The 43,344-nt window shown below is 71.8% G+C and carries 45 protein-coding genes and 1 pseudogene; 20 read left to right on the top strand and 26 right to left on the bottom strand.

The window, feature by feature from the left end; genetic code table 11:
* From GFD30_RS22245 to GFD30_RS22215, 7 genes and pseudogenes are all read right to left on the bottom strand, one after another.
* Positions 1 to 1,745 (bottom strand): annotated as a pseudogene (locus GFD30_RS22245) (hypothetical protein); the annotation flags it as partial.
* On the bottom strand, positions 1,742 to 2,488 hold the full coding sequence (locus GFD30_RS22240) for a hypothetical protein (protein ID WP_153027361.1): 747 nt from the start codon (positions 2,486 to 2,488) through the stop codon (positions 1,742 to 1,744). The pseudogene GFD30_RS22245 and the gene GFD30_RS22240, both read right to left, overlap by 4 nt.
* 1 nt (position 2,489) lies before the next feature.
* The gene (locus tag GFD30_RS22235) at positions 2,490 to 2,819 is read right to left on the bottom strand and encodes a hypothetical protein (RefSeq protein WP_153027360.1); all 330 of its coding nucleotides are present in this window, start codon (positions 2,817 to 2,819) and stop codon (positions 2,490 to 2,492) included.
* A 118-nt stretch (positions 2,820 to 2,937) separates the two neighbouring features.
* Positions 2,938 to 3,963 carry a hypothetical protein gene (locus tag GFD30_RS22230; RefSeq protein ID WP_153027359.1) on the bottom strand — a complete coding sequence of 342 codons (1,026 nt, stop codon included), beginning with the start codon at positions 3,961 to 3,963 and terminating at the stop codon, positions 2,938 to 2,940.
* 35 nt (positions 3,964 to 3,998) lie between these two features.
* Positions 3,999 to 4,316 carry a hypothetical protein gene (locus GFD30_RS22225; RefSeq protein ID WP_153027358.1) on the bottom strand — a complete coding sequence of 106 codons (318 nt, stop codon included), beginning with the start codon at positions 4,314 to 4,316 and terminating at the stop codon, positions 3,999 to 4,001.
* Positions 4,309 to 5,136, bottom strand: a complete 828-nt coding sequence (locus GFD30_RS22220; protein WP_153027357.1) for a hypothetical protein — start codon at positions 5,134 to 5,136, stop codon at positions 4,309 to 4,311. The genes GFD30_RS22225 and GFD30_RS22220 overlap by 8 nt, the downstream gene beginning before the upstream one ends.
* 276 nt (positions 5,137 to 5,412) lie before the next feature.
* Positions 5,413 to 5,694: a TetR/AcrR family transcriptional regulator C-terminal domain-containing protein gene (locus GFD30_RS22215; RefSeq protein ID WP_153027356.1), complete on the bottom strand. Its 282-nt coding sequence runs from the start codon at positions 5,692 to 5,694 to the stop codon at positions 5,413 to 5,415.
* Between the two features lie 10 nt (positions 5,695 to 5,704).
* On the opposite strand from GFD30_RS22215, the gene GFD30_RS22210 reads away from it, so the two are divergent.
* The 7 genes from GFD30_RS22210 (at position 5,705) to GFD30_RS22180 (ending at position 12,457) form a co-directional block, all read left to right on the top strand.
* The gene (locus GFD30_RS22210; RefSeq protein WP_153027355.1) at positions 5,705 to 5,914 is read left to right on the top strand and encodes a hypothetical protein; all 210 of its coding nucleotides are present in this window, start codon (positions 5,705 to 5,707) and stop codon (positions 5,912 to 5,914) included.
* Between the two features lie 9 nt (positions 5,915 to 5,923).
* Positions 5,924 to 6,706 (top strand): protein phosphatase 2C domain-containing protein, encoded by a 783-nt coding sequence (locus GFD30_RS22205; protein WP_153027354.1) that lies wholly within the window; start codon positions 5,924 to 5,926, stop codon positions 6,704 to 6,706.
* 76 nt (positions 6,707 to 6,782) lie between these two features.
* Positions 6,783 to 7,796, top strand: coding sequence for a LacI family DNA-binding transcriptional regulator (locus tag GFD30_RS22200; protein WP_153027353.1), 1,014 nt, complete (start codon positions 6,783 to 6,785; stop codon positions 7,794 to 7,796).
* Positions 7,797 to 8,059: 263 nt separating this feature from the next.
* Complete coding sequence (locus tag GFD30_RS22195) at positions 8,060 to 9,313, top strand: ABC transporter substrate-binding protein (RefSeq protein WP_153027352.1); 1,254 nt, start codon at positions 8,060 to 8,062, stop codon at positions 9,311 to 9,313.
* A 68-nt stretch (positions 9,314 to 9,381) separates the two neighbouring features.
* Positions 9,382 to 10,335, top strand: a complete 954-nt coding sequence (locus tag GFD30_RS22190) for a carbohydrate ABC transporter permease (RefSeq protein WP_153027351.1) — start codon at positions 9,382 to 9,384, stop codon at positions 10,333 to 10,335.
* Positions 10,332 to 11,180, top strand: a complete 849-nt coding sequence (locus GFD30_RS22185) for a carbohydrate ABC transporter permease (RefSeq protein ID WP_153027350.1) — start codon at positions 10,332 to 10,334, stop codon at positions 11,178 to 11,180. Before GFD30_RS22190 ends, GFD30_RS22185 begins: the two co-directional genes overlap by 4 nt.
* Entirely contained in the window at positions 11,177 to 12,457 is a 1,281-nt protein-coding gene (locus GFD30_RS22180) for a family 1 glycosylhydrolase (protein ID WP_153027349.1), read from the top strand. Before GFD30_RS22185 ends, GFD30_RS22180 begins: the two co-directional genes overlap by 4 nt.
* A 288-nt stretch (positions 12,458 to 12,745) precedes the next feature.
* Here the strand turns inward: GFD30_RS22180 and GFD30_RS22175 are convergent, their stop codons facing one another.
* The 3 genes from GFD30_RS22175 to GFD30_RS28100 form a co-directional block, all read right to left on the bottom strand.
* Entirely contained in the window at positions 12,746 to 13,738 is a 993-nt protein-coding gene (locus GFD30_RS22175; RefSeq protein ID WP_153027348.1) for a glycosyltransferase family 9 protein, read from the bottom strand.
* A 10-nt stretch (positions 13,739 to 13,748) separates the two neighbouring features.
* The gene (locus tag GFD30_RS22170; RefSeq protein WP_153027347.1) at positions 13,749 to 14,729 is read right to left on the bottom strand and encodes a glycosyltransferase; all 981 of its coding nucleotides are present in this window, start codon (positions 14,727 to 14,729) and stop codon (positions 13,749 to 13,751) included.
* A gap of 102 nt (positions 14,730 to 14,831) precedes the next feature.
* On the bottom strand, positions 14,832 to 15,668 hold the full coding sequence (locus GFD30_RS28100; RefSeq protein WP_322633503.1) for a DMT family transporter: 837 nt from the start codon (positions 15,666 to 15,668) through the stop codon (positions 14,832 to 14,834).
* Between the two features lie 111 nt (positions 15,669 to 15,779).
* Here GFD30_RS28100 and GFD30_RS22160 point away from each other — a divergent pair, with 111 nt between their 5' ends.
* The 4 genes from GFD30_RS22160 to GFD30_RS22145 all read left to right on the top strand — a co-directional run bounded on the left by GFD30_RS22160 (position 15,780) and on the right by GFD30_RS22145 (position 17,940).
* A complete protein-coding gene (locus GFD30_RS22160; RefSeq protein ID WP_153027346.1) occupies positions 15,780 to 16,373 on the top strand; it encodes a helix-turn-helix domain-containing protein in 594 nt (197 codons plus the stop codon).
* A gap of 116 nt (positions 16,374 to 16,489) precedes the next feature.
* Positions 16,490 to 16,720 carry an ATP-dependent Clp protease adapter ClpS gene (gene clpS, locus GFD30_RS22155; RefSeq protein ID WP_407649148.1) on the top strand — a complete coding sequence of 77 codons (231 nt, stop codon included), beginning with the start codon at positions 16,490 to 16,492 and terminating at the stop codon, positions 16,718 to 16,720.
* Complete coding sequence (locus tag GFD30_RS22150; protein WP_153027345.1) at positions 16,720 to 17,277, top strand: DUF2017 domain-containing protein; 558 nt, start codon at positions 16,720 to 16,722, stop codon at positions 17,275 to 17,277. The genes clpS and GFD30_RS22150 overlap by 1 nt, the downstream gene beginning before the upstream one ends.
* A 147-nt stretch (positions 17,278 to 17,424) precedes the next feature.
* Positions 17,425 to 17,940, top strand: a complete 516-nt coding sequence (locus GFD30_RS22145; RefSeq protein ID WP_153027344.1) for a DUF4395 domain-containing protein — start codon at positions 17,425 to 17,427, stop codon at positions 17,938 to 17,940.
* Between the two features lie 5 nt (positions 17,941 to 17,945).
* Here GFD30_RS22145 and GFD30_RS22140 read toward each other — a convergent pair whose 3' ends face one another.
* The 8 genes from GFD30_RS22140 to GFD30_RS27635 form a co-directional block, all read right to left on the bottom strand.
* Positions 17,946 to 18,416 (bottom strand): SUKH-4 family immunity protein, encoded by a 471-nt coding sequence (locus GFD30_RS22140; RefSeq protein WP_153027343.1) that lies wholly within the window; start codon positions 18,414 to 18,416, stop codon positions 17,946 to 17,948.
* 4 nt (positions 18,417 to 18,420) lie between these two features.
* On the bottom strand, positions 18,421 to 18,954 hold the full coding sequence (locus GFD30_RS22135; protein WP_194202071.1) for an SUKH-4 family immunity protein: 534 nt from the start codon (positions 18,952 to 18,954) through the stop codon (positions 18,421 to 18,423).
* Entirely contained in the window at positions 18,951 to 19,529 is a 579-nt protein-coding gene (locus tag GFD30_RS26410) for a hypothetical protein (RefSeq protein WP_194202070.1), read from the bottom strand. Before GFD30_RS26410 ends, GFD30_RS22135 begins: the two co-directional genes overlap by 4 nt.
* Before the next feature lie 35 nt (positions 19,530 to 19,564).
* Positions 19,565 to 20,347: a hypothetical protein gene (locus GFD30_RS22130; protein ID WP_153027341.1), complete on the bottom strand. Its 783-nt coding sequence runs from the start codon at positions 20,345 to 20,347 to the stop codon at positions 19,565 to 19,567.
* Between the two features lie 5 nt (positions 20,348 to 20,352).
* A complete protein-coding gene (locus GFD30_RS22125; protein ID WP_153027340.1) occupies positions 20,353 to 21,063 on the bottom strand; it encodes a hypothetical protein in 711 nt (236 codons plus the stop codon).
* A gap of 13 nt (positions 21,064 to 21,076) precedes the next feature.
* Positions 21,077 to 21,391: a type VII secretion target gene (locus GFD30_RS22120; RefSeq protein WP_153027339.1), complete on the bottom strand. Its 315-nt coding sequence runs from the start codon at positions 21,389 to 21,391 to the stop codon at positions 21,077 to 21,079.
* The gene (locus tag GFD30_RS22115; protein ID WP_153027338.1) at positions 21,388 to 21,798 is read right to left on the bottom strand and encodes a YbaB/EbfC family nucleoid-associated protein; all 411 of its coding nucleotides are present in this window, start codon (positions 21,796 to 21,798) and stop codon (positions 21,388 to 21,390) included. Before GFD30_RS22115 ends, GFD30_RS22120 begins: the two co-directional genes overlap by 4 nt.
* Positions 21,799 to 21,983: 185 nt before the next feature.
* Complete coding sequence (locus GFD30_RS27635) at positions 21,984 to 22,760, bottom strand: class I SAM-dependent methyltransferase (RefSeq protein ID WP_153027337.1); 777 nt, start codon at positions 22,758 to 22,760, stop codon at positions 21,984 to 21,986.
* 130 nt (positions 22,761 to 22,890) lie between these two features.
* Between GFD30_RS27635 and GFD30_RS28095 the strand changes: the two genes are divergently transcribed.
* The 3 genes from GFD30_RS28095 to GFD30_RS22095 all read left to right on the top strand — a co-directional run bounded on the left by GFD30_RS28095 (position 22,891) and on the right by GFD30_RS22095 (position 25,377).
* Entirely contained in the window at positions 22,891 to 23,769 is an 879-nt protein-coding gene (locus GFD30_RS28095) for a helix-turn-helix domain-containing protein (RefSeq protein WP_322633501.1), read from the top strand.
* Between the two features lie 36 nt (positions 23,770 to 23,805).
* On the top strand, positions 23,806 to 24,717 hold the full coding sequence (locus GFD30_RS22100; protein WP_153027336.1) for a hypothetical protein: 912 nt from the start codon (positions 23,806 to 23,808) through the stop codon (positions 24,715 to 24,717).
* Positions 24,718 to 24,993: 276 nt separating this feature from the next.
* A complete protein-coding gene (locus GFD30_RS22095; RefSeq protein ID WP_153027335.1) occupies positions 24,994 to 25,377 on the top strand; it encodes a hypothetical protein in 384 nt (127 codons plus the stop codon).
* Positions 25,378 to 25,521: 144 nt separating this feature from the next.
* Here GFD30_RS22095 and GFD30_RS22090 read toward each other — a convergent pair whose 3' ends face one another.
* Positions 25,522 to 27,129, bottom strand: coding sequence for an acyl-CoA dehydrogenase family protein (locus tag GFD30_RS22090; protein WP_153027334.1), 1,608 nt, complete (start codon positions 27,127 to 27,129; stop codon positions 25,522 to 25,524).
* 126 nt (positions 27,130 to 27,255) lie between these two features.
* Here GFD30_RS22090 and GFD30_RS22085 point away from each other — a divergent pair, with 126 nt between their 5' ends.
* The gene (locus GFD30_RS22085) at positions 27,256 to 29,061 is read left to right on the top strand and encodes a glycoside hydrolase family 15 protein (protein WP_153027333.1); all 1,806 of its coding nucleotides are present in this window, start codon (positions 27,256 to 27,258) and stop codon (positions 29,059 to 29,061) included.
* A 51-nt stretch (positions 29,062 to 29,112) separates the two neighbouring features.
* Here the strand turns inward: GFD30_RS22085 and GFD30_RS22080 are convergent, their stop codons facing one another.
* On the bottom strand, positions 29,113 to 30,642 hold the full coding sequence (locus tag GFD30_RS22080) for an alpha/beta hydrolase (protein ID WP_153027332.1): 1,530 nt from the start codon (positions 30,640 to 30,642) through the stop codon (positions 29,113 to 29,115).
* Between the two features lie 722 nt (positions 30,643 to 31,364).
* Between GFD30_RS22080 and GFD30_RS22075 the strand changes: the two genes are divergently transcribed.
* On the top strand, positions 31,365 to 32,465 hold the full coding sequence (locus tag GFD30_RS22075; RefSeq protein WP_153027331.1) for a 3-deoxy-7-phosphoheptulonate synthase: 1,101 nt from the start codon (positions 31,365 to 31,367) through the stop codon (positions 32,463 to 32,465).
* A gap of 138 nt (positions 32,466 to 32,603) precedes the next feature.
* Positions 32,604 to 34,709, top strand: a complete 2,106-nt coding sequence (locus GFD30_RS22070; RefSeq protein ID WP_153027330.1) for a catalase — start codon at positions 32,604 to 32,606, stop codon at positions 34,707 to 34,709.
* A gap of 183 nt (positions 34,710 to 34,892) precedes the next feature.
* Here the strand turns inward: GFD30_RS22070 and GFD30_RS22065 are convergent, their stop codons facing one another.
* From GFD30_RS22065 to GFD30_RS22050, 4 genes are all read right to left on the bottom strand, one after another.
* The gene (locus tag GFD30_RS22065) at positions 34,893 to 35,642 is read right to left on the bottom strand and encodes an alpha/beta hydrolase family protein (RefSeq protein WP_194202069.1); all 750 of its coding nucleotides are present in this window, start codon (positions 35,640 to 35,642) and stop codon (positions 34,893 to 34,895) included.
* 135 nt (positions 35,643 to 35,777) lie between these two features.
* Positions 35,778 to 36,059 carry a hypothetical protein gene (locus GFD30_RS22060; RefSeq protein WP_153027328.1) on the bottom strand — a complete coding sequence of 94 codons (282 nt, stop codon included), beginning with the start codon at positions 36,057 to 36,059 and terminating at the stop codon, positions 35,778 to 35,780.
* A complete protein-coding gene (locus tag GFD30_RS22055; protein ID WP_322633500.1) occupies positions 36,043 to 36,609 on the bottom strand; it encodes an RNA polymerase sigma factor in 567 nt (188 codons plus the stop codon). The genes GFD30_RS22060 and GFD30_RS22055 overlap by 17 nt, the downstream gene beginning before the upstream one ends.
* Before the next feature lie 340 nt (positions 36,610 to 36,949).
* Positions 36,950 to 37,750 carry a nucleotidyltransferase domain-containing protein gene (locus tag GFD30_RS22050; protein ID WP_153027327.1) on the bottom strand — a complete coding sequence of 267 codons (801 nt, stop codon included), beginning with the start codon at positions 37,748 to 37,750 and terminating at the stop codon, positions 36,950 to 36,952.
* 167 nt (positions 37,751 to 37,917) lie between these two features.
* Here GFD30_RS22050 and GFD30_RS22045 point away from each other — a divergent pair, with 167 nt between their 5' ends.
* Entirely contained in the window at positions 37,918 to 38,535 is a 618-nt protein-coding gene (locus tag GFD30_RS22045) for a GyrI-like domain-containing protein (RefSeq protein WP_153027326.1), read from the top strand.
* A 23-nt stretch (positions 38,536 to 38,558) separates the two neighbouring features.
* On the opposite strand, the gene GFD30_RS22040 is transcribed toward GFD30_RS22045, so the two are convergent.
* Positions 38,559 to 39,071 (bottom strand): GNAT family N-acetyltransferase, encoded by a 513-nt coding sequence (locus GFD30_RS22040; protein ID WP_153027325.1) that lies wholly within the window; start codon positions 39,069 to 39,071, stop codon positions 38,559 to 38,561.
* Between the two features lie 55 nt (positions 39,072 to 39,126).
* Here GFD30_RS22040 and GFD30_RS22035 point away from each other — a divergent pair, with 55 nt between their 5' ends.
* Positions 39,127 to 39,888: a sulfite exporter TauE/SafE family protein gene (locus tag GFD30_RS22035; RefSeq protein ID WP_322633499.1), complete on the top strand. Its 762-nt coding sequence runs from the start codon at positions 39,127 to 39,129 to the stop codon at positions 39,886 to 39,888.
* 13 nt (positions 39,889 to 39,901) lie between these two features.
* Here GFD30_RS22035 and GFD30_RS22030 read toward each other — a convergent pair whose 3' ends face one another.
* On the bottom strand, positions 39,902 to 40,219 hold the full coding sequence (locus GFD30_RS22030) for a DUF2218 domain-containing protein (protein ID WP_153027323.1): 318 nt from the start codon (positions 40,217 to 40,219) through the stop codon (positions 39,902 to 39,904).
* Between the two features lie 193 nt (positions 40,220 to 40,412).
* On the opposite strand from GFD30_RS22030, the gene GFD30_RS22025 reads away from it, so the two are divergent.
* Complete coding sequence (locus tag GFD30_RS22025; RefSeq protein ID WP_153027322.1) at positions 40,413 to 43,142, top strand: beta-L-arabinofuranosidase domain-containing protein; 2,730 nt, start codon at positions 40,413 to 40,415, stop codon at positions 43,140 to 43,142.
* The last annotated feature ends 202 nt before the right edge of the window (positions 43,143 to 43,344 follow it).

Raw genomic sequence — 43,344 nt, 5'->3', positions numbered from 1 at the left:
CCGCCGCCCTTCAGGCCCGAGCCGCCGCCCGCACCGCCGGGGACGCCGCCGCCCCCGCGCAGACCGGAGCCGCCGGTGATCGATCCGGGCTTGCCGCCGAGGCCGCCCGGCTTGTTCCCCGGCCCGGCGTTGCGGATCGAGGTGTAGCCGTTCTTGCCGCCGGTCGACCCGGTTCCCTTGAGGCCACCGCCGCCGCCGATGCCGGTCGGCGGAAGCAGGCTGGACGGGATGTTGCCGCCGCCCCCGCCGAGGCCGCCCGAGAGGCCGCCGCCGCCTCCGATGCCGCCGGGCGGCGGGCCGCTCAGACCGCCGCCCCCTCCGGCGAGACCGCCGCTGACCTCGTCCGGGTCGAGACCGGAGGGGGAGTTGTAGGGGCTGAGGTCGCTGCCGCCGGTGATCGCCCCGGGCGGCGTGCCGCCGCTGCCCGGGAACTGCCCGCCCCCGTACCCGCCGCTGAGATCGTCCGGGTCGGGGGCCTGGTTGAACGGGTTGTCGTCGTCGAGGGCGCTGAGGTCCGAGCCGCCGGTGTACCCGCTGGGAGGGTTCCCGCCGCCGTTGAGCCCGGCGCTGTTGAAGCCCTCGGTCGAGCCCGGGCCGCCGGGCGCGTCGTCGAGCTTCATGAGGTTGTCCGGTTTGCCCATGCCGTCCACGCCGGTGTCGCCGAGGTCGGGCATGCCGCCCCCGCCGCCGGAGTCGAGGTCCGGCGCGGGCGGGAAGTCGGCGTCCGGGCCGTCGTTGAACGTGGTCTGCTCGCCCGGCTTGGAGTCCGGAGCGATATCGGTGACCTGCGCCTCGACGTTGCTGTGCCGCTCGGTGACCTCCTCGTTGACCCGCGCCGCCTCCTCTTCGAGCTGGCTCGAGCCCCGTGTCCCGAGGTACTCCATGCGCATGGTCGCGTACTCGTCGGCCTTGGACTCGGCGAGCGCCTGGCCCTTGAGGCCGTTCTCCTCGTAGTCGGGGTTGGCGTTGACGTACTCGATCCACATGTCGTACGTCCGCTGGCGGCCCTCGTTCACCTCGTCGACGACGGTCGGGTCGAACCCGGCGAGCTCCAAGGCGGCCTTGGTCTCGTCGTTCTCGCGGATCTCGCAGTTGCGGAAGAACGGCGGTCGGATGTGGATGCGGTGCGAGCCGCAGCTCGTGCCCTCCATGAAGAACTTCGGCGCCGGGTAGACGCACGCGGTGCCGCCCTGCTGCTCGAAGATCTCAGCCTGCTTGGTGTCGAGGATCTTGATGACGCCGTCGTCGCCGTTCTCGCCGCCGATGTCGTTCTGGATCGTCCGGCAGTTCTTGATGACGGTCTCGGCCTGCTCCTCGAACGCGTCGAAGTCCTCGCCCTTCCAGGTCTCGGCGAGCGCCGCGAGGCCCTGCTCGAGCTTGGGGCCGACGATCCGGAACTCCTCGTAGAAGTCGGTCCAGGCGTCGCGGATCGTGTCGATGGCGTAGTCGGCCTCCGGCTGGGGCCGGATCGACTTGACCATGCTCTGGATGGTCTGGCCCTCGGGAAGCAGCATGGTGCCCTCGCGGGCGGCCCGGAGGCTGTTGATCTGGGACGCCTGCGGCACCGCCGACATGAGCTTGACCCAGGCGGCCTCGGCGGGCTCCTCCACTTTGCACGTGCAGTCCCCGGTCTCGCACGAGGGCTTGACCAGCAGGCTGTTCTGCGCGACGGTGAACTGCGAGGAGGACTGGCCCTCCTCGATCTCGCCGTACTCTTCCTTCTCGATCTCGGCTGCTTCGGTCACTGGCCCTCGCTCTCGGCTCGCTGGAGGATGTCGGTCTGGATCTGGGGGAGGTGCTCGCCGGTGATCCAGGCGACGAGCGATTCGGTGGTGAACGGGTACACGGCCATCGCTTCGGCGCTCGAGTCCGGATAGAACTCCGGCGCCGACTCGTAGGCGCCGACGCCCGGGTCGTGCAGGAAGTCGACGGACAGGTAGACGACCCAGTCGCCCTTGCGCCCGTACGCGTCGATGTAGAACCGCTCGTCGGTGTCGGCGGCGATGTAGAGGCTCTCGTCCCAGTCGCCGCCGAGCTCGCCCTCGGTCTCGCCGGTGTACGCGATGCCGGCGGCGTTCTCGCGGCGCTGGGCGACCCGGTCGGCGAAGTTGGCCTCGGCCTCGGCCTCGTCGTTCCAGGGGGCGAGGCCGCCGCGGGCGGCCGCGTCGCCGGTCACCGAGTATTCGAAGGAGCCCTGGACGTCTTCGAAGGTCGCAAGGTCGAACAGGCCCGCGCACCCGGCGGACTCGGCGTCGATCCCCTCGCCGATCGGGGTGCTCTGGAGTTCGCCGTCGACGCCGGTCGCTCCGAGTTGCGCCTGGAGGTCGGCGAAGTCGCCGAAGACCTCGCAGCCGAGCCAGTTCCCCATGACGGCGTAGGACCCGCTCGGCGCGTCGGCCTCGGTCTCGCCGGGGCCGCTCGCGGAGCAGCCGGCGAGGGCCAGGGCGGCGGCGATCGCGGCGGCGGTGCCGCGCGTGCGTCGCGACACGCTAGCCGCCCAGCTCGGACTCGTAGTTGGTCATGTCGGTCACGACCGCGTCGTCGGACTCGTCGGACTGGTCCGCGGAGGCCTGGAGGGTCTCCATCATGCCGCTCAGGGAGACGCGCAGGTTCTGGAGGTTGTCCCAAGTGGTCGAATGGAAGGTCTGGTAGTTGGTCCGCGCGGTCGCGGAGGCGTCGAGCTGGCCGAAGGCGGGGAGCCGTCCGAGGACCTCTCCCTTCTTGAGCCGCGGGATGATCCCGTCGAGGTGGTCCAACTGCTCCTGGATCAGGGCCTTGTACTCCTGGATCGCTTCCGGGTCGAGTTCTCTTGCTGCCATGGGGTCGCCGATCTGTACTGGTGGACGCGCCGCGCCGGAGCGGCGGGTGGACAGTCTGTAAAGGATGGTGTGGATTGTTCGGTTCGGTCGTGCGTCGCCCCGGGCGGGCCGCGCCGGCTCAACTCCGCCCGGCCGTGCCCTGGGCGCCGTCCTCCTCCGACTCGGGTATCGAGCCGTCGTTGCGCCAGCTGTGCGGAGCGTCCCCCGAGCGGGCGGTGTCGTCCCACTTGCTGGGGAAGAAGTCGTAGGTGAGGGCGTCGATGCCTTCTTCCTTCATCTTGTTCGGGGCATTCTCGTCGGCGCTGTCGACGATTGCGTTGCTGAAGCTGTAGCCGCCCTGGACGCCCACGCCGCCGAGGAGGATCTTGGCCGGGATCCCGTTGGGGAAGAGGCACTTCTTTCCCGGCGCCATGAGGTGGACGAACGCGAGGTTCAGCAGGCCCTGTGCGAGGCTGTACACGGTGGATCCGAGCGTGTTGAGCGGGTTGATGATGTTCCCGGCGGCGGCCATGTTGACCCAGGTGACGGTCATGTTCGCGCCGATGAACCCGGCCAGGGCCACCGAGACCCCGTCGACCACCTTCTCCAGCGTCTTGAGGCCGGCGAGCGAGGTGGTCGCGAACACGGTGGCCTGGGTCCGCCACGCCAGCGCCATGATCGGCCCCGCCGGGACGAAATTGCGGACGATCAGGACCGTCGCCGCCATCGCGAAGAGCACCGTCGCCACCGCGACCAGGATCGGAATCAGGATCGCGAGCGTGAACCCGATCATCGTCATGGAGACACCGAGGTGGAGCGCGAACGCTGAGATCGCCGAGAGCTGCGTGAGGATCTGCTGTGCCTTCTCGTTGAAGGCGTCCCGGTCCTGGCCGGTCCACTGGTCGGGCGTCAGTGCGTCGAGTCGGGCCTGGAATGCCTCGCGGGCGAGGTCGAACTGCTGGGCGACCTGGAGCCACATCGCCCCGCCCTGCACGATCTCGCCGGGGTTGCACTGGCGGAGGTAGATGATCTTGGCGATTTTGGCGCAGGGGCCGCCGAAGACGAACGCGGGCAGCGTGATTGCCACGGCCGCCGCCGGCGCGAGGTACGCGTAACCTTCCTTCATCGTGTCGAACTGTGCGGGATCAGGTGCCTGGTATGCCATGCGGGTCCTTCTGCTCGGTGCGCCTCGGCGCGTTGTCAGGCCGGGCCGCCGCCGAGGAGCTTCGCGGCGGCTTCGTCGGCTTGCTCCCATGCAATGACAGACTCGTCGAGGGCCGTGGTCAGTTGCGTGAAGCAGTCGGCGGCGCCCGTGATCATCTCGATCGTGTAGCCCACCGCGAGCGCGTGGGCGGCCGCCAGCGACCACTGGACCGAGACCATGAGCTTCGGATCCAGTTCCCGGAGTTCGGGAAAGATCGGGTTGGTCTTCTCGAGTATCGGCGGGATGTCGGCTCGGATCCCGTCCGACATCTCCCTGACCTTCGGGGTGTCGATCCCCGGTGTGCCGTCAGCCAAAGTGGCCTCCATCCTTGAACATCTGCGTGATCCGTTCCTGAGTGCTCCGCATCTCGGCGGCGACCGCGTTCGCCTCGTCGCGGAACGCGCCGCTGCGTTCGACCGCGTCCGCCGGAGCGGTCCGCAGGCCGAGTCCGCTGAAGTACGCCTCCTGCCGTTCGAGGAGGTCGGCGTGCGCCGCCGCGACGGTGGCGTTCAGCTCCGCGGTGAGCCCTTTGGCGCCGATCTCCAGGGCGCGCTTGGAGAGCACGACCCGGCTGACGGGGTATTCGTTGGTGGACTCGACGGTGACGAGCTTCGACTCGCTCTTGGCGAGCCCCACTGGCCCCGGCTCCTCGCCCTTGCCCGTTCCGGGCGGGGTCTCCTGGAACCGCTGGAGGAGCGCGAGCGTCGATTCAAGCGCTCCCAAGGCCTCGGGATGGAGTTTGAGGTACCCCCCTCCCATCGCCGGACCGAGGAGTGCGCTGTCCAAACCGGACTGTTCTGGGGCCGTTTCGTCGCCGTCCTCCGCTTCGGCCGCGGCCTCCCTGCGCTCGGCGATGACGGCGCCGTAGCCGCGCTCGCGGAGGTGCTGGGTGAAGCCGGCGAGTTCCTCGATGGCGTCGGCGATGCCGGGAACCGGGTCGGCGGCGACCGCGTCTGCTGCGGCGCGCGCCGCGGCTCGGGCGGTGTCGGTGATGAGCTCGGCGAGGTCGCGTGTGAACATGCGCTCGGCGGCGGCGGTGAGTTCGATCCGTGGCGCCGCACCGGCCGCCACAGTCACCGTCACGGCGCCGCAGTCGCTGCTCAGAGAGCGTTCTCTGAAAGGAGTGTCGGTCAAAAGGTGCTCCTGCGAAGCTGGAGGCGGAGTGTTCGCAAGTCATTATTATGCAAGCTTTTCGGATCTATCGGGTTCCCGGGCCTCGGCCCACGACATCGCGGCCCGGCTCGGCCTTTCGAAGGGCGACCGCCGAAGAACAGCGGTTTCGCCACGGATCGCTCCGCCGCCTGTGGACTTCCGGCCGCTTCCGTTGCGGCAGTTGTCGACACATGTTTGAAATTTCAACCGACCGGCAACGCGATCGTTATGGAGATTTAACGAGAGAGCGCTGTCTGTTCACCGGTCCCGGTCCGGAGCGGATCGCTCGAACCCGGTAAGGAGCGCCGTCAGTGCGAAGTCGAAGCGCTCGCCCGGGTCGATCCCGCCGCCCTGGAGCGCCTCGGCGAGCAGTGGATACGGCGACAGGTCGACCTCCCCGCCCTCCTTGGGAGTGTCCACTGAGCGCACGGTGACCTGTCCGATGGCGAGTTCGGTGATCGAGTAGACCATCCGCAGCCCTTGTCGGGGCGGGAAGCCGGCCTCGCGTAGCGTCGCCAGCACGGTCTCGACCGCCGCCATGTTCCGCTCGGTGAGCCGGCGCAGCGGCCCGGCCCGCGCCGTCACCACCGTCCTGTTCGGTCTCGGCCTGCTCACCTCCCTGACCGTCCTGAGCACGGGCGGCGAGAACTACGACCTGATCGTGCCGCTCGGCTACGGCCTCCTCGGCCTGCTGCCGGTCCTCGCCGGCGCCGGCGCGGTGGCCGCCGTCTGGCGCGGAAGGCGAGCCGCGCTCCCGTAGGCTGGCCCCATGATCGAGGCGAGGGCCGAATCGAGGCCGGGATCGTCGGCGCCGAACGAGGACCTGCACCGCGTCGCCGACACCTGGGCGCTGGTCCTCGACGGCATCACCCGCTACCCCGGCGACGGCTGCGTCCACGACGTCCCCTGGTACACCGCGGCCCTCGCCGAGTCCATAGCGGACCTGATCGGCCAACCGCTCGAACTCGCCGAGGTCCTCGCCGGCGCCATCGCGGCGGTCAACGCCCGCCACGCCCGCACCTGCGACCTCGACAACCCGGTCTCGCCCGGTGCCACCGCCGCCCTCGTCCGCTGGTCCGGCGGCGACCTCGAATGGCTCGTCCTCGGCGACTGCTCGATCGCCTGGCGCGACCGGGACGGCAAGTGCCGCATCGAGACCGACGACCGCCTCGCCCGGCTGCCCGGAGCGCCGGCGGTCGACCTCGCGGGCGTGCGGCGCTGGCCCGTCGCGTATGTCGCGGGCCTGCGCAACCGCGACGGCGGCTACTGGGTCGCCTCCACCGACCCGGCCGCGGCCGCCATGGCCCGCACCGGCACGGTCCCGGTCGCCGACGTCGCCGACCTCCTGCTCTGCACGGACGGCCTGACCCGCCTCGTGGACCGCTACGGCCGCCCCTGGCCCGACGTGCTCGCCCTCGTCTTCGACCACGGCGTCGGCGCGGCCATCGACCTCGTGCGCGGGCACGGCGACCGCGACCCGAGCCCCGGGGCGAAGCGGCACGACGACGCCACCGCCGTCCATCTGCGGTTCCCCGAATCTGCATCGTTGTAGAATCGTGTCCGGCAGTGTTCCCGAACCGACCGCGCCCCCGAACCGACAGTGCTCCCGAACCGACAGTGGAGGTGCCATGGCAGTAACCCTGCGCGACGTCGCGGAACTGGCAGGCGTGTCGTTCAAGACCGTCTCGAACGTCATCAACGGGTACCCCCACATCCGGCCCGCGACCCGCGAGAAGGTCGAGCGCGCGATCGCCGAACTCGGCTACCAGCCCAACCTCAGCGCCCGCAGCCTCCGCTCGGGCCGCACCGACACGATCGCACTGGCCGTGCCCGAGCTGAACCTGAGCTACTTCGCGGAGCTCGCGAGCTTCGTCATCGCCGCGGCCGAGGAGGCCGGGCTGGTCACGCTGGTGGAGCAGACCGGCGGCGACCGCGACCGCGAGCTGGCGCTGCTCCAGAGCCCCCGCCTCAACCGCACCGACGGCCTCATCCTCAGCCCGCTCGGCCTCGGCCAGGAGGACGCGGCCGCGCTGGGCGGACCGCTGCCGGTGGTCATGCTGGGGGAGCGCACCTTCGACTGGCCCTGCGACCACGTGACGATGCGCAACGTCGAGGCCGCCCGCGCGGCCACCGAGTACCTCATCGCCTCCGGGCGCCGGCGCATCGCGGTCATCGGCGAGAACGAGGCCGAGGTCATGGGCTCGGCCCGGCTCCGGCTTCGCGGCTACCGCGAAGCCCTTGCGGCCCATGGCATCGAGTACGACGAGCGGCTGGTCGCGCGCGCGACCCTGTGGCACCGGGCCGACGGCGCGCACGCCATGCACGACCTGCTCGACCGCGGCGTCGACTTCGACGCGGTCTTCGGCTTCAACGACACGCTCGCGCTCGGCGCGATGCGCGTGCTTCAGGAGTCGGGTCTGCGCATCCCCCAGGACGTGGCCGTCCTCGGCTTCGACGACCTCGACGAGGCCGCCTACGCCATCCCGTCCCTGACGACGGTGGACCCGGGCCGCGAGTGGATCGCCCGCACGGCCGTCGAGACGCTCATCGCGCGTATCGGCGGCGACGGCGCCGGCCCCGAGCCGCGCACCCGCGCGGCGGACTTCGCCGTCATCGAGCGCGAGTCGGCTCCGCCCGCCTGAGCCCCCTGGGCGCTCCAGGGCGCCGCGTCCGCTTTACAACGTTGTAGAATCCTCGGGCGGGTTTAGCCTGTTCTGATGTCGCCGCAGGTGGCCGCCATGATCACGAATCGGGAAAGAACCGCGTCGGAAGGCCGCGGGGCGTTGACAGCGGGGGGACGATGTTCCTACGATCCAGAAGTTACAACGTTGTAGAACGAAGGTTTCGATCTCGGCGTTGGACCACGCGCAGACAGCGCAGTCTCGCTTTGAGAGGGAACACCGACATGACACGCAAGCGAATCCTCGCAGGGGCCGTCGGCGCGGCGCTCGCCATCACCGCCACCGGATGCTCCGCCGGCGACGACGGCGGACCCGTCGAGCTCACCTTCTGGCACGGCTACACCGAGGCCGACGGCGACGTCCTGCAGGGCATCGTGGACGACTTCAACGCCGCCCACGACGACGTCGAGATCACGACCGAACTCAAGACCTGGGCCAGCATCGACGACACCCTCCTGACGGCCCTGTCCGCCGGCGAGGGCCCCGACATCGTCGCCATGCCCGCCGAGCGCCTGCCCGTGTACGCCTCCAAGGGCGCCTTCGCCGAACTCGACGACTTCTACGCCGACGAGTCCAGCAACACCGCGAACCTCAACCCCGGCGCAGTCGAGATGGAGACCGTGGACGGCGTCAAGTACGGCGTGCCCACCGGCTTCGTGCCGCTCGCCGTCTACTACAACCAGGCGCTCTTCGACGCCGCCGGCGTCACCGCGTTCCCGCAGACCTGGGACGAGTGGGTCGCCACCGCCCAGCAGCTCACGGTCGACGACGACGGCGACGGCACCCCCGAGCAGTACGGGGTGGTCCTGCCCGACCACGCCACCGTCGCCAACGGCCTGTGGCCCTCGCTGTTCTACGGCAACGGCGGCGGCATCGTCGACGACGGCACCGCCGTCATCGACTCGCCCGAGAACGCCGCGACCCTCGAGTTCTGGAGCAACGCCATCGCGACCGAGCAGATCTCGCCCACCGGCGTCGACGGCGTCGGCGCAGACGAGCTCTTCAGCGGCGGCCAGGCGGCCATGACCGTCGGCGGCCCCTGGATGGCCTCCATCGCCACCGAGAACGGCATCGACTACGGGATCGCCGCGCTGCCGGCCGGACCCGCCGAGCAGGCCGCCTCCGCCATCGGCGTCTCCATGGCCGTCACCGTCGACACCTCCAGTGCCGAGCAGGAGGCCGCCGAGGAGTTCTTCTCCTTCTTCCTCAACGACGAGAACTCCGTCGCCTGGTCGCTCGGCTCCGGCTGGCCGCCGCTGCGCACCGACATCCCGGCCGACGCCGTCGCCGAGAACCCGGTCGTCGCCTCGCTCACCGAGATCGCCGACACCGGCCGGCCGCTCCTGCCCGGCGTCGTCAACACCACCGACGTCCTCAGCGCGGTCGACGAGCTCACCCAGCAGGCGGTCGCCGGCGGCGACATCGACGCCCTGCTCGCCGAGGCCCAGACCAAGATCCAGGAAGCGCTCGACGAATAAGGCCGCAGCGGGGGCGCCCCCGGCGCCCCCGCCGCCCCGCCTCGCACACACGTTTCGAAGAGGAAGCCATGACCGCACCGAACCCGACCGCCCGCCGGTACCGGCCCCCGGCGCCGCTCGGCGGCCGCCGCCGCGCCACCGGCAGCCCCGCCGGGCGCAACGCGAGAGCCTGGGCGTTCCTCGCGCCCGCGCTCATCATCATCGGCCTGTTCACCGTCTGGCCCATGATCTCGGCCCTGCGACTGTCCTTCATGGACGCCAGCGGGTTCGGCCGCGAGGAGTTCATCGGCCTCGAGAACTACGTCACCGTCTTCACCGACCCCGACATCCGCGACGCCGTCCTCAACACCCTGTGGTACACCGTCCTGTTCACGCCCACCGCCGTCATCGCGGCCCTCGCGCTGGCGCTCCTGCTCAACAGCCCCCGCATGCCCTTCCGGTCGTTCTTCCGGACCGCCCTGTTTGTGCCGTTCGTCGTCTCCTTCGCCGTGGCCGCCTTCGCCTGGAGCTACCTCATCGACCCCCAGGTCGGCCTCCTCAACTACTGGCTGCGCGGCCTCGGAATCCAGCTCGGCAACGTCCTGGAGGACCCGGACCTCGCGATGCCCGCCGTCGTCCTCGTCGCCGTCTGGAAGCTCTTCGGGTTCTACTTCGTGATCTTCCTGGCCGGCCTCCAGGACATCCCGGCCTCCCTCTACGAGGCCGCCCGCATGGACGGCGCCGGACCCTGGTCCCGCTTCCGGAACGTCACGCTGCCGCTCCTGTCCAACACCATGGCGTTCGTGCTCATCTTCGCGATGATCGCCGCCCTCCAGGCCTTCGACCAGATCTACGTCATGACCGGCGGCGGCCCCTACGGCCACACCCAGACCCTCGTCATGGAGATCTACGAGTCCGGCTTCCGCAAGCTCGACATCGGGTTCGCCTCGGCACTGTCGTACGTGCTCCTCATCGCGACCCTGATCCTCAGCCTCGTGCAATTCCTCTTCTTCGGCCGCAAGGAAAAGGACCTGTCCTCATGAGCGCCCCGACCCACCGGACCCGCCCCGGGACCACGCCCGGCACCGTCCTCGCGGTGATCGCGCTCGTCGCCGTCAGCGCGGTCGTCCTGCTGCCCATCGCGATCATCGTCTTCACCGCGTTCAAACCGGTCGCCGAGGTCAACGCCTACCCGCCGAGCCTCCTGCCCGACGCCTGGACGCTCGACAACGTCCGCGAAGTCACCTCCGAGCTGCCGTTCCTGCGGCTGGTCGGCAACAGCTTCCTCTTCGCCGGCGGCGTCACCGCGTTCGCGCTCGTCTTCGACTCGCTCGCGGCCTACGCCCTGGCCCGCATCGACTTCGCCGGACGCAAGGTCCTCCTCGTCGCGATCATCGCCACCCTGATGATCCCGTTCCAGGCCACCCTCATCCCGCTCTACCAGCTCGTCGCCGACCTCGGCTGGGTCAACACCTACGCCGGGCTCATCGCGCCCCGCGCCGCCGACGCCTTCGGGATCTTCTTCCTGCGCCAGTTCTTCCTCTCGCTCCCGCGCGACGTCGACGCGGCCGCCCGCATCGACGGCGCCTCCGAGTTCCGGGTCTTCCGGTCGGTCGTCCTCCCCAACGCCGTCCCGGCCCTGCTCACCCTGGGGCTCTTCACCTTCGTCAACAACTGGAACGACCTCCTGTGGCCGCTGGTGTTCACCACCGACGCGGACATGGGCACCATCACCTCCGGCCTGACGCTCCTCACCGGACCCAGCGGCATCGTCCCCCACGGCGTGATGATGGCCGGATCGCTGATCGCGATCCTGCCGCTCGTCATCGCGTTCCTCCTCATCCAGCGCCGCTTCATCGAGAACATCGCAACGACAGGACTCAAATGACCTCCCACCCATGGCACCGCGACGGCTCGCTCCACTTCGCGGTCGGCGTCGAGGACACCTTCGTGCCGCAGTCGCGGCCCGGCGAGCGCGCGATCGACGAGTACGCGCTCACCGAGCACTACGACCGGTGGCACGGCGACCTCGCGCTGGCCGCGGACGCGGGGGCCGAGCTGGTGCGCTGGGGCGTGCCCTGGCACCGCATCGAGCCCGAGCAGGGCCGGTGGGACTGGGGCTGGCTCGACCGCGTCATGGACCGCTTCGCCGAACTGCGGCTGCGGCCGATCGTGGACCTCATGCACTACGGGACGCCCCTGTGGATGGACGGCGAGTTCGCGAACCCGGACTACCCCAAGCGCGTCGCCGAGTACTCCGCGGCCGTGGCCGAACGGTACGCGCACCTCGGCGTCGCGGACTACACGCCGGTGAACGAGCCGATGATCCACGCCCTGTTCTCGGGGGAGTACGCGTACTGGCCGCCGTACCTGTCCGGTCCGGCGGGCCTGACCACCATGGTCGGCCAGCTCGCCCGCGGGTTCGTGCTCGCGCAGCGCGCGATCGGCGACGTGCTCGACGGCGCGGTGTTCGTCCACGTGGACGCGGGCATGCGCTTCACCGGCGACACGGACGCGCCCGAGCACCGCGAGCACGCCGCCCGGCTGAAGGAGCAGGTCTTCCTCGTGGAGGACCTGGTGACCGGCCGGGTCGGCGACGCGCACGCGCTGGCGCCGTTCCTGCGCGGCAACGGCTGGACCGACGCGGACTTCGCGTGGTTCGCCGAGGCGCCGGTCCGCCCGGACGTGGTGGGCGTCAACTACTATCCGCTGCACTCCACCGAGGTCTTCGAGGCCGGCGTGTTCCACAGCGGCGGCTTCCCGGACCCGCGGCCGGTCCAGGACGACGGCGTGGAGGGCCTGGCGGAGCTGCTGCGGGCCGCCGCCGACCGGTACGGGGCCCCGGTGATGCTGACGGAGACCTGCGTGACGGGGACGGTCGAGGCGCGGCTCGCCTGGCTTGACGCGTCGGTCGCGGCGCTGCACGATCTGCGCGCCGAAGGCGTCGACGTCGTCGGGTACACGTGGTGGCCGCTCTTCGACATGTACGAGTGGACCTACCGCCACTCGCAGGATCCGCGCGAGGCGCACCGGCTGACGATGGGCCTGTGGGAGCTCCAGGAGCGCGCCGACGGCCTCGCCCGGGTGCGGACCCCGATCGCGGACCGCTTCCGATTTCACGCCGATCAGGTTGCAGCGCAACGTTCTCAAGAAAAATCTCGCTGAGGCGAATAGACCGACGGGGCGCGGGTAGCCATGTTCCAGAGGGACTTTCGTCCGGGGGACGAGGCCGCCGATCCAGCGCCGGGGGGAGTGGGATCGGCGGCCTCCCTTTGCGTTCAGGGGTGTTCGGGGATGCCGCTTCACGGCATCCCCGGGCGCCCTTCGGCGTCTCCGGCGGGTCCGCGCGAGGTGGTGTCCGAGCCCGTCGGCCGGCGATCGCCTTCGCGCTCGCACTCACCGCCGAGGTCGCGCAGCGGGCCGCCGGGCACCGGTGCGGCCCGCCGCAGGTGCTCAGCGCAGGCGTCGCTCGGCGACGGCGAGGGTCTCCCTCGACCGTTCGAGGACGTCCTTCCATTCGAGTTCGAGCAGGCCCGGGTCGGGGCGGTCGCCGTGCGGGTCGCCTCGGCGCCCGGCCCACAGGGCCCGGTGGCGCCGGCGCCACGGCGGCGGTCCCCACAGGGTCGGCGGCATGGGTCCGAAGAGGACCACCGAGGGCGTCCCGAAGGCGGTCGCGAGGTGCGCGACGCCGGTGTCACCGCACAGCACGAGCCGCGCGGAGGCGATGATCGCCGCGAGCTCCTCGAGGTTCGTGCGCCCGGCCAGCACCCGCCACGGGGCGATGCCGGCCGCCGCGGCGACGGACCGGGCCAGCGCGATCTCGCTGTGGTCGCCGGTGATCGCGATCTCGTGCCCGTCCTTCTGGAGCGCGTTCGCGACGCGTGCGAACCGGTCGGCGGGCCAGCGCCGGACCGCGTCCTTCGCGCCGGGGTGGATGACGACGGTGCCGGCGTGCGGTGTGGGCCGCGGCGGCGGTGCGAGGAGCAGGTCGGTGGGGTCGGCGGGGAGGCCGCCCTGTTCGAGCAGCCGGCACCAGCGGTCGATCTCGTGGAGTTCGGGGCGCCAGGGCGGGCCGCCGACGCCGGGGAGTTCGGGGTGCCGGTGGGTGATGATCTCTTCGGGCTCGGTCTCGAGCAGGTCGTGGACGCTGCCGGGGCCTTCGCCGTGCAGGTTGACGGCCAGTTCCGGTGATTCGCCGTGCCAGTCGAGGTCGCCGACGCCGGAGGTGGGGTGGAGGAGGTCGACCGCTTCGACGAGGTCGGCCAGGGGCCGCAGCCGCTCGGGGGCGGCGAGGACGATCCGCTTGTGCGGGAACGCCTTCCGCAGTGCCCGCAGCGCGGGGACGGCGGTGAGCAGGTCGCCGATGCCGAGCGCTCGGAGTGCGAGGACGGTGCCGCCGGGTTCCGACCCGGTGCCGCGGATGTCGGATGCCTCAGTATCGGTCATGTGATCCTCCTCAGGTTGCGATGGCGCGCTCCAGCAGCACGTCCCAGCGGTTCAGGAATCCTTCGAGTCCGTGGTGGGCGAGTGCGTATTCGCGGGCGGCGGCGCCGGCTTCGGCGGCGAGGTCGCGGTCGGCGGCGAGTTGAGCGAGGCGCGCGGCGAGGACGCCGAGGTCGCAGGAGACGGCGCCGATCGAGGGCGGGAGGGTCGCGGCGGCGGTGCTGGCGACGGCGACGACGGGCAGGCCGAGGAGCATCGCCTCGATGAGCGGCGCGCCGGGGGAGGTCCAGCGGGAGGGATGCACGTAGACCCGGCGGCGGGCCATCGCGGTGTGCAGTTCTTCAAGGGGGATCGGGGGATTGCCGGTCAGCGCGTGGCCGCGGCCGTCGGGCCAGGTGCGGACCGCTTCGGCGCCGGAACCGAACAGGTCGATGGGTGCGGCGGCGCGCAGTGCCTCGAGGACGTCCGCGCCGGCGTCGCGGCCGCGGCCGACGGGTTCGTCGACGACGGCGAGCGCGTGCGGCAGTTCGCCGGTGAACCGCGGCCCGGGGTCGGCGGCGCCGTGGTCGACGACGGTGGTGGGGGCCCGCCCGCAGTCCCACATGAGGCGGTTGAAGTCGCTGGTGTGGACGACGGGGATGTCGTCGCGGTCGGCGAGCGGGTGGCGGCTGGTGGCGGCGCGACCGGGCGGGGTGCCGTGCTCGACGTAGACGGCGGCGACGTCGCGGCCGGGCCGGCGCCCGAGCCACCGCTCGGCGAGCGCGAGCTCTTCGGGGCGCTGCAGCACCACGACGTCGATCTCGGTGTCCCGCAGCGCTTCCGCGGGGACGTCGACGACGTGCCGGGGCCAGGGCCGGCCGGCCCGTCCCAGCCCGAACTGCCCGCTGTCCGGTTCCTTCGGCAGCAGGTACACATGTCGCCCTTGGATGAAGGACTCCGTCCACGCGCCGTCCACGTTCCAGCACAGGATCCTGAGGGCGTTCGAACCTCGCATGTGTACGCGGTACCCGAGGCGGGGCGGCTTCAACCGCTTTGGGCTGGTTCATACGGCCGAGTGCGTGCCCTGCTCGGGCCCGCTCATGCCGCGAGGGCCGGTTCAGGCTGCCGCGAGCAGCCCCACCGCGAGCGCGGCGGCGCCCAGCCCCCAGAGTTGGCTGCGCTGCAAGCGCTCCGAGAGGACCCGTCGTGCCAGGAGGACCGTCCCCGCCGGGTAGAGCGCGACGATGACCGCGACGACCGCGAGGTCCCCGCTGCGGGCGGCGATGAGGAACAGCAGGTTCGCGATCGAGTCGAGGGCTCCCGCGGCGGCCGACATCGCGTACGCGGGCTTCTCGGTGCCGAGCCGGCGGTGCAGGAGCGCGGCGGCGGTCAGCGTGACCGCCGATGCGACGGTCCTGCCGGCGATGAGCGGTGCGACGCCGCTGTCGGCGGGCGCCTGGTGCAGGAAGACGAGCTGGAGCGCGATGGCCGCGCCGGCGCCGACCGCGAGGAGGAGCGCCTTCCCCGACGGGCGCGTCGACCCTGCGCCCGGTCCGGCGCTCACGAGCACCACCGCGGCGAGGGCGAGCGGCAGCCCGACGAGTCCGGCCGTCCCCAGGTGCTCTCCTTGGAGGAGCCCGACCGCGACGGGCAGCATCGCCGACACCAGGGCGGTGACCGGCGAGAGGACGTTCATCGGGCCGATCGCGAGCGTCCGGTAGAGCAGGAGGAACGCCGCCGCCGAGGCCACGCCGGAGGCCGCTCCCCACGCGAGGCTCGCGGGCGTGAACGACGCGCCGAGCAGCGGCCACAGGACGAGTTCGACGACCAGGCTCGCCGGCGCCGCGATCATGACGGTCCGCAGCACGTGGGCCCGGCGCGCGCCGAGGCCGCCGAGGAAGTCGGCGGTGCCGTAGGCGAGGGAGCTGCCCAGCGCCAGGACGAGTGCGATCACCGCGACCTCCCAGTATCATCGGAACGACCGGATTGAATACTAGAACGACCGCGGCGGTCCATCAAACCGACCGCACGGACCATTCGAGTGATTCCGATTGCAGGAGGACCCATGGCCGAGACCGAGGCCGCGCTGCGGACCGTCGCGACCAACGTCAAGGCGGCCCGCACGCGCGCCGGGCTCTCCCTCGACGAGCTCGGCCGCCGCGCCCAGGTCAGCAAGGGCGCCCTCGTCGCCCTCGAGAAGGCCCAGGGCAACCCCAACCTCGCCACGCTCGTCCGCCTCGCCGACACTCTCGGCGTCTCCGTCTCCGCCCTCATGCAGGGCCCCCAGGACGACCGCGTCCGCATCGTCGACGCCGCCGACACCGAACCGCTGTGGACCGGCGACCGCGGCGGCGAGGCCCGCCTCATGCTCACCACCCCCGGCCCGGCCCCCGTCGAGGTCTGGCGCTGGCGACTCGAACCCGGCGAAACCTACCCCAGCCACCCCCACCAGGCCGGCGTCCACGAGACCGTCAGTGTCGTCACCGGCCGCATGACCCTCGTCGTCGACGGCGCCGAGCACGACCTCGGCGCCGGTCAGACCGCCGCCTTCGCCGCCGACGCCCCCCACGCCTACCGCGGTGCGGGCACCGGAACCTGCACGCTGCTCATGACCGTCCACCTCCCGCCCGGCCCCGTCACGCCGGGCCGACCCGCCTGACGCCGACCGCGTCCCGATGGCAGCATTGGGGAGTGATCATCCTGCCGACACTCGGCGGCGCCGGCGCCCCGGCCGAGACGGCCGACACCGCGACCGGCGAGGCCGCCGCACCCGACGTGCCGTGGACGACGATCGTGCACAACGACCCGGTCAACCTCATGAGCTACGTGTCGTACGTCTTCCGCACCTACTTCGGCTACACCGAGTCCATGGCCGAGAAGCTCATGCTCGACGTCCACAACAAGGGCCAGGCCGCCGTCTCCAGCGGCAGCCGCGAAGAGATGGAGCGCGACGTCCACGCCATGCACGGCTACGGCCTCTGGGCCACGATGCGGCAGGACCGCTGATGGAGGGCTTCGAACGCTTCCCCGGCGGCGCCGCGATCCGCCTCGGCCAGGCCGAGGCGAGCATCCTCCGCGGCCTCGCCGACCAGCTTCTCGAGCTCCTCGCCACCCGCGGCGAACCCGTCGACGACCCCTTCGCCGCGATCTTCGAGCCCGGCCCGAGCGAACCGCCCGCCGACCCGGTGCTCGCCCGGCTCTTCCCCGACGCCTACGACGCCGAGTCGGACGACGCGGGCGAGCGCTCCGCCGAGTTCCGCCGCTTCACCGAGAACGACCTGCGCACCCGCAAGCGCGACGACGCCAAGTCCCTCATCGCCGACCTCGACGCCCTCGGCCCCGGCGGCGGGATCCTCAGCCTCGACGAGGAGGACTGCCGGCGCTGGCTCGGCGCCCTCAACGACCTCCGCCTCGCCCTCGCCACCCGCCTCGGCATCGCCACCGAAGCGGACGCCGAGGCGCTCTACGACCTCCCCGAGGACGACGACCGGGTCCCGGCCGTCATCGTCTACTCGTGGCTGAACCTCCTGCAGGACAGCCTGGTCGATGCGGTGATGCCCTGACCGGACGGCCCGGCGGGCGGGAGCGGCCCCGACCACCGGTTTCGGCGCGTCCCGCATGGCGGGCCCCGGTTGCACTATCCCTACCGAAGGCGTAGGATTCGCAGGCCGCCCGCCTGCCCGCCCGAGACCAGTGGAGTGATCCGCCCGATGCGCCGACTCTTCAGCTTCCCCAACCCCGTCAACGAGGTCTCCGCCCGACTCGTCGCCGCGGGCGTCGTGATCATGAGCGTCCTCGCGCTGGCACTCCGACTCGAGTGGCTCGTGGTGGTCATCGCCCTGGGCTTCATCGCCCGCGCCGCCACCGGCCCGACGCTGAGCGTCCTCGGCCAGCTCGTCACCCGCGTGGTCACGCCCCGCCTCCCGCTCGAACCCAAGCCCGTCCCGGGCCCGCCCAAGCGCTTCGCGCAAGGCATCGGCGTCGCCTTCTCGGTGACGTCGGCGCTCCTGCTCCTGGTCTTCGACGCCGACCTCGCTGGCTGGCTCGTCCTCGCCGCCCTGGCCGCCGCCGCCACCCTCGAAGCGGCCTTCGGGTTCTGCCTGGGCTGCAAGGTCTTCGCCCTGCTGACTCGCCTCGGCCTGATCCCCGACTCGGTATGCGAGGCCTGCAACGACATCACGGCCCGCACCGAGGCGAACCTCCGCGCCAAGGCCGCGGCCGTCTGACGTGTTCAGCTCCCGAGCGTGCTGAACACCTTGGGCCACCAGGCGCCCGCCTCGAAGGCCCGGTCGTCGACCGCGCGGAGCGTGAACCGCATGCCCCGGTTCAGGACGGTCCGCACGTCGGCGGTGCCGGCGGACTCTGCCGCTGCGGCGAGCCTGCGGAGGAACTCGACGAACCACCGGTAGTTCGAGTTGACCCCGCGGACGGCGACACTGGACGGATCGAACTGCAGGACCTCGCCGGTGCCCGGGTCGAGCACGTACAGGAGGCCGGACCGGGGTTCGACCGCGCCGAGCACGATGAAGCGGATGTCGAGATCGGTGCCGTCGGCGCTGACCCGGATCTGGTCGAACACCTTCAGGCCGTCGGGGAGCTCGGTGGTGAACAGGCCGGGAACGCGTTCGGGGACGTCGAGGTCGTCGGGAAGCGCCGCGGGGTCGATCCCCTTCGCGATCCACTCGCCGCGCGGGTACTCCATCGCGTCAGCCTCCTTTCAGGCTTCCTTCGAGCTGCATGAGGGTGATCGACCACCAGGACCCCCGGTCGGCGAGGGCCGCGGGGTCGATCGCGTTCAGGGACGAGCGAAGGGCCTTGGCGCGCAGGGGCCGGCCGGCCGTACCCGAGTCGGCGTCGACGAACCGGGCGAAGTGGTAGAGGAACTCGGTCAGCGCCTTGAACGTGGAGTTGACGAGCTCGAGCGTGCCTTGCGCGACGCCCAGGAGCAGGACGCGCCCGGTCGCGGTGTCGAGGCAGAACAGCATGTTGTCCCGGTCGGCGGGCACCGCGCCGATCACTTTGAGCCGCAAGCCGTCCTCGCCTCCGAGGTTGAGCGTCGAATAGAGCTCGAACCGGCCCGTGAGATAGGCGGTGTAGACGACCGACATCTCGATGGGGAGGAAGTCGACCTCGGGGTAGGCGCCCGCCGGAGCCGCGAACTCCCGCATCCACTGGTCCCTCGGGAAGCGGATGACGTTGTCCGGCTCCCATGCCCGCAGGTACGCGTCCGGGTCCGTCATCGCTCCTCCTCCCCGGCGACGAGGCCGGACTCGAGCAGGTAGGAGTACCAGGGATCGGTCTCCCACCACGGCTCGCGCTGCCGGTCGACGGGACCGCGGATCTCCTTGTGGCGCGGGCCGAGCGCGACGGTGTCGATGAACTCGGGCACGTCGGCGCAGGTGAGGACTACCGGGGAGTCCCAGCCGTACTTGAAGTACGAGTCGACGTAGACGATGACCTCGCCCGAGGCCGCGTCCATGAGCAGGGCGTCCTCGTAGCCGATGTCGCCGATCCGCACCCATTCCCGGTCGTCGATCGGCTCACCGAGCGAGTCGACCGGCCGCTGCGGCGCCACCTGGTCCTCGGGGCGGATCTCGACGCCGCCGAAGCCCGCCGCGGAGGCGAGCCGGTAGAAGTCGTCGAGGCCGCCGGGCCACGTCCGCGAGGGTTCGGCGCCGTCCGCGAGCTCGAGCACGGCATAGGTCGCGTACGGCGGGTCCTCGTCCGCGTCCTCCCAGCGGCGCTCGAGCTCCTCGACCGCCCCGGTCGAGCGCAGCAGTGCGATCTTGCGCGCCATCGCATCGCGGTGGTTCATGTCGCCCCTCCTTCACAGGTTCGTGGCTCCGCAGCTCACTCTACGATGTTGATTCTGACTCTCGCCCCGTCCGGCACCTGGCGGAGCTGCGAGTTGATCTGCCCGCCCATCCCGTGGTTGGTGACCGACTCGATCCCCCACATGTTGTCCTGCGTGTCCCGGCCTCCCAACTGGAGCTCGTGCGCGTGGTCGATCTGCTGCCGGTCCAGCTCCTGGAGCCGCTGGTTGACCTCCGCCTGGGTCTCGGAGGTGTGCAGGATCTCGTACTCCTTGTCGCGGCGCCACTGGTCGACGGTGCTGCCGCGCTCGTCGCCGTCACCGGTCTTCTTCGACAGCTGGTCGTTCTCGCCGAGCTCCTTGAGGTAGTTCGCCTTCGCGTCGAAGTCGGCCTGGTCCCAGTCCTCGTGCTTGCGCAGGTTGATGTTCCACGAGCCGTCCTCGTTCTGCGTCGGCGCGTCCAGGCCCTCGGTGAATCCGGAGGAGTACTCGGGGGTCTGCTTCGGGCGCTCGGGCGTCCCCTTCTTCGGGATCTCGAGGACGGTGCCGTCGGGGAGCTTGCGCTTGCGCCGGTGCGGGTGCTGCGCGGGCGGGCCCGGCCGCTTGGGCCGGGCCGCGGTGATGCGGGTGCGGGTCTCGGCGGCGTCGGCGGTGTGGCTGCGGCCCGGCAGCGGGCTGCGGACGCGGCGGGTGTCCGTGTCCGAGTCGCTGCGGCTGGTGTCGACGTCGACGTCGACGTCCGTGCGGGGGCGGCGGGCGTGGAGGCCGAGGAGCCCGAGCAGGATCGGGATGAGAGCGGCCTGGCGGAGGAGTCGGCGCATGGTGATCACCCGAAGAGGAGGTCGCGGAGGGCGGTGATGGAGTCGATGAGGCCGGTGATCCAGCCGAAGATCTTGCCGACCCATTCGGTGATGCGCATGACCGCCTTGGGGATCACCCAGGCGGCGCCGATGCCGACGGTGAAGGCGACCTCGGCGGCCCAGGCGATCAGCGATCCGATGCATTCGGCGACGAACTCGCGGACGAACTCGCGGACCATGGTGACCAGTTGGCCGGCGCCGCGGGTGGCGGTGCCCAGCGACAGCGCGGTGCCGCCGACGCAGCCGAGGACGTCGACGTTCGCGTCGGCCATCCCCCGGTAGGCGTCGGCCGCGCCGCCGGTCCAGGACTGGACCTCGGCGATGGCCGTCTCCAGCTGGGCGGCCATGGCGAAGCACTCGTTGGCGACGTTGTCCCAGGTCATGGCGTGGGCTTCCACCAGTGTCGGGTTGCCGGCGAGCATGTCGAGGGCTTCCTTGAGGGGCTGGACGTGCTCGATGAGCCAGCCGACGCCGGCGGCGGCGAGGGTGCCGATCGGGTCGATCACGGCGCCGACGGTCTCCAGCGCCACGCCGAGGCCGGCGACGGACGCGTCGATCCAGGAGCCGGAGTCGATCGCCATGGCCAGGCCGGCGTAGGACTCGACGATGCCCGCTCCGGCGAAGGCGGCTCCGGGCTGGGCGGGGACGTCACTTGCGGTGGCGACGAGGTCGGTCACGAAATGCCTCCGCTCAGATCCGGTCGTGGATGGCGCGGTAGTCGGAGGCGACGGCCTCGTCGACGGCGTCGTACTCGTCGGCGGTGTCGTTCAGGGCCTGGGCGAGGAGCTCGAGGTTCTCCTGGGCGAGGGTGGTCAGCTCCTTCTGCTCGTCCTGCCGGTTCTGGAGGATCGGAGGCAGGAACTGGCAGATGATCCCGTAGGCCTGGTCGTCCTGGGCGACGGTGTCGATGGCCGACAGGACCGCGCCGAAACGCTCCCTGACCGAGTCGATGGTCGCCGCGTGGGTGCGCAGGTCGTCGGTGACGACCTGGAAGTGGTCGCTCATATCCGGTCTGCTTCCGCGGGGGGTTCGGGGAAGCGCATCCTGATGGAGTCGACCAGGGCCCGGGCGGTGGGGGAGCCGGGGTCGAGGCGCTCCTGGACGGCGGCGCGGGCGTTGTCGAGGAGGGCCTTGCCGGCGTTCTGGTAGGCCTCCATGAACTGGCGCTCGGCATGGCGCAGCTGCATGCGCTGCAACTCGGGCGCGAACTGGACGCCGATGACGGCGCCGGCGGAGTTGAGCTTGACCGTCACGACCCCGTTGGCGTCCATGCCGACCGCGGTCAGCTCCTGGACCGCTTCGGAGGCCGCGATGGCGTCCGCGGCCATCTTGTCGGCCTTCTCCTTCCAGTTCGCCAGCGCCGCTCGGGCGTCCTCGGGGGCCCTGATGTTCGCAAAGGGGCTGTCGTCCACGGTTGCTCCGATCCGATCGAAGGCCAACGATGACCGTTGGTCCGGAGGTGGCTACAACTCCGGAATATAGATGCCGTTCACTCACTGCGGGGTACATCGATGTGGCGCAGTGCGATCGATGGGGCCCGAGGGTGCGGCGGGGCCCGATGGGCGCCCCGAATGGCACGAAACCGGGAGACCGCCGGTCAGCGCGCCCGTTCGGCGAGATGGCAGCGGAAGACCAGCCCCATGCGGACGGTCCCGTCGACCCGCGTGCGCGGTGCGAAGAACGAGCGCAGCGCCGCTTCCACAGTGGCGCGGCCGGAGTGCCGGACGGCCGCGGCGACCGGCCCGGCCGGCAGCTGCGCGGCGATCGCGTCGTCCAGGTCCGCGAAGTCCACATCGAACACGATGTCCGCGGTCTCCGCCGTCGCGAACCCGGCGGCGCGCAAGGCGCGCTGGGCCGCGTCCGCGTCGGCGAGGTCGAGCATGCGGTGGTCGGGCACCTCGCCGCGCGGGGCCAGCGGATTGATCAACGCCGCGCTCTCGGCCTGCTCGGGACCGGCGCCCACGGTGACGACCGCCCGGCCCGCCGGGGCGGTCACCCGCGCGATCTCGGCGAGCGCCCGCACGGGGTCGGCGGCGTAGAGCACGGAGTTGAACGCGGTGACCACGTCGAACGCGCCGTCCGCGAACGGCATCCGCTGGAGGTCGCCGACGGTGTACCGGGCCGGGGTGCGCCGCCGCCGCGCGTACTCGACGAGCCCGGGCGCCGCGTCGAGCCCGGTCACGTCGGCGCCGCGCGAAGCGGCCAGCTCGGCGAACAGCCCCGATCCGCACCCGCCGTCGAGGAGGCGCTTCCCGGCGAGCGGATGCAGGCGCTCGAGCACCCGCTCGTACAACGGCATGATCCGGCCCTCGGCGTGCTCCGCCCAGCCCTGCGGATCGCGACTCCAGAGCGCCCCCTGGACGCGGGCGCTCACTGCGGACGCCTTGCACTGCGGACGAGCCGGCGAACGGTCGTGTCGAACATGATCGAACCGTACGGCCGCCGCGACCGCGCCGGCTTGAACGAACCGGGCGTCCTTCGGTCCGGTCCGCCATACTGGCGCAGTGACCGCCGAAGCGTTCCCGGCGCCCCCGGTCGACGGGCAGCGCCTCGACGAACGCGCACCAGTCCCCGCGCTCCGCCGACTCGTCTCCGCAGTCTGGGTCCAGCAGACCGGCGCCGAAGCCGCCCCGTACGCCCACCGCCGCACCCCCAGCGGCGCCGTCGAGCTCGTCTGCCGGATCGGCTCCGCGCCGATGGTGCTCGGACCGCTCACCGGCCCGCGAGCCGACGTGCTCGAACCGGGGACCGCCCTCGTCGGCATGCGCTTCATACCCGGAGCGTTCCGGGCGGTCGCCGCACCACCCGCGTCGGAACTGAGCGGCATCGCGCTCGACGCCCGAGAACTCTGGGGCCCTTCGGCCCTCGCACTCGCCGACGCCGTCGACGCGGCCGCATCCCCCCAAGCTGCGCTCGCCGCCATGCAGCGCCATGTCCTCGATCGCGTCGATGCGGCCCCGGACCCGCTCGTGTCCGCGGCGGTGCATGCGCTCATGCCTTGGCGCGCGACCGAAGTGACCTCGCTGCACCACTCTCTGCACCTCTCTGAGACGCAGCTTCGGCGCCGCTTCCGGTCGGCCGTCGGGCTCGCGCCGAAACCGCTGCACCGGATCCTCCGCTTCCAGGGCTTCCTCGCACTCGTCCAGCGGTCGATCGCCCGAGGCCGCGCCCCGGCCGACGACGGCCTCGCAGCGCTCGCGGTCCGCGCGGGCTACGCCGACCAGTCCCACCTCACCCGCGAATGCGTCCGACTCACCGGCGCCGCACCGCGGGCCTTTCTCGCCGAGACGCACCGGAACTGCGCCTGCGGCCACGACCACGCGGCCTCGTTCACGCCCGTCCTCCGCGCGTACACGGAGGCGCACCCGGGCGACCGCGCCTGAACCGCCGCTCTGGCGCGGGCCGCCTACGCTGGAGCGATGAGCGTTCGCAGGTCCGCCTCGCTGGCGGCGGTCGCGCTGGTCGCCGCAGTCGCCGCCGGCTGCGGCGTCACCGAGGTCGACACGTCGCAGCCCGGCTACGTCCAGCCGGGCGAGGAGTTCTGGGACGGCTGGAAGGTCCCCGCCGGGTCGGTGCTCCTGGGCACGCCGTTTCCCGAGGAGTTTCGGCCCGCGCAGGAGGACCTGCCGGAGGACCCCGAGTCGGTGACGGCCGAGTTCATGCTCACCGAGGACCCGTACACGGCCGTCCGCGACCTCGCCGCCCAGATGGAGGCCCAGGGCCTGCGCGCCGTGAGTTCACCGGACTTCGACACGTGCGGTGTCGACGGCGTCTTCGCCTGCTCCGTCTACGGCGTCGGCGCCGACGGGCTGACCAAGATCCAGGCGCACTTCACCGGGCACGAGAACCCCGACGAAGCGGAGTCCTTCGCCCGCCTCGAAGTCGAGATCGGCGCCTGGACCACGATCTACCCCAGGCGCACCGACTGGATCGACTTCGCGGCGCCCCAAGGCGAATCCGGGTTCGAACCGCCGAAAGCCGACGCCGGCGAACTCGGTCCCGGCACCGAGGTGCCCCTCCTCGGCCGGGACGAGACCCTCGGCGAGGTGCCCGAAGGCACCCGGCTCCTCGCGCCGCTCTACAACCCCTCCGCGACCTACGGCGTCCACGCGCTCTTCCACGTCGAGGACGAGGCCGCGCTGGCGGACATCGAGGCCATGGCCGCGGCTGCCGCCACGGGCGAGCGCTACCCCGACGGCGACCTCACCTCGGGAGACCTGACCTCGCACCGGATCTCCTACGACGGCTCCGCCGGCGGCTGCCAGGTCGAACTCGACACGGTCCTCGCCGGCGACGCCGTCACCGCCCGACTCCACGTCGTCTGCGACTGACCGGCGCACCCGCCGGCGAAAACGCCTCACCGACCGCCGACGCCACGAACTTCGGTGAACGCCCGCCGAGCGCCGGCCCCGCGCGACCGCCGCCGACTTCCCGCGGCTCCTCACCGAGCGCCCGCCCATCACCGGTCAGCCTGCGGCGCAAGGCGTCCCGCCGGTGCCGCCGACCTTCGATTCCCGCCGGTCCGACCAGCCCGGACCTTCGCCGGGAGCCGGGCGACGCTCCTGAGTAGATTCGGAGGGTCCACCCCTGTTCGAAAGGCGCCGACCATGGCGAGAATCATCACCGTCCTCCACCTCTTCGCAACCGTCTTCCTCGGCTTCCTGCTCGCCTACCTGGGAGTCCCGATCGCCTACGCGTGGCTCAGCGCGGTCGCGATCGTCGGCCTGGCGGCCATCGTGGCCGGCCGCAGGATCCAGGAACGGGCCGACCCGGAGGCGCCTCCCAGCGTCCTCACCGCGATCGGCTACGGCTTCCTCCTCGTTTTCGCGCCGCTCCTGTTCGCCGGCGGCACCGAGGCGATGATCTTCCCCGTGGCGCTCGCCGTCGGGCTGGCCGGCGGCATCGCGATCGTCGTCGCCTACCGGTACACGTACCGGTTCCTGTCCAACCGCGGGAAGACCGCCGAACCCCAGGGCCCCTCGGCAGCCTGACCGCTGCGCACGCGGCGCGGCCCCGGGGCGGCCCGGCCCGGGGCCCGCCCGCCCACCAGCGTGGGGCCGTGGCCGGAACCCTGCCGGGCGGCCCCGGGGGCGGGCCCCGGCGCGGGCCCCCGCGGCCCCGCGCCCGCTCACGAGCTAGGGCCGGTGCCGGGCCACGATCGCCTCCGCGGCCGCCACCGGCACGGAGCCGTAGCCCAGCCCCCGGTCGGGGCCGAGCCGGGAGGCGCAGAACGCGTCGGCGACCGCAGCGGGGGAGTAGCGGACCAGCAGCGACGCCTGGAGCGCCAGTCCGAGGTCCTCGGTGAGCCGCCGCGCCCCGGACTGGTCCACGCCGGCCGCGAGCGTCCGCTTCACCCGGTCCACGTGCGCGGCCAGCCGCGCGTCCTCGGCCGCCGCCGGCTCCACCTCCGCGAGGAACGCCTCAGCCGACTGCGGCGAGGTCGCCAGCGCCCGCAGCACATCGAGGCAGATGACGTTCCCCGAACCCTCCCAAATGGACAGCAGCGGCTGCTCGCGGTACCGGCGCGCGAGCGGCGCCTCCTCGATGTACCCGTTGCCGCCCAGGCACTCCAGCGCCTCGGCCGCGTGCCCGGGCCCGCGCTTGCACACCCAGTACTTCGCGACCGCCGTTGCGAGCCTGCGGAACGGTGCCTCCTCCGGGGAGTCGTACGCCGACGCGAGGCGCATCATGACCGCGGTCGCGGCCTCCGACTCGACGCACAGGTCCGCGAGCACCTGCGTCATGAGCGGCTGGTCGACCAGCCGCTTCCCGAACGCGCTGCGGTGCGCCGCATGCCAGGTCGCCTCGGCCACGGACTGCCGCATCCCGGCCGCGGTGGCGATGACGCAGTCGAGCCGCGTGTGGTTGACCATCTCGATGATCACCGCGACGCCGCGGCCCTCCTCGCCGACGCGGTGCGCGAGGGCGTCGTGGAGTTCGATCTCGGCCGACGCGTTCGACCGGTTTCCGAGCTTGTCCTTCAAGCGCTGCAAGCGGATCGCGTTCCGGGACCCGTCCGGCAGGACCCGCGGCAGCAGAAAGCACGTGAGGCCGCCGGGCGCCTGCGCGAGCACGAGGAACGCGTCGTTCATCGGCGCCGAGCAGAACCACTTGTGGCCGCGCAGCGCGTACATGCCGTCGCCGACCGGGGTCGCGGCCGTCGTGTTGGCCCGCACGTCCGATCCGCCCTGCTTCTCGGTCATCGCCATGCCGAGGAGCACGCCGGCCTTCTCGGCGGCCGGTCGCAGCCCGAAGTCGTAGGTGCGCGAGGTGATCCGCGGCTCCCACTCGGCGGCGAGCGCGGGCTCGGCCCGCAGCGCCGGGACCGCGGCGTACGTCATCGAGACGGGGCAGCAGTGGCCCGGTTCGACCTGCGCGAGCAGCGACATGAGCACCGCCCGCGCGGCGTGCGCCCCGGGTCTCGGCGCCTCCCAGGGCATCGCGTGCGCGCCGTACTCGACGGCCAGGCCCATGAACCGGTGCCAGGACGGGTGGAACTCGACCTCGTCGGCGCGGTTCCCGTACCGGTCGTGCGTGCGCAGCACCGGCGGGTACCGGTGCGCCGACTCGGCCCACCGCCCCGCCTCGGCGGTCGCCAGGACCGCCCCGAGCCTGCGGGCGTCGGCTTCGACCCAGCCCGCGCCCGACCGCGCGGCGGCCTCGCGCAACGGCGCGTCGGCGTCGAACAGGTTCCGGTCCACCAGCGGCGGCGGCTGGTTGACGACGGTGTGGGTGTCGGTCATGGCGCTCCCCGGGGGCTCGGCAGATCCCACATCGTAGTACGCGCCGGGGAAGGGGCGCCCCGGCCGCATACCCGGAGCGCCGCCGGGTACGCCGTGCCGGACGGACGCCGGACGAGGAGGGGACCGTTGGCCTCGCACATCGACGACTACGGGATGATCGGCGACCTGCACACGGCCGCGCTGGTGGGGACCGACGGCTCCATCGACTGGTTGTGCCTGCCCCGTTTCGACTCCCCGGCCTGCTTCGCGGCCCTCCTCGGCGGCGACGAGCACGGGAGCTGGGTGCTCGCCCCGGTCGGCGGCGGGCGGTGCACGCGCCGCCGCTACCGGCCCGACACGCTCATCCTCGAGACCGAGTGGGACACGCCGGAAGGCACCGTCCGCGTGATCGACGCGATGCCGCCCCGCGACGGCGCCGCGGACCTGGTCCGGGTCGTGGAGGGCCTCAGCGGCCGGGTCCCGATGCGCACCGTGATGCGCCTGCGGTTCGGCTACGGCCGGATCGAGCCGTGGATCCGCTGCCACGGCTCGGAGCTCGCCGCCATCGCCGGCCCGGACGCCGCCTGGCTCGACGCGGACGTGCAGCTCCGCGTCGAGGACGGCGCCGCGCACGCCGAGTTCACCGTCGGCGCAGGAGAGACCGTGTCGTTCGGGCTCACGCATCAGCTCTCCCACCTGGACCGCCCGCGTCCGCCGAAACCGGTGCAGGCCCTCGAGCACACCGAGGCGTTCTGGACCGACTGGATCGGCGCCATGCGCTACGAAGGCGGATGGTCCGAGGCGGTCCGCCGGTCGCTCATCGTCCTCAAGGCGCTGACCTACGACCCGACCGGCGGGATCGCCGCGGCCGCCACCACCTCGCTGCCCGAGGACCTCGGCGGCGTCCGCAACTGGGACTACCGCTTCTGCTGGCTGCGCGACGCCGCGTTCTCGCTCCAGGCCCTGCTCGGCACCGGTTTCATCGAGGAGGCCAACGCATGGCGGCAGTGGCTGCTGCGCGCCGCCGCGGGCGACCCCGCCGAGCTCCAGATCATGTACGGTATCGACGGCCAGCACTGGCTGCCCGAGCAGGAGCTCGACTGGCTCCCCGGCTACCGCGGCTCGGCGCCGGTCCGCATCGGGAACGCCGCCACCGGCCAGTTCCAGCTCGACGTCTGGGGCGAGACCCTCGACGCGCTGCACCTCGCCCGGGAAGCCGACCTCCAGGCGGACGCGAGCGCCTGGGACCTCCAGCTCGCGCTGCTGCGGTTCCTGGAGGAGCACTGGGATGACCCGGACGACGGCCTGTGGGAGATCCGCGGCGAGCAGCGGCACTTCGTCCACTCGAAGGTCATGGCCTGGGCCGCGTTCGACCGGGCCGTCCACGCGGTGGAGAAGTTCGGACTCGAAGGGCCCGTGGAGAGATGGCGCGACCTGCGCACCCGGGTCCATGCGGAGGTCTGCGAGCAGGGCTTCGACCCGGTCCGGGGGACCTTCACCCAGTTCTACGGCTCGAACGGCCTCGACGCGGCTCTGCTGCTGATCCCGCAGGTGGGCTTCCTGCCCTGGGACGATCCGCGGGTCGCCGGCACGGTCGACGCCGTGCAGGCCGAGCTGTCGCGCGACGGGTTCCTGATGCGCTACGACGTCAGCGCCGACGGCGGCGTGGACGGCCTGCCCGGCGAGGAGGGGGTGTTCCTGGCCTGCACGTTCTGGCTCGTCGACGCCCTCCACGGCATCGGCCGCGAACAGGAGGCCCGCGATCTGTTCGAGCGGCTCCTGAAGGTCCGCAACGACCTCGGCCTGCTCAGCGAGGAGTACGACCCGGCCACCGGCCGCCAGCTCGGCAACACTCCGCAGGCGTACAGCCATGTGGGCCTGGTGAACTCGGCCCGCCACCTCAGCGGCGCGCACCCGGCCACGACGCCGCGCGCGGTGCGCCCGGAGCGTTGATCCGGGCGCACCGCGCGTCAGGTCTCGCAGGTGCTCAGTGTCCGCCGGCGCCTAGAGGCCGTAGGGTCCGACGGCCGGCGTGCGCTGGCCCGCCGAGAGGCCGGAGAGCCCCGGGAAGTCCAGGTTCGGGCAGCTCAGGCCGTCCTCCGGCTTGGTGCGGTTGACGAAGTAGTCGTTGACCGCCTGGTCGACGCATTCCGAGTAGCCGCCGTAGATGGTGTGCCAGTAGCCCTCGTAGGTGATGAGGTGGCCGTCGGCCTGCTCGGCGGCGGTCACCGTCCACGGGTAGACGGTGGCCGGGTCGTGCTCGTTGCCGATGAACACGATCGGCGGGGCGCTGCGCGGGATGTCGAGCTCGTCGCGCTCGTTGGTGTGGTCGATGCCCGAGCCGACGCAGGTGAGCGCGTGCTGGTTGTACGGCGTCCACTCCACGTTCGGGGAGTCCTCGGCGAGCTTGCCGAGCAGCGACTCGAGCTCGTCGTAGTCCGCGATGTCCCAGCCCCAGTCCTGGCACCAGGCCGGGTAGTACAGGTTCTCGTGCAGGACCGGCTCCTCCTGGAAGGCGGCGACGCCCGGCAGCAGGACGCCGTCGCGCATGGCCGCGTACTCCTCGGCCAGGAAGGTCCAGAACTGCGGGTAGTTCGCCGAGAACGTGTAGTCTTCGGCGAGCCCGAGGAAGTCGAGCGGTTCGCCCAGGTACGGGTCGGTGAGCTCCCCGGAGCGCGCTTTCGCCTTCAGCTCCGCGTACAGGGCTTTCACGTCCTCCCCGAACAGTGCGCAGTCCGCACTGGACTCGCACCAGTCTGCGAACGCCAGGAAGTTCTCCTCGACGGCCGCGGTCTCGGTGCGCATGAAGTCCCAGATGGACCCCAGGCTGTGGTCCATGTTGCCGTCCAGGACCATCGTGCGGATGTTGCGCGGGTACTCCTCGGCGTACTGCTGGCCCATGATGGTCCCGTACGAGTACCCGAGGTAGTTGAGCTTGCCTTCGCCGAGTGCGCGGCGGATGCGCTCCATGTCCTCGACGGTCTCCAGGTTCGAGACGTGGTCGAACAGCCGCCCGGTGTGCTCGCGGCAGTCCTCGGTGAGCGCCGCGTTCGCGGCTTCGAGGGCCTCGAAGGACTCCTGGTCGGTCGGGAACGGCACGCCGGCCTGGTTCAGGAGCGCCTCTTCGCTGCACAGCACCTGGGTGCTGGTGTTGATGCCGCGCGGGTCGAAGCCGACGATGTCGAAGCGCTCGGCGGTCTCGCCGGTCAGCGGGTTGCCGTTGATGATGGAGCCGACACCGGAGCCGCCGGGGCCGCCCGGGTCCATGAGGATGGTGCCGATCTTCTCGTCGGGGTTCGTCGCCTGCCGGCGCGCCAACCCGATCTCGATCTGACCGCGCCACGGACGCGAGTAGTCGAGCGGCACCTTGATCTTCGCGCATTCGACGGCGTCGCCCGGTTCGGCGTCAGGGCAAGGGCCCCAGTCGATGCCGCGAGGATGCGCGGACGCCGCGAGCGGGCTCGCGGCGAGGAGGGTGACGGTGAGGGCTGCGGCCGACGCGGCCGCCGCCAGGGTGCGGGTGAGTGGTTTCAAGCCGGAAGTCCTTACGTTCGTAGGGGTCCGAGTTCCGTTCCGGAGCGTTCGGCTCCTTCCAGGATTGTAAAGAACGCACCGTATTGTCGGGGGTCCCGAAGTTCGTCCCTTTGGTCCACCGAACCCCTTGCGGCGCAACGGCCTCAGCCGCTCCGCCCGTCACGGGCGCGATGGTTCCCGGCGGGACCCGACCCCCGGCGCCGACGCCGACCGCCCCGACTCGTACCGGCGCCGGCGAGCCCGCCTGAGCGACGATGCGACCCGGATCGATGGCACGGTCGCCCGCGCCGCACCCGCCCCGGCCGCGCGTTCAGGCGCCGTCGTGCCTCTCCGCAAGCGTGGTCGAGCGCGTCGCCGTCTCGCCGCCCTGTGGCCTCGCTGCCTCCCCGCGCCCCGCCGCCACGATGCAGCGCCCCGCCGCCCCCATGTGGCGTTCGACACAGGCGACCCCGCCCTGCCGCTCCGGACCCGGACCGACGGACCGGCGTATTCGCGGCTCGCCGGAACCGTGTGCTACGGTTCTCGCATGTCCGCCGTCCGCTGGTATCAGCGCTTTACGCAGGCTCCGGGTGGAGCCCGCGGTCACTCGCGCTGACCTGACGGACACCCGGAGCCACGCGGCAGAGACATCCGTCTCTGCCGTTCGTCGTTGAGGCGGGCCGGCACCGGGTTGCTCTGAGTGGATCTCCACCCGCCTCTGACCAAGAGGAGACCTTCGCTCGATGAGCACGACTTCCGCCCAAGCCGCGCCTTCCGGCACCGCCCCGCAGACCAGCGACCTGCGCGTCCGCGGCTTCCAGCCCCTCGTGGCCCCGGCCGTCCTGCGCGGCGAGCTGCCGCTGGGCCCCGACCGCGCCGCGCTCGTCGAGCGCAGCCGCACCGCCGTCAAGGACGTCCTCGCGGGCGACGACGACCGGCTCCTCCTCGTCGTCGGCCCCTGCTCGGTCCACGACCCGGCAGCCGCCGGAGACTACGCGCAGCGCCTCGCCGCCGCGGCCGCCCCGCTCGCCGACGACCTCCTCGTGGTCATGCGCGTCTACTTCGAGAAGCCCCGCACCACCGTCGGCTGGAAAGGTCTCATCAACGACCCGCACCTGAACGGCACCCACGACATCGAGCTGGGCCTGCGCCTGGCCCGGCAGGTCCTCCTCGACGTCCTCGACACCGGCCTGCCGGTCGGCTGCGAGTTCCTGGAGCCGACCAGCCCGCAGCACATCGCCGACGCCGTCTCGTGGGGCGCGATCGGCGCCCGCACCACCGAGAGCCAGGTCCACCGCCAGCTCGCGTCCGGCCTGTCGATGCCCATCGGCTTCAAGAACACTACCGACGGCGACCTCGGCGGCGCCATCGACGGCTGCCGCTCGGCCGCCGGCGAGCACACGTTCTTCGGCGTCGACGAGGACGGCCGCGCCTCGATCGTCTCCACCAGCGGCAACCCCGACTGCCACATCATCCTCCGCGGCGGCCGCGGCGGCCCGAACTACGGCCCCGCCGACGTCCGCGACGCGCTCGCGCTCCTCGCCAAGCACGACATGCCCGAGCGCCTCGTGGTCGACGCCAGCCACGCCAACTCCGGCAAGGACCACGTCCGCCAGGCCGAGGTCGTCCGCGAGCTCGGCGACCGGATCGCCTTGGGGGAGCAGGGCATCGCCGGCCTCATGATCGAGAGCTTCATCGAGCCCGGCCGGCAGGAGCCCGGCCCGCTCGACACGCTCACCTACGGGCAGAGCGTCACCGACGCCTGCGTCGGCTGGGACGACACCGAGCGCCTCCTGAACGAGCTGGCGGCCGCCGTCCGCAAGGGCCGCGAACGCCGGGCCTAGCCTCCGCCGTCGGCGCGGCCCGCGACCGAGGGCGCGCCGGCGTCCCCGCTGCGTGGCATTGATCCTCCGAAGCGGCTTCTGCACCCTTTCTCGGCGGGTAACGTGCCGCGTGGAACCGCATTCGAGGGGGACATGCACATGGCGCACGAGGGCGCACGCGACCGCAAGGACGAGCAGCTCGACCGCGACCGGATCGCCGACGACGATACGGCGCTGACCACGCAGCAGGGGGTCCGGGTCGCTCACACCGACGACTCGCTGAAGGCGGGCGGGCGCGGACCGACCCTGATGGAGGACTTCCACGCCAGGGAGAAGATCACCCATTTCGACCACGAGCGCATCCCCGAGCGCGTGGTCCACGCCCGCGGAGCGGGCGCCTACGGCGTCTTCCGGGCCTACGACGACTGGCTGGGGAAGTTCACCACCGCGTCGTTCCTGACCGACCCGGCCGAGACCACGCCGGTGTTCGTGCGCTTCTCGACCGTCGCCGGCTCGCGCGGCTCGGCCGACACCCCGCGGGACGTGCGCGGCTTCGCGACGAAGTTCTACACCCGCGAGGGCAACTACGACCTCGTCGGCAACAACTTCCCGGTCTTCTTCATCCAGGACGGGGTCAAGTTCCCCGACTTCGTGCACGCGGTGAAGCCCGAGCCGCGCAACGAGATCCCGCAGGCGGCCTCCGCGCACGACACGCTGTGGGACTTCGTCTCGCTCCAGCCCGAGACGCTCCACGCGATCATGTGGCTCATGTCGGACCGGGCGCTGCCGCGCTCCTACCGCATGATGCAGGGCTTCGGCGTCCACACGTTCCGCCTCGTCGACGCGGCCGGGCACGGCACGTTCGTGAAGTTCCACTGGAAGCCGCTGCTCGGCGTCCACTCACTGGTGTGGGAGGAGGCCCAGAAGGTCTCCGGTACCGACCCCGACTTCAACCGGCGCGACCTGTGGGAGGCGATCGAGGCCGGGCAGTTCCCGGAGTGGGAGCTCGGGGTGCAGCTCGTGCCCGAGGCGGACGAGTTCAAGTTCGACTTCGACCTGCTCGACGCCACCAAGCTCATCCCGGAGGAGGAGGTGGCGGTGCGCCCGGTCGGGCGGCTCACGCTCAACCGCAATCCGGACAACTTCTTCGCCGAGACCGAGCAGATCGCCTTCCACACCGCGAACGTGGTGCCCGGCATCGACTTCACCAACGACCCGCTGCTCCAGGCCCGGAACTTCTCCTACCTCGACACCCAGCTCATCCGGCTGGGCGGGCCGAACTTCGCGCACCTGCCGGTCAACCGGCCCGTCGCCGAGGTCCACAACGACCAGCGCGACGGCTTCAGCCAGCACCGCGTCCACACCTCCGGCACCTCCTACAACAAGAACTCGATCTCCGGGGACGCGCCGACGCCGGGCGCCGAGCGCTCCTACCGCCACTACACCGAGAAGGTCGAGGGCGCCAAGATCCGGCAGCGCTCGGAGTCCTTCAAGGACTTCTACAGCCAGGCGACGCTGTTCTGGAACTCGATGACGCCGGTCGAGGCCGAGCACATCGTGGCGGCGTTCCGGTTCGAGCTGGGCAAGGTCACGGACAAGGGCATCCGGGCCCGCGTCGTCGACCAGCTCCGGCTGGTGGACCTCGGCCTCGCGCAGCGGGTCGCCGAAGGCGTCGGCGTACCCGCGCCGGCGGAGGGCGCACCGAACCACGGCCGCTCCTCCCCGGCGCTGTCGCAGCTCATCGCGCCGGTCCGCTCGGTCGCGACCCGCAAGGTCGCGGTCCTCGCCGCGGACGGGGTGGACGGTTCGGGCCTCACCCGGCTCGTCGCCGACCTGCGCCGCCGCGGCGCGGTGCCCGAGGTTGTGGGGCTCACGGACGGGATCGTCCGGTCGGCCGCCGGCGAGGACATCAGCGTGGACCGGGCGCTGCCGACGATGGCGTCGGTCCTGTACGACGCCGTCGCCGTCCCCGGCGGGGCCGATGCGGCGGCCGCGCTCGGCCGTGACGGCCGCGCCCTGCACTTCGTCGCCGAGGCGTTCAAGCATCGGAAGGCCGTGGCGGCCTTCGGCGCCGGAATCGACGTGCTGGAGATCGCGCGGGTGGACGCCGACCGCGCGGAGGGCGCCGAACCGGTCGTCGACCTCGGCGTCGTCACCACCGCGGCCGAGGGCGGCGAGATGCCCGACGCGTTCCTCGACGCGTTCGCCGAGGCGATCGCCGACCACCGGGCCTGGAACCGTCCCACCGACGGCGTCGCGGCCTGACCTCGCGGCGGCGCACCCGCACGCGCGGGCGTGCCGCCGTCCGATTCGGGCCGGTCTCCCGGCGGCTGTCCTCGTCGGTCGCCCGCGCCGACGCCGGGCGCCGCCTGGATCCGCCGACCGCAAGCGCCGCGGCGCGGTCCGAGACGGCCTGTCCGCGTTCCGCGGCGGCTGCGAGCGCGAGCGTCAGACGTGCTTCGCGAGGAACGCCTCGGTGAGGTCGAGCAGGTGCTCGCGCGCGGGGACGGTCTCGAAGCCGTGGCCGACCTCGTCGATCACGTGGAGGTCGAGCCGGTCGCCGTAGAGCCGCCGGTACTCCTCGATGAGGTCCGGCGGAAGGACGAAGTCGTTCGACCCGACGACGAGCTGCACCGGACCGGTGTGGCCGGCGGCGTCGGCGAACGGGTCGATCGCCGCGGCGTCCTCGGCGAAGGCCCGGTAGACGGGCAGGCCGCCGAAGTCGTCGTAGCCGTTCGCCTCGATCGCCGCCGCGCGCCGCGCCGCGCCCTCCTCGCCCATGGCCGCGGCCGCCGCGGCCGGAGCCCACAGCGCCAGGGCCCGGACCGGGCGCCGGACGGCGGCCAGCGACGCGGTCAGACCGCCGAGGCTCATCCCCATCAGCGACACCCGCGCGGGATCGACCGCCGGGTGGGCGCCGACCGCGTCGAGGACCGCCACCGCCTGCTCGACCTGGTCCGAGACGGTCAGGTCGGCGAACTCGCCGTCCGAGTCGCCGCAGCCGGCGAAGTCGAACCGGTAGGCGGCGATCCCGCGGCGCGCCAGGCGCTCGGCGAGCCGGACGAACGCGTAGCCGAACTCGGCGCGGTTGCCGCCGAAGCCGTGGCACAGCACCACCGCGGGGGCAGGGGTCGTCTGGGGCGTGTGGAGCGCGCCGCGAAGCACGCGGCCGCGATGTTCGATGTCGAGGAGTTCCATGAGGCGCCATTCTGGCACGCGCATGGCCGCGGACCGCCGATGACCCGCCCTGACCGGGCATGCTCCCGGAGCCCGGGCGCCGGTGCCGGAGCGCCCGGACCCCGTCGTGAGCGAGTGGTCCGCCTCTCCTCTGGATCACTCCCGGCCGTGGTCCGCGACCGTCAGCCTGCACCGGCCGTCTTCGCAGTCGCGTTGCAGACGACCCCGCGAGACGGTCTCGGCCAGTCCGATCGCCCAGCACACGGGGCAGCCGCGCAGTGCCACCACCCCGACCGGCAGGAGCAGCAGGCTCGCCCATCCGACCACGGGCAGCAGCGCGAGCGAGCCGATCAGGCCGCCGAACCCGATCACGCCCCGCACCAGGTGCCGGGTCAGCGAGGCGCTCGCGAAGCCCGAACCGTCAGCGTTCGCCGGCATGGGGACCTCCCGACATCGGTTCGGCAGGGGCGCTCAGGGACGCCTGCACCGCTCTGCGGGCGCGGTGCAGACGCGACTTCAACGCGGGCACGGTCAGGCCGAGCGCGTCGGCGGCCATGCGGCCGCTGTACCCCTGGATGTCGCGCATGATCAGCGCCGCGCGCTGGTCGTCCGGCAGCGCGGCGATCGCGGCGGCCACCCGGCCCGCCTCGAGTCGTTGCAGCACTTCGTCTTCAGCGGATCGAACGGACGCGTCCGGCACGGCGTCCGCGGACCGCACCGTTCGCAGGCGGCGCAGGCACTCGTTGCGGACGATGCGGAACATCCACGAGGCCAGCGCGCCCGACGCCCGGAGCATCCCGATCTTGCGGTACAGGATGATCAGCGCCTCCTGCGCCGCGTCCTCGGCGTCTTCCGGTGTGGCGCAGAGCGATCGGGCGAAGCGGTGGACGTTCGGATGCGATCCGGACACGAGCGCGGTGAGCGCGTCGACGTCGCCGCGCTGCGCGCCCGCCACCAGCTGCTCCCCGGGCCAGGCCCACTCAGCCACGGGCTCTCCTCCACTTGCGCACGGCGACCGCACTGCACGTGCCCACGAGCACGACTCCGACGGCGATGACGATACCGACGACCATGAGAACCTCCGAGTTCCGTCCCGGCTCGTCCGGGACGTGTATGAGAGGCGTCGGCCGCCCGAAAGGATTCAGAGCGGCGTCAGGAGATCCGGTCGGAACGCGTTCGCGCGGCGCCGCCGGAGCGGGCGGTCGCCACGCTCGCCCCGCTTGGGGGCCCGTTCGCTCCGCCCGCCGCCCCGAACTCGCCCGCTCGTGGTTCGACCCCGGGCACGCTGAGAACCGCCCGCGCCCGGTACCCGGGGCTCGGCCGAGCGGTCAGCCGCGGGTGCGCCAGTGGCGCTGGTGCGCGCCGACCGACCAGGCCGAGATCCGGTCGACATCCGGCTCCGCGGCCAGGGGAGTGGCGCCCGATTCGAGGACGGCGACGGTCCTGGCGCGGACCGACCGGATGTCGTCGAGCACCTCGCCGAGGTCGGCCACGCCTCCGGACTTGACGTGCAGCACGCGCCGGCGGTCGGCCTCGGGCATCGGGAGCGTCAAGCGGCCGTGCTCGGCGATCTCGAGCCCCTGGAGGCCGAGCCGGAGCGCGTGCGAGGCGTACTTGACGTCGTACCCGTACCGCTCGACCAGCTCGGGCCGCTTCGGGGCCGAGCCCTGCCCGCGCCCCAGGAGCCGGTCGGTCTGCCCGTCGAGGTACCCGAGGAACCGCTCGACGGCGCGCCGGGACAGGAGCGCCGGACCGAGGTCGCGCAGCTCGTCCCCGAGCTCGGTCGAGGTGTAGACCGAATCGGCGGGGGCGAACAGCGGCAGGAGGATCGTGGGGTTCCCCGCGATCGCGAGCTTCAGGAACTTCCGCAGGGAGTACATGACCAGGTCGGTGTCGCCGTGCCCCGACCGGCGGCCCTCCGGCTGCGTCCGCCACACGTAGTGGTCCATCGGCCCGGCCAGGCCGATCACGCACTCGGGCGGCTCGACGAAGACGCCCATCTCATCGTGGTCGTCGGTGCCGGGGATCGCGATGCCGTGCAGGCCCGAACCGACCTCGGTGCGCAGGATCTCGCCGCCGCGGGCGATCGCGGCGTCGCCGTGCTCGGTGTGGGGGAGGCGCTCGTGCATGGCAAGAGCATTCCAGGCCCGGCCCGCGCAGGCCACCGATTTGCGCCCAAGGCCCCGGATGCAGTCGTCGAATGCTTGGGAGGCAACCGATTCGGTCGCAATCGGGACGCGTGTCGGCCCCTCCCACTATCCTGTCGCTGGACCGGCCGCCTGCAGAGGAGCATCCCTTGGAGAAGTACGACGTCAAGAAGGCCCGCAAGGACCTCTACGCGCCCTCGGCGAAGGACTTCAGCGTGGTCGAGGTCCCCGAGCTCCGCTACCTCGCCGTCGACGGCCACGGCGACCCCAACACGGCCGCCGCGTACTCCGAGGCCGTCGAAGCGCTCTACAGCACCGCGTACACCCTCAAGTTCGACTCCAAGCGCAACCAGGACCGCGACTTCACCGTCGGCCCCCTCGAAGGGCTCTGGCGCGCCGACGACCCGGCGGTCTTCCTCACCCGCAGCAAGGAGGACTGGGACTGGACCATGCTCATCAGCCTCCCCGAGTGGATCACCGAAGCGCAGGTCGAGCGCGCGGTCGCCGCCGCCGCAGAGAAGAAGGGCAACCCCGCGCTCGGCGGGCTCCGGGTCCTCGCGTTCACCGAGGGCACCAGCGTCCAGATCCTCCACATCGGATCCTATGACGACGAGACGCCGACCCTCGACCGCCTCCACAACCGCTACATGCCCGACAACGGCCTCGCCTTCAACGGCGACCACCACGAGATCTACCTCAGCGACCCCCGCCGCACCGAGCCGACGAAGCTCAAGACCGTCCTCCGGCAGCCGGTGAAGCCCGCCTGACCCCGTCGACCGCCGCGCCGCGCTCAGCTCTCCTCGGTCCTGTACACCGTGAACCCCCGCGCCCGGTAGTTCCCGAGCGCCACGGGGGAGTCGTCCGTGCAGGTGTGCCCCCACACCCGCTCGGGCGCGGCGAGGTCCGGCCACCGCTCGCCGAGCGTCCAGGCCCGTTCGATCGCCTCCGTCAGCAGGTGCCCGCCGAGCCCGCGGCCGATGAACCCCGGCAGCAGCCCGAAGTACGCCAGCTCGACCTCCCCGGCGCTGCTCCCGTCGAGTTCCGCGAACCCGACCGGCGTGCCCCGCACGTACCCCACCCAGGTCTCGACGCCGGGCCGCTCCAGGTACCCGCGCCACTCCTCCTCGCTCCAGGTGAGCCGGTCGGTCCAGTTCCACCGGCCGCCGACGGCCGTGTAGAGGAACCGGCTGAACTCCGGGCTCGGGATCTCCGCGCGCATGACCGCCACGTCCTCGGCCGGGGCCTTCGCCGCGGTCAGCGCCGCGCGGTCGCGCATCTCGAAGTACCAGGTGGTCAATGTCATGCGGTCCCTTTCTCGGGCGGAAGCCGGATGATCGCACATGCGAGGATGTGACACCGTGACCGCCCTACCGACCGAGGCCCTGGCGTGGGCCGCGCTGGCGCTCGGGGCCCTGCTCGTCGGGTTCGCGAAGGCCGGGATCGCCGGCACCTCGTCCGTCGCGATCGTGCTGTTCGCGGCCGTGATGCCCGCGAAGGAGTCGACCGGGGCGATGCTGCTCGCCCTCATCGTCGGCGACCTGATCGCGATCCGCTACTACTCGCGGCACGTGGAGTGGCGGATCCTCGCCCGCCTCGCGCCGTGGGCGGTCCTCGGGGTCCTCGCGGGCGCGGTGGTCCTCGACTACGCGGACGACGCCGCGGTGCGCCCGCTCATCGGCGCGATCCTCCTCGCCCTCGTGGTCCTCCAGCTCGTCCTGAAGTACGTGCGGCGGGACCGGGACGAGCCGCCGGACCTACCGCCGCTGCTGCGCCACGGCGCGGCGGCCGCGACCGGGACGTCCGCCGGGGCGGCGACGATGCTGGCGAACGCCGCCGGCCCGATCATGGTGCTGTACCTGTTCCTGTCGGGCTTCTCGAAGCTCCGGTTCCTGGGCACGATGGCCTGGTTCTTCCTGGCGATCAACCTGTTCAAGGTCCCGTTCAGCGTCGGCCTGGGCCTCATCGACCGGTCCACGCTCCTGCTGACCGCGTGCCTGGTGCCCGCGGTCGCGCTCGGCGCGGTCGCGGGCAAGGCGGTGGTGAAGCGGGTCGAGCAGCGCCAGTTCGAGATCGCGACGCTCGCGATGACGGCGGTCGGCGCGGCGCTCCTGATGGTCTAGCGACTGTCCGTCCCTATCGCCAGACCACGCGGAGGTTGTCGCGGTGGCCGAGGCGTTCGAGGTGGACGGCGAGGGCGTCGCGGAGGTTGCTCAGGGAGGCGCCGTCGTCGGCGGTGACCAGGAGCGACAAGGACTCCGGGCCGAAGTTGAGCAGGCCTTCGCCGATCCCGAAGTCGAGCCGGTAGCCCCCCGGCAGCGGCTCGACGGGCACTTTGCGGCCCAGGAGTTCCGCGAGCAGCCCGGCGTAGCTCGCCGAACTGCGGGTCGCGACCTGGGCCGTGGAGACCAGCAGGCCGCCCTGGTCGTCGCGGATTGACGTCGTCTCGATCATGCGTTCCCCTCCGAGAACTGCGGTTTCGTTGCCTCGCACCCGTCGCCGCGGGGTACATCCGCAGGCTAATCACCCCGGCACCCATTTGTCAATGACGACAACAAATCCCGGAAGCGGCAGGTTGACAGCAGTGTTATCGATAAATATATTTATATCGATGTGACCGTGCACATACTCCAGTTAGGAGCATCCTATGCCGTCATCACCCCTGAGCCGCCGCCGGCTCTTCCAAGCCGCGGGCGCCGCCACCGTCGCAGCCGCCGTGGCCGCACCCGGCACCGCCCACGGCGCCGTCGCGCCCGTCCGCACCGACATCGGCAACCTCGCCCAGCCCTTCCCGCTCGGCCGCGTCAGACTCAACGCCGGCCGCTGGCTCGACAACCAGAACCGCACCCTCTCATACCTCCGCGACGTCGACGTCAACCGCCTCCTCTACAACTTCCGCGCCAACCACCGCCTCTCCACCGGCGGCGCCGCCGCCAACGGCGGCTGGGACGCCCCGAACTTCCCCTTCCGCACCCACATGCAAGGCCACTTCCTCACCGCCTGGGCCCAGGCCTGGGCCGTCCTCGGCGACACCGTCTGCCGCGACAAGGCCAACACCATGGTCGCCGAACTCGCCAAGTGCCAGAACAACAACGGCGCCGCCGGCTTCGCGGCCGGCTACCTCTCCGGCTTCCCCGAGTCCGACTTCACCGCCCTCGAGAACGGCACCCTCACCAACGGCAACGTCCCCTACTACTGCATCCACAAGACCCTCGCCGGCCTCCTCGACGTCTGGCGCCTCATCGAGAACACCCAGGCCCGCGACGTCCTCCTCGCCCTCGCCGGCTGGGTCGACACCCGCACCGCCCGCCTCAGCGCCTCCCAGATGCAGACCGTGCTCGGCCGCGAGTTCGGCGGCATGAACGCCGTCCTCGCCGACCTCTACCAGCAGACGGGCACCGCACGCTGGCTCACCGCCGCCCAGCGCTTCGACCACGCCGCCGTCTTCGACCCGCTCGCCGCCGGCCAGGACCGGCTCAACGGCCTGCACGCGAACACCCAGGTGCCCAAGGCCATCGGCGCCGCCCGCGAATACAAGGCCACCGGCACCACCAGGTACCGGAACATCGCCGACAACTTCTGGAGTATCGTCACCGGCGCCCACACGTACGTCATCGGCGGCAACTCCGAGGCCGAGCACTTCCGGCCCCCCAACGCCATCGCGTCCTACCTGGACACCGACACCTGCGAGGGCTGCAACTCCTACAACATGCTCAAGCTCACCCGCGAGCTGTGGCAGATGGAACCCGAGGACGCCTCCTACTTCGACTACTACGAGCGCGCCCTCCTCAACCACCTCATCGGCTGGCAGGACCCCGGCAGCGCCCACGGGCACATCACCTACTTCACGCCCCTCAACCCCGGCGGCCGCCGCGGCGTCGGCCCCGCCTGGGGCGGCGGGACCTGGAGCACCGACTACAACTCGTTCTGGTGCTGCCAGGGCACGGGCATCGAGACCTTCACCAAGCTCACGGACTCGATCTACTTCCACTCCGGCACCACGCTGTTCGTGAACCTCTACACCCCCTCGACCCTCACCTGGTCCGAGCGCGGCATCACCGTCGTCCAGTCCACGACCTACCCGGTCGGCGACACCACCACCTTCACGGTGACCGGCACCGCCTCCGGCTCCTGGACGATGCGCCTGCGCATCCCCGCGTGGGCCCAGGGCGCCACGGTGAGCGTCAACGGCACCGCCCAGAACATCGACACCACCCCGGGCACGTACGCGACCCTGACCCGCACCTGGACCTCCGGCGACACCGTCACCCTCCGGCTCCCGATGCGCCTGGTCATCGAACCGGCGAACGACAACGAGAACGTCGCCGCGGCCGTCTTCGGCCCGACCGTCCTCTCCGGCAACTACGGCTCGACCGCGCTCAGCGCGCTCCCGGTCCTCGAACCGGAGTCGATCCAGCGCACCGGCACCTCGTCGCTCGCGTTCACCGCCACGGCCAACGGCGCCACCGTCAACCTCGGCCCGTTCTACGACGCCCACGGCCACAACTACACCGTCTACTGGAACACCGGCGGCGGCAGCACCGACACCCCGGCCTTCAAGCTCTACAACGCCAACAGCAACCTCGTCCTCGGCGTCCAGGACATGTCGACCGCCGACGGCGGCCTCGCCCTCCAGTGGAACGACACGAACACCGCCGACCACTACTGGGAGCTCGTCGTCTCCGGCACCGCCCTGAAACTCCGCAACCGCAACAGCGGCAAGGTCCTCGGCGTGCAGAACATGTCGACCGCCGACAACGCCCCCGCCCTCCAATGGGCCGACAACGGCACCGCCGACCACCTCTGGACCCCCGTCGACCAAGGCGACGGCACCCACAAGCTCCGCAACTCCCACAGCGCCAAACTCCTCGGCATCCTGAACGCCTCCACCGCGGCCGGCGCCCAGGCCGTCCAGGCCCCCGACGACGGCACCGCCGACAACCGCTGGCGCTTCGTGCCGGTCGGCGCCCGCCGCATCCAGAACGTCAACAGCGGCCTGGTCATGGGCATCCAGAACATGTCCACCGCCAACGGCGGCCTGGCGATCCAGTGGCAGGACAACGGCACCGCCGACCACCTGTGGACCGCCGTCCTCGACACCGGCGGCTACTTCAAACTCCGCAACGCCAACAGCGCCAAGGTCCTCGGCGTCGAGAACGCCTCGACCGCCAACGGCGCCCGCGCCATGCAATGGGACGACAACGGCACCAACGACCACCGCTGGCGCCTCCGCTGGGCCAGCGGCAACGCCTTCCGCATCCAGTGCGCCAACGGCGGCCGCGTCCTGGGCGTCACCAACGCCTCCACCAGCGCCGGCGCCCAGATCGTCCTCTGGGACGACAACGGCACCGCCGACCACCTCTGGAGGTTCATCTAGCCGCACGCCCGGGCCGCCTCCCGCACTGCCGAGGCGGCCCGGCATCCGCGCCGCCCCCGCCTACGATCGGCAGATGCGAATCCTCCACCGCCCCGCCCGGGCGCGGCGATGACCGCCCGCGGCCGCCGGCGGCGCCTGGCTTCGACGGACCGACGCCACCTGCGGGCGAACCCGGTCGTGCGGGCCGGCCGCCGGCTGCGGG

Origin of the sequence: Glycomyces albidus (genome assembly GCF_009451885.1) — a bacterium.
In the GTDB taxonomy this organism is placed as follows: domain Bacteria; phylum Actinomycetota; class Actinomycetes; order Mycobacteriales; family Micromonosporaceae; genus Glycomyces; species Glycomyces albidus.
Note: the sequence above shows the minus strand (reverse complement) of the source record. Positions and strands in the feature narration are given on the sequence as shown.

What these genes read in the sequence shown, in the direction of transcription:
- GFD30_RS22030 (WP_153027323.1), bottom strand. Translation starts at nt 40,219, where the DNA reads ATGATCGAGACGACGTCAATCCGCGACGACCAGGGCGGCCTGCTGGTC.
- GFD30_RS22185 (WP_153027350.1), top strand. Translation starts at nt 10,332, where the DNA reads ATGAGCGCCCCGACCCACCGGACCCGCCCCGGGACCACGCCCGGCACC.
- GFD30_RS22095 (WP_153027335.1), top strand. Translation starts at nt 24,994, where the DNA reads ATGGCGAGAATCATCACCGTCCTCCACCTCTTCGCAACCGTCTTCCTC.
- GFD30_RS22040 (WP_153027325.1), bottom strand. Translation starts at nt 39,071, where the DNA reads ATGACATTGACCACCTGGTACTTCGAGATGCGCGACCGCGCGGCGCTG.
- GFD30_RS22075 (WP_153027331.1), top strand. Translation starts at nt 31,365, where the DNA reads ATGAGCACGACTTCCGCCCAAGCCGCGCCTTCCGGCACCGCCCCGCAG.
- GFD30_RS22190 (WP_153027351.1), top strand. Translation starts at nt 9,382, where the DNA reads ATGACCGCACCGAACCCGACCGCCCGCCGGTACCGGCCCCCGGCGCCG.
- GFD30_RS22065 (WP_194202069.1), bottom strand. Translation starts at nt 35,642, where the DNA reads ATGGAACTCCTCGACATCGAACATCGCGGCCGCGTGCTTCGCGGCGCG.
- GFD30_RS22060 (WP_153027328.1), bottom strand. Translation starts at nt 36,059, where the DNA reads ATGCCGGCGAACGCTGACGGTTCGGGCTTCGCGAGCGCCTCGCTGACC.
- GFD30_RS22050 (WP_153027327.1), bottom strand. Translation starts at nt 37,750, where the DNA reads ATGCACGAGCGCCTCCCCCACACCGAGCACGGCGACGCCGCGATCGCC.
- GFD30_RS26410 (WP_194202070.1), bottom strand. Translation starts at nt 19,529, where the DNA reads ATGAACCACCGCGATGCGATGGCGCGCAAGATCGCACTGCTGCGCTCG.
- GFD30_RS22170 (WP_153027347.1), bottom strand. Translation starts at nt 14,729, where the DNA reads ATGCGAGGTTCGAACGCCCTCAGGATCCTGTGCTGGAACGTGGACGGC.
- GFD30_RS22205 (WP_153027354.1), top strand. Translation starts at nt 5,924, where the DNA reads ATGATCGAGGCGAGGGCCGAATCGAGGCCGGGATCGTCGGCGCCGAAC.
- GFD30_RS22160 (WP_153027346.1), top strand. Translation starts at nt 15,780, where the DNA reads ATGGCCGAGACCGAGGCCGCGCTGCGGACCGTCGCGACCAACGTCAAG.
- GFD30_RS22175 (WP_153027348.1), bottom strand. Translation starts at nt 13,738, where the DNA reads ATGACCGATACTGAGGCATCCGACATCCGCGGCACCGGGTCGGAACCC.
- GFD30_RS22145 (WP_153027344.1), top strand. Translation starts at nt 17,425, where the DNA reads ATGCGCCGACTCTTCAGCTTCCCCAACCCCGTCAACGAGGTCTCCGCC.
- GFD30_RS22140 (WP_153027343.1), bottom strand. Translation starts at nt 18,416, where the DNA reads ATGGAGTACCCGCGCGGCGAGTGGATCGCGAAGGGGATCGACCCCGCG.
- GFD30_RS22130 (WP_153027341.1), bottom strand. Translation starts at nt 20,347, where the DNA reads ATGCGCCGACTCCTCCGCCAGGCCGCTCTCATCCCGATCCTGCTCGGG.
- GFD30_RS22070 (WP_153027330.1), top strand. Translation starts at nt 32,604, where the DNA reads ATGGCGCACGAGGGCGCACGCGACCGCAAGGACGAGCAGCTCGACCGC.
- GFD30_RS22180 (WP_153027349.1), top strand. Translation starts at nt 11,177, where the DNA reads ATGACCTCCCACCCATGGCACCGCGACGGCTCGCTCCACTTCGCGGTC.
- GFD30_RS22135 (WP_194202071.1), bottom strand. Translation starts at nt 18,954, where the DNA reads ATGACGGACCCGGACGCGTACCTGCGGGCATGGGAGCCGGACAACGTC.
- GFD30_RS22200 (WP_153027353.1), top strand. Translation starts at nt 6,783, where the DNA reads ATGGCAGTAACCCTGCGCGACGTCGCGGAACTGGCAGGCGTGTCGTTC.
- GFD30_RS22195 (WP_153027352.1), top strand. Translation starts at nt 8,060, where the DNA reads ATGACACGCAAGCGAATCCTCGCAGGGGCCGTCGGCGCGGCGCTCGCC.
- GFD30_RS22235 (WP_153027360.1), bottom strand. Translation starts at nt 2,819, where the DNA reads ATGGCAGCAAGAGAACTCGACCCGGAAGCGATCCAGGAGTACAAGGCC.
- GFD30_RS22090 (WP_153027334.1), bottom strand. Translation starts at nt 27,129, where the DNA reads ATGACCGACACCCACACCGTCGTCAACCAGCCGCCGCCGCTGGTGGAC.
- GFD30_RS22150 (WP_153027345.1), top strand. Translation starts at nt 16,720, where the DNA reads ATGGAGGGCTTCGAACGCTTCCCCGGCGGCGCCGCGATCCGCCTCGGC.
- GFD30_RS22025 (WP_153027322.1), top strand. Translation starts at nt 40,413, where the DNA reads ATGCCGTCATCACCCCTGAGCCGCCGCCGGCTCTTCCAAGCCGCGGGC.
- GFD30_RS22120 (WP_153027339.1), bottom strand. Translation starts at nt 21,391, where the DNA reads ATGAGCGACCACTTCCAGGTCGTCACCGACGACCTGCGCACCCACGCG.
- GFD30_RS22215 (WP_153027356.1), bottom strand. Translation starts at nt 5,694, where the DNA reads ATGGCGGCGGTCGAGACCGTGCTGGCGACGCTACGCGAGGCCGGCTTC.
- GFD30_RS22100 (WP_153027336.1), top strand. Translation starts at nt 23,806, where the DNA reads ATGAGCGTTCGCAGGTCCGCCTCGCTGGCGGCGGTCGCGCTGGTCGCC.
- GFD30_RS22230 (WP_153027359.1), bottom strand. Translation starts at nt 3,963, where the DNA reads ATGGCATACCAGGCACCTGATCCCGCACAGTTCGACACGATGAAGGAA.